Origin of the sequence: Rhizobium grahamii CCGE 502 (genome assembly GCF_000298315.2) — a bacterium.
GTDB lineage: Bacteria > Pseudomonadota > Alphaproteobacteria > Rhizobiales > Rhizobiaceae > Rhizobium > Rhizobium grahamii.
The window spans coordinates 280,749-337,640 of the sequence record NZ_AEYE02000013.1 but is presented as its reverse complement, the minus strand read 5'-3'; the positions used below and the strand labels follow the sequence as shown (position 1 = coordinate 337,640).

Sequence of the window (56,892 nt, the reverse complement as noted above, 5' to 3'; positions counted from 1 at the left end):
AGTTCGGCACGCCGGCGGAGATCTACAACAACCCGGCAAACATGTTTGTCGCCGACTTCATGGGTTCGCCCGCCATGAACCTTCTGTCGGGCACGATCGAGAAGGCCGCCTCGGGATTGACCGTTTCGCTGGCTCGGCCTCATGGAGAGCCGATCAAGCTTCCGGTTTCGTCGGGCAACGGCGCGCTCGAGGCCCATGCGGGCAGGGAGATTGTCTTCGGCATCCGCCCGGAAGCGCTGACCGACCCGGATGGCGCCGACCGCAACGCCAAGGCTCTTGCCGAGAGCGACTGCCTGATCGAAGTGGTTGAACCGGCGGGATCGGACACGTTCGCCGTTACCAAGCTCGGTGGAAAAGAGGTTGTCGCGCGCCTGCGTGCGGACGCTCGCATTCAGGCCGGCCAGAATGCCCGCCTTGCGTTCAATCTCGACAAGGCCGTGTTCTTCGATCCGCAAAGCCAGACGCGCATCGCGTAGTCCGGTCTGGATTTTTGAGATGAACAGCACTCCTGATATCGTCATCATAGGCTCGGGCGTGGGTGGGTCCACTGTTGCCGCCGGACTGGCGGCGACCGGGGCCGAGATCCTCATCCTCGAGGCCGGCGACTTCATTGCCGATCGGCCGGAGAACCGTGACCAGCGGGCCATCTTCCAGCGCGGGCATTTTCGCCCGAAGGAGATGTGGTACGAGGCGAACGGCACGGCCTTCAATCCCGGCAACTACTACAATGTCGGCGGCAACTCGAAGTTCTATGGCGCAGTGCTTTCACGCTATCGCCGGGAGGATTTCGAGGAGATCCGCCACCGGGAAGGTATCTCGCCCGCCTGGCCGTTTCCTTATGAGGTGCTGGAGCCGTGGTACAGCCGCGCGGAACGGATGTACGAGGTTCGGGGCAACCTCGGAGACGACCCCACAGAGCCCGCCCATTCAAGCAGTTATGAGTATCCGCCAGTGCCCGACGAGCCGCCGGTTGCCGATGTCAGAGCAAGACTGAAGGCGAAGGGGCTGCACCCGTTTTCGTTGCCGTTGGGCGTGAATATCGACGCCTGGATGGCCAAGGCCAGGACGCCCTGGGACGCGCACCCGAATTCCCGCGATGGGAAGATGGATGCGGAGACCGCCGCGCTGCTCAAGGCGTTGGAGTTTCCGAACGTCCGCCTCGAGACAAACGCCAAGGTGACGAGGCTCGAAGCGGGAGGAAACGGCAATATTGAGCGAATCCACTACCGCAAGGATGGCGAAGATCTTGCGGCAACGCCGAAGCTGGTCATTCTATCGGCCGGCGCCGTTCAATCTGCCGTCCTGTTGCTTCGTTCGGCTGACGCGCGCCACCCGAAGGGGCTTGCGAATTCTTCCGATCAGGTCGGGCGGAATTTCATGAACCACAATTCGTCAGCGGTAATCGCCGTGTCGCCAACCTATCGCAACACGTCGGTCTACCAGAAAACGTTCGGATTCAACGATTTCTATCTATCGGACGGCAACGGCGGGCCGCCGCTCGGGAACGTTCAGTTGCTGGGCAGAATCTCGGCTCAAGTGCTGAAGGGCTCGCTGTCCTGGGCACCGGAATGGTTACTCCAGAACATCACCGGCCATGCCATCGATTTCTATGCGATGAGCGAGGATATACCTCACCCGGAAAGCCGCGTACGCGTGGACGGAGATCGTATCGTCCTGCAGTGGAAACGGACAAATTGGGATGCGCATCTCGAACTGGTTTCGAAGCTGAAGGCGGTCCTCAAGTCGGTTGGCTTCCCGATTGTCCTTTCCAAGCCGTTCGACAAACGTACGCCGTCCCACCAGTGCGGTACCGTCAGGATCGGCAATGACCCTGCCAGCGCGCCGCTGGATCCTTATTGCCGTTCCTACGATCACGAGAACCTCTTTGTGGTGGATGCCAGCTTCCTGCCGACCTCGGCTGCGGTAAACCCCGCCCTCACGGTCGCCAGTCAGGCATTGCGGGTCGCCGACCACATTGCTTCGAAGGACCTGCGAGCATGACGGAAGGTGTCGAAAGGCCAGTCGCAATTGTCACCGGCGGACGACGCGGCATCGGTCTTGGGATCGCGAGCGCGCTGGCCAAAAGCGGCTATAACATCGTGATCACTGGTGTCGGCGCGGCGGAGGAAAGCCAGGACGTCACGAAAGAGCTTTGCAGCTTCGGAGTAGAGGCAATCTACCTGCAGGCGGATGTTTCGGATGTTTCCAGGCATGACGAGACCGTGCGCGCGGTGCTTTCGACCTTCGGCCGTATCGATTGCCTCGTCAACAATGCGGGCATGGCTGCTGTCGTCCGTGGCGACTTCCTAAGTCTGCTTCCGGAAAATTTCGACACGATCATGGCGACGAACCTCAAGGGCACAGTGTTTTTCACGCAAGCCGTCGTCAAGGCAATGCTCGTGACGGGTGCTGTTCCCCATCCGAGATCGATCATCAACATCACGTCTGTCTCAGCCGAAGCCAGCTCGCCGGAGCGACTAGACTATTGCATTAGCAAGGCCGGTCTTGCCGCCTTCTCGCAGGGACTGGCACTGCGGCTCGCGGACTCGGGAATTGCCGTCTTCGAAGTGCGCCCCGGGATCATCCGGACCGACATGACGGCCGGCGTGACGTCGAAGTACGACGCCCTCATCGACAGCGGCCTCGTGCCGATGAAACGATGGGGCGAGGCGGATGACCTCGGAAAAATCTGTGCGGCGCTGGCATCCGGTGACTTCGGTTTTGCCACCGGCACCGTGATCGACGCCGATGGCGGCCTGTCCATTCCTCGCTTGTAACGGGATAGAAATATGCGTTTCGACTACATCATTACCGGCGCCGGCCCTGCGGGATGCGTGCTTGCCAATCGCCTCAGCGAAGATCCCAGCGTCAACGTGTTGCTGCTTGAGGCGGGTGGGGGTGATTGGAATCCGTTGTTCCACATGCCCGCGGGCTTTGCGAAGATGACGAAGGGTGTTGCGAGCTGGGGCTGGGAAACTGTGCCGCAGAAACACATGAAGGGCCGGGTGCTTCGCTATACACAGGCGAAGGTTATCGGTGGCGGCTCATCGATCAATGCCCAGCTTTATACGCGGGGCAATGCGGCAGACTACGACCTCTGGGCCAGTGAGGACGGATGTGAGGGCTGGGACTACCGCTCCATCTTGCCCTACTTCAAGCGCGCCGAAGACAATCAGCGCTTCGCCGATGATTACCACTCCTACGGCGGCCCGCTCGGTGTTTCGATGCCTGCCTCCCCGTTGCCGATCTGCGACGCCTATATCCGGGCCGGGCAGGAACTTGGGATTCCCTACAATCACGACTTCAACGGCCGGCAGCAGGCCGGTGTCGGTTTCTATCAGCTGACGCAGCGCGACCGTCGCCGGTCGTCGGCATCTCTGGCCTATCTATCCCCGATAAAGGCCCGAAAGAACCTGGTAGTCCGGACAGGCGCAAGGGTTGCGCGCATCGTCCTTGAGGGGCATCGTGCCGTCGGTGTCGAGATCGCGACGGAGCGCGGCTCCGAGATCGTTCGTGCCGAACGCGAGGTCCTTGTGTCGTCCGGTGCGATCGGGTCGCCCAAGTTGCTCCTTCAATCGGGGATAGGTCCGGCCGACCACCTCAAGTCGGTCGGGGTCAAGGTCCGCCACGATCTGCCGGGCGTCGGTGGCAACCTTCAGGACCACCTTGATCTATTCGTCATTGCCGAGTGCACGGGCGACCACACCTATGACGGGGTTGCGAAACTTCACCGAACGATCTGGGCGGGCGTTCAGTACGTGCTGTTCCGAACTGGCCCGGTCGCCTCCTCGCTCTTTGAGACCGGCGGCTTCTGGTATGCCGACCCGGATGCGCGGTCGCCGGATATCCAGTTCCACCTTGGTCTGGGCTCTGGCATCGAAGCCGGGGTCGAGCGCTTGAAAAATGCCGGGGTGACCCTGAACTCGGCCTATCTGCATCCGCGTTCGCGTGGAACCGTGAGGCTTTCCTCCGCGGATCCGGGTGCTGCGCCTCTGATCGATCCGAACTACTGGTCCGACCCGCACGACAGGGTCATGTCACTGGAAGGATTGAAGATCGCTCGTGAGATCATGCAGCAGGCGGCGCTCAAGCCGTATGTTCTGGCCGAGCGGCTGCCTGGACCGAAGGTCATGACCGACGAGCAGCTCTTCGACTATGGCTGTGCGAACGCGAAGACCGATCATCATCCGGTCGGCACCTGCAAGATGGGAACGGGACCGGAAGCTGTTGTCGGTATCGATCTGAAGGTCCATGGTCTCGAGGGGCTTCGGGTATGCGATTCGTCGGTCATGCCGCGGGTCCCATCGTGTAACACCAACGCACCGACCATCATGGTTGGCGAACGAGGCTCCGACCTTATCCGTGGACTGCCGCCGTTGCCTGCAGCGATTTTTGCTCATGAGCGCAACGAGACGCGGCCGAGGGCGAGGGCGACAGTACGCTAGACCGGGCGTTCGGACGGCGAACTTTGAAAATGGGAGTAGGGTTTGATTTCCGATCCACGTGCGTTTTTGCAAACCCTGTTTCATGAGGCGGTCAAGGCCGCGGACCCCTACGAGGCGTTGGTTCGTCATCTGCCGGATCCTCCGAAAGGCAGGACGATCGTCGTCGGGGCAGGCAAGGCAGCGAGCCAAATGGCGGCCGCATTCGAGCGGGCCTGGTCTCATCCATTTGAAGGCCTCGTCGTGGCCAGGCATGGGCCGATCGCCGAATGCCAATCGACCAAAATTCTTCAGGCGGCCCATCCCGTTCCAGATAGGGCGGGGCTTGTTGCGGCAGAAGCTCTGATAAACCACGTGCATGGGCTGACCGCCGACGATCTGGTCATCGCGCTGATATCCGGCGGCGGCTCGGCGCTTCTGCCAGCACCGCCGACCGGCTTCACCCTCGCCGACGAAAGCGCCCTCAACGAAGCGCTGCTGGCCTCCGGGGCTCCCATCTCAGGCATGAACGTGGTGCGGAAGCATTTCTCCCGCATCAAGGGAGGACGGCTTGCTGCGCTTGCCCACCCTGCCAGGGTCGTCAGCCTTGTTGTTTCCGATGTTCCCGGAGACAATCCGGCTTTTGTGGCGTCAGGGCCGACCGTTCCGGACAACAGCGATGCGGAGGAGGCGCTGCGAGTGATCCGGGACTATCGGATAGATCTTTCGGCGCGCGTCATCGATTGTATTCGAAATGCCAGAGCGCCACGCGCCGGCGACAGCGCCTTCGCGAACAATGAGGTTCATGTGATTGCCTCGGCGCGGGTGTCCCTGGAGGCGGCCGCTGACCGGGCGAGGTCCTTAGGTGTGCAACCTTTGATTCTCTCGGATTCGATCGAAGGAGAGGCGAAGGATATCGGCCGGATGCATGCGGCCCTCGCTCGCGAGTTTTGGGCAAGGCCTTCCGCTTCCAAGCCGCTCGTGCTGCTTTCCGGCGGCGAAACAACCGTGAGTATCGGAGCCGGAACGTACGGCAAGGGCGGGCGAAACTCCGAACTGCTTCTCTCTGCGGCGATCGATCTGCAGGGGTTCGAGGGGGTCGTGGCGATGGCTGCGGATACCGACGGCATCGACGGTTCGGAAGACAATGCCGGCGCGTTCTGCGACGGCGGAACAGTGGCGCGGATCAGAAGTGCGGGCGGCGATGCGCGCGCGTTCCTGGCGGGTCATGATGCGTGGTCGGCCTTCAACCTTGCGGGCGATCTCTTTGCGCCGGGTCCGACCGGTACCAACGTGAATGACTTCCGCGCGTTTCTTATAGCGTAGCGTTATAGGAAGACATCAGCCTTAGCGTGTGCCGGCTATGAACGCGTTGCGTGACGCGTCCGGGCAATCAAATCAGCGCGCCGCAGGCAGGCACGCGAGATGCACTCGACGCCTAAGTCTTTGTTGTGTTTGAGAAGCCCGCCCCAGGCCCCTCGGGGGCGGGCTCTACCGATCCGGACCCCTTCCGGACCGCGGCTGATGGTGAGCCGCTGGAAATACAAATGCCCGGTGTTGCGCGATGAGACAACCGAAAGCTGTTCTGTTGGTTATTTGGTAAGGTTACCGACAGAGACCTGTGTGTGGACATCCGGCCGGACTCTCTTCAACACTGCATACGGGCGCGCTCCTCGACGGCGAGCGAGTGACGGCGGAACAAAGGGAACAAGGGATAGGTCATGGTCGATCGGCTAAAGGGGAAAGTCGCAATCATTTCAGGTGGCGCAACGGGCATGGGCGGGGCGGCATCGCGGCTCTTCGCTGCCGAGGGCGCCAAAGTGGCGATCATCGACCGAAATGAAGCCGCGGCACGGCAAACAGCGGAGGAAATCCGCGCAGTTGGTCATGTGGCGGAGTATTGGGTAGCCGATGTGTCCGAAGAGGCTGCCGTGATCCAGGCGGTGAAGGACGTGGAGGAAAAGTTCGGCGCGGTCACCGTGCTCTTCAATCATGCCGGCACGATTGTCATCAAGCCGTTTCTGGAAACGACGCTCGACGAGTGGGAGTGGCTCCATGCGGTCAATGTGCGTTCGATGTTTCTGATGACGCGGGCCGTTCTGCCGGGGATGATCGCCGCGGGCGGCGGCTCCATCGTCTGCACATCATCGATCTCGGCCGTGGCTGCGACGCCGATGGAAGTGCTTTACGACACAACGAAGGGAGCGGTGCATATGTTCGCGCGCGCGATCGGGGTGGAGTTCAGGGACCGGAACATTCGCTGCAATGCCGTCTGCCCCGGGTTCATCCGCACACCGCACGGATTGCGCGAGGTGAGCGAATTGCAGAAGCTTGGCGTCGATGTCTCGGACGCTGCCATCGCCGCTCAGCAGGGTCGGATCGGCGAGCCAGAGGACGTGGCGCGCGCCGCGCTCTACCTCGCCAGTGACGAGTCGATGTTCGTGAACGGCGCGCACCTCTTCGTCGATAATGGGTTCACCGCTATCTAGGTGCGGGTGACTTAACAGCGCAAAAAATAAGGGCCGAGATCGTCATCTCGGCCCTGGTCATTTGTGCGCTGCGTGAGCTCGCTTACTTGGCCGTTTTCGCGGCGTGGCGGCGGCCCTTGCCGATATCGGGTAGGAAGATGGTCAGCAGGCCAAGCAGCGGCAGATATGAGCAGATCTTGTAGACGAACTCGATGCCCATGTGGTCGGCCACCATACCGAGGCCCGCGGCGCCGATGCCCCCGATCCCGAAGGCAAAGCCGAAGAACAGACCGGCGATCATGCCAACGCGACCGGGCACCAACTCCTGCGCAAAGACAACAATGGCCGAGAAGGCGGAGGCCAGGATGACGCCGATCAGGAAGGTCAGGAAGACCGTCCAGTTGTAGTCGGCATAGGGCAGGGCAAGTGTAAAGGGCAGCGCGCCGAGGATCGAGAACCAGATCACAAACTTGGTGCCGAACCAGTCAACGATGGGACCCCCAGCAACGGTGCCGATAGCGACCGCGCCGAGAAACACGAACAGCAGAATCTGCGCGTGCTGCACGGAGACGCCGAAGCGCTCGATCATGTAGAAGGTGTAGTAGCTCGACAGGCTCGTCATGTAGACGTATTTCGAAAACACCAGCAGCGCGAGGATGCCGATCGCCGTGATGACCTTCGCGCGCGGGAGGTGTAAAGCAGGTACCGCTGCCTTGCGGCCGGCATTGCTCCTGCGGTGGTCGGCATACCAGGCGCCGACGCGCCACAGGATGATAATGCCTGTCAAGGCGATGAGCGAGAACCATGCAACGCTATGCTGGCCGCGCGGCAACACGATGAACGCCGCGAGAAGCGGCCCGATCGCAGTGCCGAAATTGCCGCCAACCTGGAACAGCGACTGGGCAAGGCCATGCCGGCCGCCCGATGCCAGCCGAGCGACGCGGGAGGATTCGGGATGGAACACCGCCGAACCGAGGCCGACGACACCCGCACCGACGAGCAGAACCCAATAAGCGTGCGCATAGGCGAGCAGCACCAGGCCGATCAGCGTGAAGCCCATGCCGACAGCCAATGAGTAAGGCAAGGGGCGCTTGTCGGTGTAGATACCGATCAGCGGCTGCAGCAGCGAGGCGGTGACCTGGAACACGAGGCCAAGGAAGCCGATCTGCGTGAAGTCGAGGCCGTAGCCATCCTTGATCATCGGATAGAGGGCAGGGATCAGCGACTGCATGGTATCATTGAGGAGATGGCAGAAGCTCACCGCCATTATGATGCCGAAAACCGTCTGTTCCGCAGAGTGCCGCTCTGCCCTAATTGCGCTGTCTGTCACGATTCTACTCCGTCCTTTGACGATCCGGAGATAGACGACTTGTGGATGTCCCGCTTTCGTGTTTTGGTCTTGTTATTTCGCGAGTGGGCCAAAAATGACAAAATCTGGACAGCGGCTGGCGCTAAGCGAGTTGGCCAGGCTCCACGTGGAGCGTCTTGCTGCTATTGAGGCTGCCTCGGAGCCGGTCTACGCGATCCCCTCTGAATATCCGGCCGGCTATCATGTGAAGGCTCACAGCCATAGCCGCGCACAGTTTGTCTATGCCAGCGCGGGTGTCCTGATGGTGTCATCCGTACAAGGACGGTGGATGGTGCCGCCAGAGCATGCGCTATGGATTCCGGCAGGGCTCGTCCATACCGTCGATATGCTGGGTGACGTCGCCATGCTCTCGGCCTATGTCGCGCCGAGTGCCTTGGCGGATCCTCCAACGGCCATCCGCGTCGTCGCTCTCACAGATCTTGCTCGAGCTTTGATCATAGAGGCCGTCGCGCCGGCAGACGCCGGGAGCGGTCGGCACGATCTTGTCATGGCGCTCTTGCTCGAGGAGGTCCTGCGACTACCCGATCGCCCGCTGGGACTGCCATTTCCGTCCGATACGCGTCTGGCGGCGCTTTGCCGTGGCTTTATGGAGAATCCGAGTGCGCGGCTGGTGATCGACGACTGGGCCGAGCGCCTTGCCATGAGCCGACGCGCGTTTACGCGATTCTTTCGGAAGGAAACGGGAATTAGTCTTTCGACGTGGCGGCAGCAGGCGGCCGTATTTACCGCATTACCACGCCTCGCAGCCGGGGAGGCGGTCACCGCCGTCGCACTCGATCTTGGCTACGAGAGCGTTGCCGCCTTCATTACGATGTTCAGGCGCATGCTGGGGACTGCCCCGCGAGGCTATTTCAAAACGCCTGAAAACCCCTGATTTGCAGGCCGGAATGTGCACCTATCACCCGCTGTTCATTCCGAGTATTACGTTTACGTTCACGGAAAATCTGTGGGTTTCCGAAATTCGGATAACATTCGTTTGACATTCGGATAATCTTCGTTTTAACTGCATTTACTTTCGCAACTGCGCAAGCATGTTGCGTTGCGGCATATTCTGGCTCGGAGGGGGAACGTGAGCCGTCAGATTCACGATCTTTTCATTATCGGTGGTGGCATCAATGGCTGCGGAATCGCGCGAGACGCGGTCGGGCGCGGCTATTCGGTCGCGCTTGCCGAGATGAACGATTTCGCCTCGGGCACGTCCTCCGGCGCGACCAAGCTCATTCATGGCGGCTTGCGATATCTCGAGCATTACGAGTTTCGTCTGGTGCGCGAATCGCTGATGGAGCGCGAAGTGCTCTGGGCGATGGCGCCGCACATCATCTGGCCGATGCGCTTCGTGCTGCCCTATCATAAGGGCGGTATCCGCCCGGCATGGCTCATCCGGCTTGGACTGTTTCTCTATGACCATCTCGGCGGTCGCAAGCTGCTCCCGCCCACGGCGGTCCTCGACATGCGACGGGATCCAGCGGGAAAGCCGCTGAAGGCGCTTTTCACCAAGGCCTTCGAGTATTCGGATGGCTGGGTTGATGATGCGCGCATGGTCGTTCTCAATGCGCGGGACGCCGCGGACCGCGGTGCGCTGATCATGCCTCGGACGAAAGTCGTTTCCGCGCGGCGCGAGAACGGCTTATGGTCCATCGAGACGACAGACACCGTGAGCGGGCAGGCGAACAGCTTTCAGGCGCGGATGCTGGTGAATGCCGCCGGGCCCTGGGTCGATCACGTCATTCGTGCGGCCTTCGGGCAGAACGAGGCGCACCATGTGCGGCTCGTACAGGGCAGCCATATCATCGTGAAGAAGAAGTTCGACGATCCGCGGGCCTATTTCTTCCAGAATCCGGATAACCGCATCATCTTTGCGATCCCCTACGAGCAGGACTTCACGCTGATCGGCACCACCGACCGCGACTACTCGGCCGATCCGAAGGATGTGAAAATATCCGAGGAAGAGACGACCTATCTCTGCAACGCGGCAAGCGAATATTTCAAAGAACCGGTGCGGCCGGACGACATCGTCTGGACCTATTCGGCGGTGCGCCCGCTATTCGATGACGGCGCCTCGAAGGCGCAAGAGGCAACCCGCGACTACGTTCTGAAAGTCGAAGACGAGGGTGAAAGCGCCCCGCTGCTCAACGTCTTTGGCGGCAAGCTCACCACTTACCGGCGCCTTTCCGAGCATGCCTTGGAAAAGATCGCGTCGGCGATCGGTTCGAAAGGCGCGCCATGGACAGCGAAGAGCCATCTGCCCGGCGGCGATTTTCCCGCAACCGGCTATGAGGCGGAAGTGACGAAGCTGAAGGGCCGTTATGGCTTCCTGGCCGACCGCCACGCGCGCCGACTGGTGCGCCGCTACGGTACGAAGGCGTCGGTCCTGCTTGGGCAAGCGGCCAGCACCGAGGGTCTCGGGCACTGTTTTGGTGGCGATCTCTACGAGGCGGAGGTTCGCTATCTCATTGATCACGAATGGGCCAGAAGCGCAGACGATGTGCTCTGGCGGAGAACGAAGGACGGCCTGCGTCTAACCAAGGACCAGGCTGTGCTTTTGGAGGAGTACATGGCCGCACGACCGGCACAGATGGCTGGTTGAAGCGGTAATGTCCCCGCTGTTGAGGAGGCACGGGAACCGGAATGCTTGAGTTGCGGAACGCCGCGAAGATGGTGGGTGGCGAATATCATGTCCACGCGACCGATCTTGCGTTTGAAAAAGGCACGTTGAATGTGCTGCTGGGACCGACGCTGTCCGGCAAGACGTCGCTGATGCGACTGATGGCCGGGCTCGATCGACCGACGAGCGGTTCAGTCCACTTCGACGGTGTGGATGTGACCGGCATGCCGGTGCAGAAGCGCAACGTCGCGATGGTCTACCAGCAGTTTATCAATTATCCGGCTCTGACGGTCTACGAGAACATCGCCTCGCCGATGCGCATCGCCGGCAAAGATGCAGCGACGATCGATCGCGAGGTGCGAAAGGCGGCCGAGTTGCTTCGCCTCAGCCCCTATCTGGATCGAACGCCGCTCAATCTTTCGGGCGGCCAGCAGCAGCGCACGGCGCTTGCCCGTGCTCTCGTCAAGAACGCCAGCCTGGTTCTGATGGACGAGCCGCTTGCAAACCTCGACTACAAGCTGCGCGAGGAACTGCGGGCCGAGTTGCCGCGCATCTTTGCGCAATCCGGCGCCATCTTCGTCTACGCGACGACCGAGCCCTCCGAGGCGCTTCTGCTCGGCGGTAACACGGCGACGCTTTCTGAAGGACGTGTGACACAGTTCGGGCCGACGATCTCCGTCTATCGAAACCCGCGCGATCTCGTGACCGCGAAAACATTCGCCGATCCGCCGCTCAATTTCATCGATGTCGTCAAGGCTGGCAGTGTGTTTCGGCGCAAGGAGGTCGATATCCTGCCCGTGCCTGCGCATCTGGCCGGAATGGCAAACGGATCCGTCACCATTGCTTTCCACCCGCACCACCTCGGTCTTTCACCGCAGACGTCAGCCGCGGCAAGGTTGCAGGCTCGCACGCAAGTTTCGGAGATCACTGGTTCCGAGAGCTTCGTGCATCTGGATTTCGATGGCATCCGCTGGGTCATGCTCGCCCACGGCATCCACAACATCGATCCGGACACCGAGGTCGACATCTATCTGGACACACGTCACGTCATGGCCTTTGGCACCGATGGCCATGCCATTGTAACCGGCGTTCAGGCGTAAGGGAGAAGGACATGGCACGCATCACGCTCGACCACATCCGTCACGCCTATGGACCGAACCCGACGTCGGACAAAGATTACGCATTGCGCGAAGTCGATCATGAATGGAGGGATGGGGGCGCCTACGCGCTCCTCGGACCGTCCGGTTGCGGAAAGACGACGCTGCTCAACATCATTTCCGGCCTGCTGCAGCCATCGCATGGCCGCATCCTGTTCGACGGAAACGATGTGACGAACCTCTCGACACAGGCGCGCAATATCGCACAGGTGTTCCAGTTCCCTGTCATTTACGACACGATGACCGTCTACGACAATCTGGCCTTTCCGCTGCGCAACCGCGGCGTCGCCGAGCCGGAAGTGGACCGCCGCGTCCGGGAGATCCTCGAGATGATCGATCTCGGAGGGATGGCCAAGCGCAAGGCGCAGGGATTGACCGCCGACCAGAAGCAAAAGATCTCGCTCGGCCGTGGACTCGTGCGCAACGATGTCAACGCGATCCTGTTCGACGAGCCTCTGACGGTCATCGACCCGCATATGAAATGGGTGCTGCGCTCGCAGCTGAAGCGGCTGCACAAGCAATTCGGCTTCACGATGGTCTATGTGACGCACGATCAGACCGAGGCGCTGACTTTCGCCGACAAGGTCGTCGTCATGTACGAGGGTGAAATCGTCCAGATCGGGACGCCGGCGGAGCTTTTCGAGCGTCCCAGCCACACCTTCGTTGGCTATTTCATCGGCTCGCCGGGCATGAATGTGCTGCCCGCACAGCTGCAGGGCAATGCGGTTCGCATCGGCAATGAAACGCTGTCGCTAGACTATGCGCCGCAAACAGCCGCCGGTGCGAAGACGGAACTCGGAATCCGTCCGGAGTTCATCAATATCGGCCGCGAAGGAATGCCAGTCACCGTCAACAGGGTTGAGGATATCGGCCGACAGAAGATCGTGCGCGCGACCTTTGCGGGGCAACCGATCGCCATTGTCGTAACGGAAGACTCGGAAATCCCCGCGGATGCGCGGGTGAGCTTCGATCCGGCTGCAATCAATATTTACGCCAATTCCTGGCGCGTCGGCAGGGAGGGCTGAGCCGTGGAAAAGACCTGGAATAACAAAGCCTGGTTTCTGGTTCTGCCGGTTTTGGTGCTGGTCGCCTTCTCGGCGGTCATTCCACTGATGACGGTCGTGAACTATTCGGTTCAGGACACGTTCGGCAACAACGAGTTCTTCTGGGCGGGCACCGACTGGTTCGTGCAGACGCTCCACTCCGACCGCTTTTGGGCGGCACTGCAGCGGAACCTGATCTTCTCGCTGATCATCCTGGCGCTCGAAATCCCGCTTGGCATCTTCATCGCGCTCAACATGCCGAAGAAGGGCCTCGGCGTTCCCGTCTGCCTCGTGCTGATGGCGCTGCCGCTGCTCATTCCGTGGAACGTGGTCGGCACCATCTGGCAGGTTTTCGGCCGTGTCGATATCGGCCTGCTCGGCCATACGCTCGAGGCGATGGGGTTTGACTACAACTACGTTCGCGATCCGCTCGATGCCTGGATTACGGTTATCCTCATGGACGTCTGGCACTGGACGAGCCTCGTCGTACTCTTGTGCTATGCCGGCCTCGTTTCGATCCCTGACGCCTACTATCAGGCGGCGAAGATCGACGGTGCATCACGCTGGTCGGTGTTCCGCTACATCCAGCTGCCGAAGATGAACCGCGTGCTTCTGATCGCCGTGCTGCTACGCTTCATGGACAGCTTCATGATCTACACCGAACCTTTCGTCGTCACCGGCGGCGGCCCCGGCAACTCGACGACGTTCCTGTCGATCGACCTCGTGAAGATGGCCGTCGGCCAGTTCGACCTCGGTCCCGCGGCGGCAATGTCGATCATCTACTTCCTGATCATCCTGCTGCTGTCGTGGATCTTCTACACCGTCATGACCAGCAGCGACGCGAACGCCTGAGAAAGGAGAGGACCATGGCTCAGACAATGAAATACAAGCCTGCGGGCAACTTCTCCTGGGTCGTTTCGACGATCTACATCATCTTCCTGCTGCTGCCGATCTATTGGCTCGTCAACATGAGCTTCAAGGAGAATGCCGAGATCACCGGCGCCTTCTCGCTCTGGCCGAAGAACCCGACGCTCGGGAACTATATGGTGATCTTCACCGATCCGTCCTGGTACAACGGCTACATCAACTCGATCATCTACGTGGTGATGAACACGGTGATCTCGGTGCTGGCAGCGCTGCCGGCGGCCTACGCCTTCTCTCGCTACCGGTTCCTCGGCGACAAGCATCTGTTCTTCTGGCTGCTGACGAACCGGATGGCACCGCCGGCGGTCTTCGCGCTCCCGTTCTTCCAACTCTACTCAGCCTTCGGACTGATCGATACGCATATAGCTGTCGCACTTGCGCACTGCTTGTTCAACGTGCCGCTGGCCGTCTGGATCTTGGAAGGCTTCATGTCCGGCGTGCCGAAGGAAATCGACGAGACCGCCTACATCGACGGCTATTCCTTCCCGCGCTTCTTCGTGAAGATCTTCATGCCGCTGATCGCATCGGGCATCGGTGTCGCCGCCTTCTTCTGCTTCATGTTCTCGTGGGTGGAATTGCTGCTGGCGCGCACCCTGACGACAACCGCGGCCAAGCCGATCTCGGCAATCATGACGCGTACCGTGTCAGCCGCTGGCATGGACTGGGGTGTGCTGGCGGCAGCCGGCGTGCTGACCATCGTTCCCGGCGCGCTCGTCATCTACTTCGTCCGCAACTACATCGCCAAGGGCTTCGCGCTCGGCCGCGTCTGACAAGGGAGAACCACTCATGAACTTTTCCTGGATGGCGTGGACGCTGCCGACCGCATTGTTTTTCCTGACGATCCTCGCGCTGCTTGTTGGCATGAGCATCTGGGAGTATTTCGCGCCGGGCGGTTCGCCGCGCGTCGGAATCCTCAGGTTCGAAACCACGCGCGGAGACCGGCTCTTCGTATCGCTGCTTGGCGCAGCATACATTCATCTCGCATGGCTGGGGCTTATCGGACCCAACCTGTGGTGGGCTCTTGCCCTTTCCGTAGTCTACGCCATCGGCGTCTTCCGCTACGTGTGACGGCAGGAAAAGACAGATGGCCGGGGGTACTGGCCGCCTGAAAACGTGAAAACTGCAATCGCAACCCTGGGAGGATATCATGCGAAGGCACTTACTAACGACAACAGCAGGCATCTTGCTGGCCATGGCGGGCTCCGCCTATGCCGGCATGGACGAGGCAAAGTCTTTCCTGGACAAGGAGGTCGGTGACCTCTCGACGCTTTCCCGCGCCGACCAGGAAAAGGAAATGCAGTGGTTCATCGATGCGGGCAAGCCTTTTGCCGGCATGGACATCAAGGTCGTTTCCGAAACCCTGACGACACACGAGTATGAATCGAAGGTTCTGGCGCCTGCCTTTACGGCAATCACCGGTATCAAGGTTACCCATGACCTTATCGGCGAAGGCGACGTCGTCGAAAAGCTGCAGACGCAAATGCAGTCCGGCGAGAACATCTATGACGCCTATGTCAACGACTCTGACCTGATCGGCACCCATTGGCGCTACCAGCAGGCCCGCTCGCTGACCGACTGGATGGCCAACGAAGGCAAGGATGTCACCAACCCGGGACTCGACATCAACGACTTCATCGGCACCAAGTTCACGACCGCGCCGGACAAGAAGCTCTACCAGCTTCCTGACCAGCAGTTCGCGAACCTCTACTGGTTCCGGTACGACTGGTTCAACGACGAGAAGAACAAGGCCGACTTCAAGGCGAAGTACGGCTACGATCTCGGCGTTCCGGTCAACTGGTCTGCCTATGAGGACATCGCCGAATTCTTCACCGGCCGTGAAGTCAACGGCAAGAAGGTCTTCGGCCATATGGACTATGGCAAGAAGGACCCGTCGCTTGGATGGCGCTTCACCGACGCCTGGCTGTCGATGGCCGGCAACGGCGACAAGGGCCTTCCGAACGGTCTTCCCGTCGACGAATGGGGCATCAAGGTCGACGAGAACTCGCGTCCTGTTGGTTCATGCGTTGCACGTGGCGGCGACACGAACGGCCCGGCTGCAGTCTATTCGATCCAGAAGTACCTGGATTGGTTGAAGGCCTATGCCCCGCCGGCAGCGCAGGGCATGAACTTCTCCGAATCCGGCCCCGTGCCGGCGCAGGGCGAAGTGGCTCAGCAGATCTTCTGGTACACCGCCTTTACGGCTGATGCCGTCAAGCCGGGCCTGCCCGTCGTCAACGAGGACGGCACGCCGAAGTGGCGCATGGCTCCGAGCCCGCACGGTGTCTACTGGAAGGACGGCATGAAGCTCGGCTATCAGGACGTCGGTTCCTGGACGCTGATGAAATCGACGCCTGACGACCGCGCCAAGGCCGCATGGCTCTATGCGCAGTTCGTGACGTCGAAGACGGTCGACGTGAAGAAGAGCCATGTCGGTCTCACCTTCATCCGCGAATCCACCATTCGCGACAAGAGCTTCACGGAGCGCGCTCCGAAGCTCGGCGGTCTGATCGAGTTCTATCGCTCGCCGGCTCGCGTTCAGTGGTCGCCGACTGGTACGAACGTTCCTGATTATCCGAAGCTTGCTCAGCTTTGGTGGCAGGCCGTTGGCGATGCGTCTTCCGGCGCCAAGACCGCTCAGGAAGCCATGGATTCGCTTTGCGCCGAGCAGGAAAAGGTCCTGCAGCGCCTGGAGCGCGCCAAGGTCCAGGGCGACATCGGTCCGAAGCTCGCCGAAGAGCATGATCTCGAATACTGGAACAAGGACGCGGTCGCCAAGGGCAACCTCGCTCCCCAGCTGAAGATCGAGAACGAGAAGGAAAAGCCGGTTACCGTCAACTACGACGAACTGGTCAAGAGCTGGCAGTCGAACTGATCAGCGCTCGGTCGGGTACGAGGCCCGGCCGATAGCAATGCCGGCGGCGCTAAGCCGCCGTCGGCACCCACCACGATAAGAAATGACCTAATGAGCTGGCGCGTTTGCGGCGGCAGGGCGAACTATTGCGCCGGAGAAGACCATGAGCGGCCATATTCTCGCGATCGACCAAGGCACGACGTCCTCGCGCGCGATCGTCTTCGACGCCGGGATGAAGATGATCTCCTCAGCACAGGAGGAGATCAAGCAATCCTATCCCCAACCGGGCTGGGTCGAACATGACCCGGACGAAATCTGGACCACGGTAGCCAATACGGCCCGGCAAGCTTTGGGAAGTTCCAATGTTCCGGTCACCGATATCGCTGCGATCGGGATTACCAACCAACGCGAGACGACTGTTGTCTGGGAACGCAAGTCGGGTAGGGCGCTCTACAAGGCCATCGTATGGCAGGACCGGCGCACCGCTGAAGTCTGCGACAGTCTCAAGGCTGACGGCTACGAGAAGCTTTTCAACGCGAAGACCGGTCTGCTGCTTGACCCCTATTTTTCCGGGACAAAGCTGCGCTGGCTGCTCGACAACGTCGAAGGACTGCGGGACCGCGCCGAAGCCGGCGAAGTTTGCTTTGGCACCGTCGATAGCTGGCTGATCTTCAATTTGACCGGCGGGCGGGTTCACGCGACCGATGCCACCAACGCGTCGCGAACGCTGCTTTTCAATATCACCGAGGGTCGGTGGGACGAGGAGCTTCTCGGCCTTCTCCGGATCCCGGCATCGATGCTTCCGGAGGTCAAGGATTGTGCCGACGATTTCGGCGTCACCGATCGCGAGATCTTCGGAGCGTCCATTCGGATCCTTGGTGTAGCCGGCGACCAGCAGGCGGCAACCATCGGCAATGCTTGCTTCAAGCCCGGCATGATGAAATCAACTTATGGCACCGGTTGTTTTGCTCTCCTCAATACCGGCCAAGACTGCGTGGCCTCTAGCAACAGGATGATTACGACGGTCGCTTACCGGCTTGCCGGCCAGACGACCTATGCGCTGGAAGGCTCGATTTTTATCGCTGGCGCAGCGGTGCAATGGCTGCGCGACGGCCTTGGTCTTATTTCGCACGCCTCGGAGAGCGGTGCACTGGCGACGCGAGCCGACCCAAGCCAACACGTCTACGTCGTGCCGGCCTTCACGGGGCTCGGCGCACCGTATTGGGATCCGGAGGCGCGTGGCGCGATTTTTGGTTTGACCCGAAACAGCGGCCCGGCGGAGCTGGCGCATGCGGTGCTCGAATCCGTCGCCTACCAGACGCTCGATCTCCTGATCGCGATGCGGAAAGATTGGGGCGGCCATCACATCGAGACGGTCTTGCGGGTCGATGGCGGCATGGCGAGTTCCGACTGGACGATGCAGCGTGTTGCCGATGTTGTCGGCAATCTGGTTGACCGATCTGCCGTTGTCGAGACAACGGCTCTGGGTGCGGCCTGGCTCGCGGGGTCCAGAGCTGCGGTCTGGCCGGACCAGGAGGAATTTGGAAGCGCCTGGGCTTGCAACCGCCGATTCCAGCCGTCGATGCAGGAGACCGAGAGGCAGACGAAAATCGCGGGCTGGCGTAATGCTGTGTCTCGTACGCTGTCGGGCTCGCAATATGGCAGTCCGCTGGCCTGAATGGGCATCGTCTCGCCATGAAGTCTTCAGGTGGCTGTCAGAAAATCCGGCCATGGCTGGCGAATATTGTCGGCAGCCATGAATTACTTCTGGTCCAATCCTGGTTTCGTCGACGCCAAATTTTGACGCGGAGACGACCAATTGAACGAGAATGCCACCAAGGTCCGCCTGATCGACCGGCGACCTGAAATCGGCAGCGTGACGCTTTGCTTTGCCACCACTCTCTACCTGCTCTTTGTGACAAACCGCTCGTTTTGGAGTACGGCCTACGGCGATTTTGCGACTGATTACCTGTCGTTTGTACTTTTTGTGATCGGGATTTCCGCAGTCTGCATGGCAGTCGTGACTGCCTTCTCCGCCAAGTACCTCACCAAACCTTTCTTGATCTTTTTTGTGCTCGCAGCCGCCGCGGGTTCCTGGTTTACTGATCAGTTCGGTGTGATCGTCGACAAGGAGATGATCCGCAACGCTGCTGTGTCAACGGGCGCGGAGGCGGGGCATCTGATAACGGTGCGGTTTGCGTTGCATATGCTGTTGGCCGGAGTATTGCCGTCGCTGATGATTAGCTGGGTGCGTATCCGCCATCGTCCGGTGCTGTCCAAGCTTGCTCATAATACGGGCGTGATCCTGGCCTGCCTGGCGGTTTTCGCCGTCGTCGGCTTCGGCGATTATAGGGCCTTTGCCGGGGTCGGGCGTGCGCACCGGGACATCCTCGATCGACTGAACCCATTTTTGCCGATTACCAACACCATTCGCTTTGCCGTTTCGTCGGAAGAGGATGCGCGGGTCGTCGCGGCGCCGCTTGGCACGGATGCACACAGGATCAACACAGCCGGTCTCAACAAGCCACGTGTGACAATCATAGTCGCTGGCGAGACGGCCCGTGCCGACGATTTCTCGCTGGGCGGCTACCAGCGCAAGACGAATCCTGAACTTGAAAAGCAGAACGTCGTCTATTTTCCGAATACGACGAGCTGCGGCACAGCGACGGCAGTCTCCATCCCGTGCATGTTCTCCGTCTATCCGCGCACTGCCTATACGCATCGCAAGGGCCTTGCGACCGAGAACCTGCTCGACGTGCTGAGCCACGCAAAGGTTGACGTCTCCTGGATGGACAATGATACCGGCAGCTACCACGTTACTGACCGGGTTGCCTACACCTCGCTGCCGAAGTCCGCCGACCCACGCTTTTGCAAGGACGGTGAGTGCCTCGATGGTATCCTGCTCGACCAGGTCGACGATTGGCTCGATCATGTGAAGGGCGACAGTGTATTGGTCCTGCACCAACTCGGTAGCCACGGGCCGGCCTACTTTGCTCGTTATCCCGACGAGTATAGGCGTTTCGTTCCAGACTGCAGGGCCAACGACTTTGGCAGCTGCACGGCCCAAGAGATTACCAATGCCTACGACAATACGATCCTCTACACCGATCACGTGGTTTCAAGTGTCATCGATAGGCTGAAGCAACATTCCGACAAAGTTGCGGGTGCGGCGATTTACCTTTCGGACCATGGGGAATCGCTTGGCGAGAACGGGATCTACCTGCATGGCGCGCCCTATATCGTGGCGCCGTCGCAGCAGACCCACGTGCCGTTCCTCGTATGGGTCGGCGACGATCTCGCGAAATCCGCTGGCTTCGATATGAGTTGCATGGCCAAGCAAGCAGACGAAGGCCGTTCGCACGACAACTTCTTCCACAGCGTGCTCGGGCTCATGGACGTGACGACCAAGGTCTATGATCCACACCTTGACGTGTTCGCCGCGTGCCGGCGGACGGACAAGGTCGCGAGCATCCGATGATGACCACGTGGCGTAGGGAGGAAGGCCGGTTGAGCTAATCACGCTCGGATGGCCGCTCTTTCAGGCGGCCAGTTCACGTCTCAGTGCTTGCAGTTTGCCGCCTTCATGCGCTCGGAAAGCTCCGAGAGCCCGAAGGGCTTCACCAGGAAATCGTCCGCGCCGCTCCGGAGGCCCTCGATCTGGTCAGAGGCCTGGTCGTGCGCGGTGAGAATGATGACAGGAACGGAGTTTGCCTTTCTCCGGAGGGCCTTCAACAGCGTCAGGCCGTTGCCGTCGGGCAGGCGCAGATCGAGCAGGATCACGCCGTAGTTGCCGGTTTCGGCGGCTTGCGTCGCCTCCGCGAGATTGAGACACCAGTCGACTGAATGACCGTCGGCTGCGATGTGGTCACGCACCGCGTCGCCCAACAGGATGTTGTCCTCGACCAACAATACGTTCACGCGCTGTCTCCACTACTGCATGCCTGCTGTGCGACAGCGTGCGCAGTCACAATGAGGGTTCGTTTGGCGTCGCTTTTGCGCCGCAAGGATTTCTAATGAGATCGTTAGCTGACAGCGGCCTTAAACATGCGTGCCGAATTGGGTTGTTGAAGTATGGACTGCAAAAACTGCATCTTCAGCAGGACTGTCGAGCCAGAAATAAGTTCTGGTCCTCAGCCGGGTGTTTTGACGTCCGAGCCGGCGAGCAACGAAAGCTCGCTGGCCGTCTTCATCACCATTGTTATGGTTTGGCTGATATCCGGTGCAGCAGGCGCGTTGACCAGCGCGATATAGGGGCAGGTGAGGGCCGCTATGCAGCGCCCGTCCGGGCCAAGAATCGGTGCCGATAGGTTGTGAACGCCTGCCGTTTGGGCGCTGGCCATCATTTCGTAGCCGCGTTCGCGAATAAGGGCGAGATGCCGGTAGAAACCCGGTTCGAGCTTCACCTCCTCGCGGCTGCGCGCGTGTTCCGCGATCATCATCTGGCGCTCCTCGTCACTTTTGAAGGCGAGAAGCACGTGGCCGGAACCGGTATCGAAAAGACTCATATGCGAGCCGACGCGGATCGAGATACCCCAATAGTCCGGTGCCTCGTGTTGGGCGATCACCACTGCCGAGCCGCGATCAAAGACGACGAGGTGGTTCGCCTGTTTTGTCCGCTGCGCGAGGTCGCGCATCAGTGGCGTGGCGAAGGACGCCAGTCGACGCGTTGGCGCATGCAACTGCGACAGGCCGAATAGCTTGAGCGTGAGAGTGAACCGGTCTCCCTCGAGCTTTGTCACATAGCCGCGTCGGACGAGCCGGTCGAGCATTCGATAGAATTCGTTGGGGCTGCGATCGAGACGCTTGGCGATTTCTGCCTGAGTCAGGCCTTGCTCGACGCCCGCCAGAAGCTCAAGGATATCGAGCCCTTTATCCAGCGCCGGTGCGCGGTACCGATCAGCGTCGTCTGCTTGCATCAACTTCTCCTGTGAATGCTACTTTACATATACAAATGCACAGACGCGGGAAAGCGAGGAAACCGGATGCAGTGTCGCGCGGCCGGTTCTGTCGACTATGGATGTGGAAGAGGCTAGGTTCGTTGCCGTTCCATTTCGCTTCACGTGTTGCCAGGATTTTCGACGATGTTTCTGACGGATGAAGAGTTCAGTGTAATCAAGGCGTTTCGGCGGGAGCTTCACCGTCATCCGGAGATATCCGGTAAGGAGGCACAAACGGCGTTGCGTGTGGAAGAAGCACTTGGACTCACTGGACCTGACGGCATCGTTACCGGCATCGGCGGACACGGCCTGGCAGCTGTCTTCGAAGGAACGGAGCCGGGGCCGACCGTCTTGATCCGTGCGGAACTGGACGGCCTGCCGATCGAGGAAATCTCTGACGCGGCGCATCGCTCTGCCATACCCGGCCGGGGGCACCTCTGCGGTCACGACGGTCACATGGCGATCCTTATGGCGGTCGCGAAGGGGTTGGGGCAGATGCGGCCAGCCCGCGGGCGCGCAATCCTGATGTTCCAACCGGCCGAAGAAAACGGCGCGGGCGCAGCGGCCGTACTTGCGGATCCCAAGTTTGCCGCCTTAACGCCGGATCTATCGCTGTCACTTCATAATTTCCCGGGTGTTCGGCTTGGCCATGTCCTTCTCAATGAGGGGCCTGTCAACTGCGCCTCGCGCGGAATGAAGATCGTTTTGAAAGGCAAGACGTCGCACGCTTCCTATCCGGAGCAGGGCATCGCACCGACTTTCGCGATGGCGCGCTTGCTCGGTGATTTGACGTCGCTCGGCAACAATGGTCCGCTGGGGCCGGATTACTCGTTGGTTACGGTCACGCATGCGCGTCTCGGTGAACCGGCCTTTGGTATCAGTCCTGGAGAGGCGCAGATCTGGGCAACCCTACGGACATTGACCGATGAAGCCATGACCGCCCTGGTTTCACGCGCGGAGGAACTGGTTCGGACTGAGGCAGATACTGGACACCTGCAGGTGGAGATCAGCTACGAGGACGTGTTCCATCAATGCTACAACTCTGCCGAAGCGGTGGCGGAGTTGCGGCGCGCGCTGGATGACGAGGGCGTGAGCCATGACGCAACAAGCAGAATGTTGCCGATGAAAGCATCCGAAGATTTCGGTCTGTTCCGAACCGTGGCACCGGCCGCGATGTTCTTTCTCGGCGCCGGCGAAGGTCATCCGCGGCTGCACAACCCGGATTACGATTTTCCCGATGAGTTGATTGCCATCGGTTCGGGCGTTTTCATGCGAGCCATCAGAAACATCCTCGGATGAACTGACGCCTACCCTGAAGGAGTCGTTGAAGATTCGGACACCCGGATTGAAGATTGCCGCCTGTGACGCCTGCCAGAAAGTTGGTTGGGTACCAGGGCAAAGCAATGATCCGTAACCTGTCATCCAGTGTTCGCCGCTGATCGATCGTCTTCGCGCGCGTCGCTGGATGACGAACTCCTTGTTGGTGGCGCTCGGGCTGTAGGTGGCCGGATCCAGCAACAGATACCGCCACCTGCCGAGCAAAACTCACAGTCGTTCAATAGTCCTGTAAGACTGGCGAAACTAATCCCTCAGGTTGAAATTAAGTCTCCGATCATTGATCGACAGCCGCGTGGAATTGCGCAATAGTCGCAGCATCAGGCGCGCGTCCAGCAGAGCGAGAATCGCGTGCCGGCACCATTCGACTTCCTCCAGAGCGCAATGGGTTTCACATGTTTGCTCAAGACATCATGAACACCGACATCACGACGATCAGCGCCGATAGCAGCGTGCATCAGGCAATCGACCTCATGGTGGCCAAGGATATCAGTGGTCTGCCCGTCATCGACAATGATGGCAACCTCTGTGGCCTCTTAACGGAGGGAGACCTGATGCGGCGGATCGAGTTTGGTGGCGGTCGATTGGCTGGCAACTCCGATAACGCATCGCTCGTCGATTTCGACGACTATATCCGCAGCCGCAGTTGGCGCGTATCCGATGTCATGTCCGCAAGCGTCATCAGCGTTGCACCGGATGCGCCGGCCGCCGCCATTGCCGAACTGATGTTCCAGCACAAGGTCAAGCGTGTCCCCGTCGTCAGCGACAAGCGGCTCCTTGGCATCGTCAGTCGCGTCGATCTCCTCAAGGCGATCGTTGCAGCGCCGAAGGAGAGAACAGCAAGTGGTGACGATGCGCTTGCGCGTGCCATTCGCGCTCGACTGCAGGGCGATCTCGGTCTCGAGACGGATGCGATCAAGGTATCGGTTCAGGATTCCAGGGCCATCCTGGAAGGAACGGTATCCAGCGAACTGGAACGTCGTGCGATCCGGGTGCTGGTTGAGAACGTCAAGGGTGTCAACGGCTTCATCGACAAGCTGAACCTAACCTGATCTGACGTCCTCAGGCTGCGGAGCGGAGCAGCTTTTTCGCGTGCGTGGCCATCATGCGTTCCTCGTTCGTAGGGATCACCACTACCTTGAAATCGCCGAGGAAGCGCAGCCTTGCAAGGATCGCTTCGCGAACGGGAGCAGCGTGCTCGCCAATCCCACCCGTGAAGACGACCGCGTCGATCCCGCCCATGGAGACGGCCATCATTGCTGCGTATTGCGCAGCTTTCAGCGCAAAGTATTCGAGTGCGAAAGTCGCCTGCGGATCCTCGCTTTGAAGCAGCGCCTCGACGTCGTTGGTAAGACCGGACAACCCCTTTAAGCCGGAACGCTCGTAGAGGATATCCTGGACGGTTTCGACGCCAAGATCCAGGTCGTGAAGCATATAGAGGATGGCGCCTGGGTCCATTGACCCGCTTCGCGTCCCCATCGGAATGCCGTCGAGCGCGGTCATGCTCATTGTCGTATCGACGCTGACGCCTGCCTTTAGCGCACAGAGGCTGGCGCCGTTGCCGAGGTGTCCGATGACAACTCGACCCGCATGCAGATCCGGATAGTCTCTAGCCAGCACCTGCGAGATCCATTCATACGAAAGCCCGTGGAAGCCATAGCGGCGAATGCCCTTGTCGCGCATATCCTGTGGCAGCGCGAAGCTACGTGCCAATTTGTCGTGCCCCGCGTGAAAGGCGGTGTCGAAGCAGGCAATATCCGGCGCGCCGCTCGCCAATCGCGCCGAAGCGGTGATGCCGGCGAGATTGTGTGGTTGGTGAAGCGGCGCCAACGGGATCAGTGCTTCAAGACGGCGCATGACCTCGGGCGTAACCACAACGGGTTCGGCGAAATCCTGCCCACCGTGTACGACGCGATGGACAACTGCGGCCGTCCGCCAGGCATGATCATGGTCGCGGATAAGATTCATCACAGCGCTCAGGGCTCTGTCGTGATCGGTGTCCGCGGGCAGGGAAGTTCTCGTCTCCCGCCCGTTGGGCAGTTTGGCGCGCATTTCGGGCGTGTCGCCGATGCCGGTGACCTTGCCGCTCATCAGCACGGTTAGATCCGGTTCCTCGAAGATCTGGAACTTCAGGCTCGACGAGCCGGTGTTGAGAACAAGCAGCGTTTCGTTCATCGACTTGTGCCCCAATCGGGTGAAGATAATACGGCGCCAGGCTGCCCCCGTTGTTCCGCCACGGTGGCTGCAGAAGCAATAGCTGTCAAATTGTTTCTGTTTCGAAATTTCGCGCGCAGCGTGTTGCTTGCGGCGTGATCGGATGGACTCCAGAGAGAAAAGTCCTTTGAGATTTCAGGATTTTCTCTTTCCGTGCTGCGCCGATCGGCCTATCTAGCAGAAGTGCCGTTCGGCACGTGTCGGACGCCGCCTCCCGCGCGCTGTCCGCATATTCAGGTTCCACATCGGCAGATCAATGACAACTATTCAGACGACAGAGAAGGACGATGTGGAGAGTATCCGAAAGGCGAAGATCGTTGCGCTGGTCGTCGCCGTTTCGTTTTTCATGCAGATTCTGGATGGAACCATCGTCACCACGTCACTGCCGCAGATGGCCGCGAGTTTCGGCGTTCAGCCGGTATCAATGAGTATTGGCATTACCGTCTACATGCTGACGATGGCGGCCTTCATTCCCCTCTCGGGATGGCTTGGGGACCGATATGGCGCAAGGCGCATCTTCCTGACGTCGATTGCCGTCTTCACCATTGCCTCGCTGTTTTGCGGTCTGGCCAGTGGTCTGGGCGAGTTTGTCGTTGCGCGTGCCGTCCAAGGCGCGGGCAGCGCGTTGATGACACCTGTCGGACGGATCATTGTCCTGAAGAATGCTCGAAAGTCGGAGCTCGTTCAGGCGATCGCGCTCATTACCTGGCCGGCGCTGACAGCTCCGGTTATCGGGCCGCTGCTCGGCAGCTTCATCACAACCTATGCCAGCTGGCACTGGAATTTCCTCATCAACCTGCCGATCGGCGTTCTCGGCATGGCGCTGGTTCTGCGTTTCGTGCCGGAACAGCGCGAAGAGGATGCCGGCCGGCTGGATGTGCTGGGGTTCATCCTTAGCGCAGGCGGCTTGACCTTTCTGCTCGCAGCGCTGGAACTCTCCGTCAAATGGGATGGCGGCCTGTTTCCGATCCTTTCGATGCTCACGGCGGGCATCTTGCTGTCGGTCATGGCGACAAGACACTTCCTACGGGTTACCAATCCGCTGCTCGAGCTCTCTGCTTTCAAGGTGCAGACCTATGCGATGGCGACGCTTTCGGCTGGGACGGCAAGCCGCGTCGCCATCAATGCGACGCCGTTTCTCCTGCCGTTGCTCTTTCAGCTCGGCTTTGGATTGAGTTCAATCGAGGCCGGCGCCTATCTGCTGGTCTATTTTCTCGGAAATCTCGGCATGAAGGCCGTGACAACGCCGCTGCTCGCGAAGCTTGGATTTCGCACGGTGCTCTTCGGCAACGGCTTGATTGCCGCTCTGTCGATTGCGGCTTGCGGCTTTCTCGTGCCAGCGACACCACGCTTCATCATTTATGCATTGCTGATGGTTGCCGGCCTCTCGCGGTCGATGGAGTTTACGGCACTGAATACGCTGGCCTTTGCCGATATCAATCCGGCGCAACGCAGTTCGGCGTCTACGCTGTCGAGCATGTTGCAGCAGGTTGCAATGCTGCTCGGCGTCGCAATCGCGGCAGCGGCGCTCAACGTTTCGGTCTCCTTGCGCGGTGTCGAGGGGCCGGGGCTCGCCGATTTTCGCTGGGCGTTTCTTGTCGTCGGTGCGATCGGCATCATATCGTCTCTGCGCTTCTTGCAACTGGCGCCGGATGCCGGCGCCGAAGTGTCGGGTCACAAGATCGGCACGAAATAGCTTGTGCCTTGCAATCGGTCGGTGTTCGTCAGGAGGAAATGTGGAGCTCGGATATGTCTGTACGCCGAAGGAGGTCTTCGATTTTTGGTTCGAGGAGTGCGGGCGCGACCAATGGTTCGCCACGACATCGGAGCTTGATCGGGATATCAGCCAGCGCTTCCGCGACACCCACCTTGCGCTCGCGCACGGCGTGACCGAGGAATGGCGTGCGACGCCAAGCGACAGGCTTGCCGCCGTCATCGCACTCGACCAGTTTCCGCGCAATATATATCGCGCGACACCGCTCGCCTTCGCGACCGACGGGCTTGCACTGCGCGAGGCAAAGCTTGCACTGGAAGCTGGCGCCGACATGCAGGTTAGCCCGGAGTGCCGGACGTTCTTCTACATGCCATTCGAGCATTGCGAAAATCTGGAAGAGCAGGAGCGCGCGGTCGCGTTGTTCAGGGCGCTTGGCGATGAGGAGTATATCGACTATGCGCTTCGCCACCGGGACGTGATTGCAGCCTATGGTCGGTTTCCGCACCGAAACGCCATCGTTGGACGGCAATCGACCTCCGCCGAACTGGAATATCTGGCGCAACCGGGCGCGGGCTTCTGATCGCTTCGCCTTTCTGTCGCCTTTCTTTCTTATGAAAAGCTGGATTTCAATTTGATCCAGTAAACCCGAGCGGGGACATTTTGCGGCCGACCCAATTCTTGCTTCGCATTTTCGTTATTGCAACGCTGGCGGTTGTCGGCGCGAACCTTGCGGTTGCGCAGATGGCGGCACCGCAGGCCCAGCAGCCGACGCAAGCGACTGAGCAGCCGTCTGTTGTGGATAGCCCAGTCGAGCAAGCCGCGAAGGCGATCGAGAAAGCAAAGCAGGATCTCGCCTCGCTGGAGGATGGTGTCAAACAGAAGAGCGACGATGACGACGCGCTGGTGGCTCTTGCCGGAAAGACCGATGAACTCGGACGCGCGGTCCTCAACGTTTCCGTCAGCCTGAGGCCACGGCTCGACCAGATCAAGAACCGTCTCACCGAGCTCGGCGATCCGCCGAAGGAAGGCCAGCCGGCAGAGGCGGAGATCGTCACGACCGAGCGTAACGCTTTGACCTCGGAGCGTGCGCAGATCAATGCCGTCACCGGCGATGCCGAAACACTTTCTGCCGCCATTGGCAAGCTTGGCAACCGTATTGCCGAGACCCGCCGACAGCTCTTCGCAGCTACTCTGCTACGGCGCACGGACATTTCGTTTTCGGTTCTGGACGATGCGGGACGCGCCTTCGTTCGGGAGGGCTCGGAGTTCATCCAGGCGCTGAGCAGCTGGCTCGGCTTCGTTCTGAAGTTCAAGGCTTTCGCCTTCTTTGCGGCCATCTTCATGTCCCTGGCGACAGCTCTTGTGCTTCTATCTGGCGGCTATCGACTCTTCGGCCGCTACCTGCAGCGCAAGGAGACGGACGAGCAGCCTTCCTACATAAACCGTCTCTCCATCGCCTTCTGGTCGACGCTGATCAGGACGCTCGCGCTCGCTGCGCTGCTGGTAACATCCTACTTCTTCCTCAACAGTTTCAACGTTTTGAGGCCGGATATCGCGCCTATCATCGGCGCTCTCTTCGGGTCGATCGGGCTGATCTATTTCGTCAGGCGCTTCACCAATGCAGTGTTCGCGCCCAAGGAACCGCATTGGCGCCTTGTCAAGCTTTCCAACCGCGGCGCGAGTTCGATTGGCGCCTGCCTACTTGCGATGGCCGTCGTCAACGCGCTCGATTATCTCTTCGGCAGCATCAGCGAGGAGCTCGGATCTCCGCTCGTGCTGACCGTCGTCAAGAGTCTGATCGCGGCTCTGATCATCGGCCTCATCCTGATCGCAGCCTCTTTCGGTCGTCCAATGCTGGCGCGAAACGGTGATCCGGACGCGCCGGGACGGCATTGGCCACGCGGCATGGCGATCATCCTGCGCGTGCTTGGTGCAGGGTTGATCATAACAGCTTTGACCGGTTACGTCGGCCTTGCCCGCTTCGTTGCCACCCAGTTGATCATCACCGGCGCGATCATCGTCACGACCTATATCGGCCTCCTGTCGGGGAAGGCGATTTCTCGCAGCGAGACCTTCGGCGAGACATCGTTTGGCCGCTTCCTCCAACGGCGCTTCAAACTCGGCCCGGTTGCCATCGATCAAGCGGGATTGCTTGTCGGCATGTGCATCTCGGCCATTGCGCTGATGGTTGGCATCCCGCTGGTGCTGCTGCTTTGGGGCTTCCATATCCAGGACCTCCAGCTCATCGCCTATCGCCTTCTTACGGAGGTCCGGCTGGGTGGTATCAGCATTTCGCTGGTCGGCATCATGACCGGTATACTGCTCTTCGCGGGCGGTTACCTGCTGACCCGTTGGATCCAGCGCTGGCTTGACGGCAACGTCATGGCGCGCAGCCATGTCGACCTCGGCGTTCGCAATTCGGTCAAGACGGGCATCGGTTATCTCGGTGTGGGTCTCGCGGCGATTGTCGGCGTTTCCGCCGCGGGCATCGACCTCTCAAATCTGGCGCTCGTTGCCTCAGCGCTTTCGGTCGGTATCGGTTTCGGCCTCCAGAACATCGTGTCCAACTTCGTGTCCGGCCTGATCCTGCTTGTCGAGCGGCCGTTCAAGGTGGGCGACCACGTCGTCTCCGGCACCGCCGAAGGCATCGTGAAGCGGATTTCCGTGCGTGCGACCGAGATCGAGACGTTCCGCAAGCAGTCGATCATCGTGCCGAATTCCGAATTGATCAACGCATCTGTCGGCAACTGGACCCACCGCAACAAGATGGGGCGGTCCGAAATTCCGGTTTCGGTAAGCTACGAGTCCGACCCGCAGAAGGTGATGGATATTCTGTTGGAACTCGTCAACGCCGTACCCGTGGTGCTCCGCAATCCTGAGCCACACGTGGAGTTCTTACGGTTCGGGCCGTATTCGCTGGACTTCGAGCTTCGTTTCATGCTTGCGGACATGGGTGACGGCCTGAAGGTCCGGAATGATCTGCGTATCGCAATCCTCAAGAGGTTCCGGGAGGAGGGTGTCGAAATTCCGCTCCCGCAGAGCGATGTCGTGTTCCATCGTCAGGCGGACCACGTCGGAACGGCAACTGCCGCCGGCAAACCGCCAGCGAAGATCGACGACGCCTCCGAGGCGAGTGAAGTGGACGAAGAAGCCGGTACGGTGCGCCGGTTGCGCGGCAAATCGGCAGATGGCAATCTCAAGGGGTAAAGGCGTTGTTCAGCGATCGTTCAGAGCGGTCGCTATATAACGTCGGCAATCGGATTTTCGTTGCTGGGGGCAGCAGCGCCGAGACGCTCCAAGGGAGGGCGCTTCATCCGCGCCGCACTGCATGGCAAAATTTGCCGTCGTACTGTTTCTGTCACTCGTGGCCGCAGGCCAAACTCACGCAGCTTCCATCACCAACACCGACAGCGCCGCCGTTGTGATCGTCCTTACCGAGGGCGGCAACAAGATGCAGCTTGTGCTCGATCCCGGTGCTTCGGAAACGTTCTGCCCGTCGGGCTGCTTCATCACGGCGCCTGATGGCGATCGCATCGGTCTCAGCGGCGGCGAAACGATCGACATCATCAAGGGTTCGGCCGTCATAAAATGAACGACGCTACGCTCTGACTGCCATTTCTGTTCACGGATTTTCGGCCAAAGGCCTTTTGCGTCTTACCTATCTGCATGTAGTCGCGGCATACTTTTCGCATGCCGTAAACAGGCATTTGGCAAATCGCGGCTCGCTGCATAGTTCGCGAAGGCGATTTCCGTCGGTCGCGCGTGACCGTGAGGCCACGATCTATCGTATCGCAACTCCACTGTCACGGCGATCGAGCAACACAACGCGACCGTTGTCGGCGAGAGCCCGCTCGATCCTGACAATGCGGCGCTGCGCGCATAGTCTTTTAAGCATGTTTTGAAGAATGCCAAGGCGGCCCCTGTGGCCGCCTTTTTGTTGGTCAGTGGCGAGGGCCGATTAATACTTATTCAAAGCGGGTATTGTACCGATTCAGCCGGGGACAGAAGTTTCATAAAAAGGTTTGGAAATGGCGTTTTTGGGTATTTCGGGAATGCAATATTCCGGAGGCATGTTTGCGGATGCGCGCATTATTCTGGCGGAGGATTCCAACGTATTTACGTCGATGATCGGCAAGCGGTTGAAAGAGCTTTTCGATATCGACGTGGAAATCTGCCGGAGTTTCGAAGAGCTGCAACTGTCCTATGACAAATCCACGGACCCGATCACCCTTGCCATTTCCAACATCAATCTGCCGGGCGCCGAAAATGGCGAGGCGCTGGAATATCTGATCGATCTCAGCATCCCGACCATCGTCTTCACCGGCACTTTCCAGGAAGGCATGCGCGACAAGTTGATGGCCAAGGACATCGTCGATTACATTCTGAAGGACAATGTCTTCGCCGTTGATCTGCTTGCGGAATCGATCTGCCGCTTCCTCACCAATCATCGTCATCACGTCCTGATTGTCGACGACAGCCCGACGGCCCGCGCTCTGCTGTCGAGCCGCCTCAAGCGCTACAATTTCCGGGTCAGCACCGCTGACAGCGGCGCCAAGGCGCTCGAAATCCTCAAGGCAAACCGCGACATCGGCTTGATGATCACCGACTACAACATGCCCGACATTGATGGGTTCGAGCTCACCCGTCGCATCCGCGCCAGCATTGGTTCGCACGAATTGCGAATCATCGGCGTATCGTCATCGTCGAACCGGTTGCTGTCCGCGCGGTTCCTCAAGGCGGGCGGCAATGACTTCATGCTGCGGCCGTTCATCGACGAAGAGTTCTACTGCCGCGTCAACCAGAACCTCGACACACTGTTGCAGATCCAGTCGATGCGTAAGGAACGGGCCGTTGCCTGACACACGGCCTTCGCCCGGCGATGTTAGGCGGAGGCGCGCTCACGCTTCTGAGATTGAGATTTTTGCAATTTCAAGTGTTGCCAAGTCTAGATATCTTCTCACGCGTGTTTCTGTGAGTTATCTTCACAAAAGTCGAAAAGATGGTCGATTCGGACCGCGGCGGCTTTCTGGGGGATAAGGGTGAATGGCTTTCCGGGAGGATCTCCATCGGGATGGATCCGGGCCACGCTTTGGTGGCCAGTGGGTACTCCTGGTTGAGGATTCCCGGATGTTTTCCGTGGTCTTGTGCCATCGGCTTCATGCGGAACTTGGTTTGAACGTCAAGCCGTGCTCCTCTCTAAGGATGCTGAAAGAGACCGTCGCCCAGTCGCCTAACGACTATATGATGGCGATCGTCGACCTCAATCTGCCGGATGCGCCTTATGGCGAGGCGCTCGACTGCACCATAGAGGCTGGTGTTCCGACCATCGTCTTCACCGCCACCTTCGATCTTCCTACGCGCAACCGCATCATGGAGCGCCGTGTTGTCGACTATGTGCTGAAGGACAACGAGTTCGCGCTCGACAACGTGGTCGCCAGCGCCAGACGTGTATTGTCGAACAGGAGGACACGGATCCTCGTGGTCGATGATGTGGCTTCCGCGCGCCAGATCCTTGTCGGATTGCTGGAAGCACAGCAATACATGGTTATCGAAGCGGCTTCCGGGCTCGAGGCTTTCGCCGCGCTGGAGGCCTACGACGACATCGAGGTCGTCATCACCGATCACCATATGCCCGATATGAGCGGTTACGAGTTGACCCGGCGGATACGTCGGCACTACGGCTCAGACAGGTTGCGGATCATCGGCGTTTCATCCTCGAGCGACCGCATGCTTTCTGCGAGCTTCCTGAAGGCGGGTGCATCCGACTTTCTCTACAGGCCGTTCGTGGCCGAAGAACTGCAGTGTCGTATCGCCAACAACGTTGAGACCTTGGCACAGTTGAAGCAGCTTCGGGCAGCCGCGGCCTGCGACTATCTTACAGGTCTCTATAACAGACGCTATTTCTACGATCTCGGACCGAAGCTGGTCAATGATTGCCTGCGGCACAAGGCTGCGGCCGCTGTTGCGATCCTCGACATCGATCATTTCAAGCGACTGAATGACACCTACGGACATGAGATCGGAGACGAAGTGCTGAAGGCGGTCGCAGATCGACTGGCGACGATCTTTGAGGGGAGCGACAACCTGCTTTCGCGCCTTGGCGGCGAGGAGTTTGCGATCCTCTTTCCGATGATGGATTCGAGCGCCGCGAGCAAATTGTGCGACGAGATCCGGTCGGATATCGCGCGCCTGAAGGTGATGGCGGACGACGAAGAACTTTCCGTAACCGTGTCGATCGGCGTTGCCGAAATTTCCGACTACGAAACTTTCGACAACTATCTCAATGCCGCCGACCAGTTTCTGTATATGGCCAAGCACAAAGGTCGCAATCAGGTCTATTCCGACGCACGGATGACGGAGGAGGCGGCTCAATAGCCGCCCCGGCGCTATTTAGGCCGCTATGGCTTGGCGTGCCGTTGCCATCGTCATCTTGCGCTCTGCGCGCTCCTGCTGCGGCGAACGATGGTAGAGTTCGCGATAACACTTGGAGAAGTGCGAGGCCGAGACGAAGCCGCAGGCGACGGCGACTTCGACGACCGGCATCGAGGACTGCACCAGCAGATGACGGGCGCGATCCAGCCGTATTTCCAGATAGTAGCGGGCGGGAGAGCGCCCCATTTCCTGGCGGAACAACCGTTCGATCTGGCGGCGTGACAGGTCGACGCCATCCGCGATCTCAAGCAGCGACAGCGGCTCCGAGAGATTGCCCTCCATCAATTCGATGATGGAAAGAACCTTGGCATTCTGGACGCCGAGGCGCGCGCGGAGCGGCAGCCGCTGGCGATCGTTCGGGCTGCGTACCCGGTCGGTTAGGTGCTGCTCGCAGACCCGGTTGACCAGTGTCTCGCCGAAGTCCTGGCCGATCAGGTTCAGCATCATGTCGAGCGACGCGGTGCCGCCGGCACAGGTATAAAGATTGCTGTCGACCTCATAGAGATCGGCATAGACCTCGGCCTGCGGAAAGGCTTCCGAAAAACCCGGCAGGTTTTCCCAGTGGATCGCACAGCGCTTGCCATTCAGCAGGCCCGCCTGCGCGAGGATATGTGCGCCCGTACAGAGGCTGCCGACGGCGACGCCGCGATTGTAGGATTCGCGCAACCAGGCACTGACGGACTTGTTGTTGAAGTCCTCGACGTCGATGCCGGAACAGACCAGCACCATGCTCGGGCGATGCTCGCCACCGAGGTTGCGGCGCTCGTCAGAAAGCGACGTGTTTGCCTCGACGCCGATGCCGCAGGAAGAATAGACCTTTTGCCCGTCAACCGAGGTCAGTCGCCACGTGTAGGCCTCGTAGCCGAGCATGCGGTTGGCGATGCGCAGCGTATCGATTGCCGCCGAGAACGGCAGCATCGTAAACTGCGGAACCATGAAGAAGACGAGAGAGCGTTGCTTATGCGACATCTTGTTCATGAGACAAATCCGTGCTGGAGGTGCGAATACACTATTCGTTGCTTGGAATACGTCGTTTCGATATTCTGAAAGCGACATTCTCATGGATAAATGCGGCCGCAAAGAGCAAATTTGCGACATTGCTGAAATTGACGATGATCAAATGACGATCGCCGTCTTCAAAAGTTCACAAAAACCGGCTTCAGCAAAATATGTGTATGAAATTCAAGATTTAATTGGGCGGCTCTAAAAACGGAGAAAGCGGCGCTGCCCGAAGGCAAGGCGCCGCTTTCACACGGGGAGGAATGTCGGATTCATTACATAACCTTGCGCTCATCTGCGCCATCCGCCGACGGCCAACCAATGTCCTTCCGCATATCGAAGGGCATGGATTCGATCTCGCGGGCGGCCTGCCACTGGTGCCATGCGTGAACCAGCTTGCGAGCGTAGTCGGCAACATGCAGGTGGGCTTCGGTTGAAGGCGTCTTGGTGTGCCTGAAGGTAATCGTCGTCATTTCCGTTTCCTTTCATCGTCGGATGACGCTTATTTGATGTATACAATATGGGTGTTCTGCTCCCATCAATCAAACGAATAGAGTTTATGGATACCATCAGCATTTTTGAATGATGGGCGGGCCGTCGCGCACCGTGCCGCTCGCGAGCGGATTGATGAAACTATTTTAAAGCGAACTAGATTCACCTAGAGCGAATTTAAATATTCGCAGAACGGTGATGGCCGACTGATCGCCGTAACCAAAGCTCGGAACTTCACTCGCCCACCTTAGTGGAGAGTCATGCAGAATATGAAGGGTAGTTCCGCAACCAGCACGCCGCGGCAGTCCGTGATCTCGAACGTCATGTCTCCAACGTTTCCGTCAAGCGTCAGCGGAGACAATGTAGGTCGTCAGATTTTGGGTGGGTCGCGTTATAGGACTGTCGGTTCGGCGAGGAGCTCGCCCGCCTTGCTCACGATTGTGGAGCCGTAGGGCGTGTGAGTGTGGACTGACGCAGCCCTTGCGGTGAGGCCACGGAGGAATTGGTATGGTCCGTCATTAGCACTCGGCACGCATCTTTATATCTTCAGCCGCCTTTAGATCCTCGGTGTTGTGGCCCTCGTCGAACCGATCAACGATTGGTTGAAGGATTGCCGCGGCTTCCTCTTTTTTCCCGTATTCCGTTTCAAGAGCGGCGAGATCGCAGGAGGCGCGCAATTCCCACCCGCGTGCGCCCATCTTTCGACTTGCGTGGATGGCCCCTGTAATGCATCTGCGTGCCTCCTCCGAAGGAGAAATCGATCGCAAAAGGTTCCCCTTTATTCGCAGGAGTTCAGGGCTGTAGCAGAAGTCTCCGTTGGCTTCGATCGATTGGATGGCTTTCTCTACCCTCTCCAAGCCTTCGCCGACTTCGCCCAACAGCGCCAACCCTTTTATCAGTGACAGTTCCAGCATGGTGGTGAACACCTCATAGGTCGACCCATGCAGTCTTTCGATGCATCGCCGTATGTTGCTGACGCCTGCGCTGGGATCACCCCGCCGGATGGCGATTTCTCCCTCAAAGCCTCTCGCCACCGATACGTATGGCGACAGGGAGTGCAGCCCCGCACGGGATATGAGCCAATCAATGTGCTCCTGCGCACTCTCCAGGTCGCCGCGCCAAAGAAAAACCGCGATGCCACCGAGCAGCGCGATGCAAAGCGTCAACGAATGGTCCGCTTCAGCCGCTTCCTTGATCGTTTGCCGTGCTCTGAATTCAGCTTGGTCAGGAAGGCCTTGGAGCCAAAGGTTTCTCGCGAGTATTCCACCTGCCAGCCCGCGACCCTGGAAACCGACATAGCTTCCGGGCACGCGGCTCGGGCGCGGATCGCTCGATAACGCGGCCTCTAGTTCGACCCTGGCGCGGCTAAGTTCGCCGCTGAAGTGCAATGAATTTCCGAGGAAGAAGTGTCCAAGCGAAATCGCGGACGCCTCTCCGGTTGCCTCAGCGACGGAAGAACACCGAAAGGCGCACTGGAGCGCCGATTTGAAATCTCCGGTCCGGAGATGAAACATGTTCAATGGGCCGAGAACCTTTAGCTGATCGACCGCGTCTCCTCGTCCCTCTGCTATCTCGAGGCTCCTGGTGAGCGCGGGAAGCGTGTCACGGCCGCCGTGAAGATACATGCGGGCGATGCCGCGGCCAGCCTGAAGATGCATCTCCTCACGGCTTCCCCGATGGTGATCGTCCATTGCAGAAAGAGCGCGCTCGGACCAGCGCTGGCATTCCGGAAAGAGCGACATCGCCTGAAATACAGGAACTGCCGCAGCGGCCAGACTGATACCGGCGTCGGTGTTGCCGTTGTCGCCGAACGCCCATTCCAAGGCAGCCCGGACATTGTTGATTCCAAGGAAATAGGGCAGTCGCTCGGGTCCGCTGGAGAGCGTTGGCCAATCTGGGCCAAACTGCTCAAGCCAACGTCGGTAGTATGAGGCGTGGCTTGCAGCCAGTTCCGCGCGATCATCTTCGGTCTGTCCATGGAGCGCGTAGGCTCGCGTGGTATCGAGCAATCGATAGCGCATCATCGCGCCGAAGGAATTCGCGCTCAGCAGCGACTTGGCAACAAGACTATCGACGGCACCAAAGAGCGCAGGTCGATCGAGGGGAGGTTTCGCAATCACTTCCCAGGCGGCATCAAGCGTGAAATCGCCAACGAAGATCGCCAGTCTCCGAAGAACGGTGCGATCCAGTTCCGGCAGCAGCCCGTAGCTCCAGTCGAGAGTCGCCTGCAGGGTCTTCTGACGAGGCGGCGCGTTGCGTGATCCCACCCATGCGAGGGCAAGATGCTGATCGAGTAGGGCAGCCGTCTGGGAAAGGCCGTAGGCTTCGACCCGTCGCGCGGCCAGTTCCAGCGCGAGTGCCATACCGTCGAGCTTACGGCAGATCGCTGCAATGATATGCGCGTCCTCGTCAGTTATGGCCAACGCGGCTCCGCTTGCGGCAGTTCGTTCGACGAACAATTGGGAAGCCGGATAGGAGAGAATGGTTTCGGCTGTAATTTCCGGATCGTCCGGTGCGCAGGCAAGGGTGTCGAGCTTGTAGATGCTTTCGCCTTCGATCCTGAGAGCTTCGCGGCTCGTGACCACGATGCGGACCTGCGGCGCGGCGTCGATTATGCTCGCTGCAAGGTCTGCCACGGTATCGACCACATGCTCGCAGGTGTCGAACACAAGAAGGATCCGCTTGTCACGGAGATAGGCGAGCAGGCTGGGGCGCACGTCATCGGAGCCGACGGGTATTCCGAGCATGGACGCGAGGGCGGGCGAAACGAGTGATGGATCGCTTAGCGTTCCGAAATCGGCAAGTACCGCGGCTCCATCGAACGTCGTCGCCAAGTGATTGGCCAATGCAATCGCGACGGTGGTCTTGCCGACGCCTCCACTCCCCACGATGGAAACGACGGGAAACCTCGACAGTCTCTCCGAGAGGTCAAGGATATCACTCTCGCGCCCGACCATGCGTTCCAAGCGGTTGGGGAGATTGGCATGCCTGAATTTCGCTGCGCCATCATCAGTCACCAGCACGTGGGCCGAGCCTGTGATGGGCGCGACGAAGCAGTAGCCGCGGCCGGGGATCGTGGTGATGTAGCGAGCACCATCCTGCCCATCGCCAAGGGCTTTGCGCAGCCCGGTCATGTGGAAGCGCAGATTACCCTCTTCAACGACAACGTCTGGCCAAATCCGGGACATCAAATCGCTTTTGCTCAAGAGGGTGTTCGGAGCGGATACCAGCGCGATCAAAAGATCCAGGGCGCGTGCGCCAAGCTCGACCGGAACCCCTTCCTTCGCAAGCAGCCGCTGACCGACATTCAAACAAAAAGGGCCGAAGGACAGGTCACCTGCTGCATCGCCACCAGCCCGCGTCATGGCATTCCCCCTGACCACCTCCACCGCGCTCGTTATACTCCAACGCTTTCTTCGGAGCCATGGCGGCTCAGCATTCGGTTTGCGCACGTCGAGTACTCAGACGAGATTGTAGAAGGCACGGATGTTGCCGTGTGTTGCCCGGCAGTATGGGCATTCATGCCGAGCCGCCTCAATCAAAAGCGATGCACTCTCGCGATCCAGCCCTGGCAGGTAGATATCCAGGCGGACGCCGACGACGTATCCCCGGTCGTCCGAGGATAACTCCACATTGGCGTATATCCTGACATCTGCGTGGAGCTTGATCCGCCTAAGGTCGGCGACATGTTTCAGCGAACTGGCGAAACTCGCTGACCAGGCGATCGCGACAAGCTGCTCCGGGTTCGTACCGAGCCGATTGCCGGCAGGATTTGAAAGTCTGATATCAAGAGCACCGTCCGCGCTGCGGGCGAAGCCGTTCTCTCGGCTGCCAATGGTCTCTGTCCTGGCAGTATGCACATGTTGCATGATCGTACCCCGGGGAAGGAGGGAGGCGCGCGCAGTGCACGCGCCTGAAGTGGTCAGCCAGATTTCCGCAAGCTGCGGAACCCGGTCCGCACTTCATCGACAAAGAGCTTGGGCTGTTCCCAGGCCGCGAAATGGCCGCCCTTTGCCACCTTGTTGTAGTGGATCAGGTTGGGGTAGGCGGCCTCGGCCCATTTGCGCGGCGTCTGATAAAGCTCATCCGGGAAGACACTCACCGCGACAGGTACCTTGACGCCTTTGGGCGCAAAGAAGGCGAGCTTGTTTTCCCAATAGAGACGAGCGGCCGACACACCTGTGTTGGTCAGCCAGAACAGCGTCACGTTGTCGAGTACGTCGTCGGGGCTCAGACCTTCTTTTTGGCCGTCAAAGGAGCGCGCGATCAGTTCAAGGCTCCGGGCATCGTGATCGAGCATGTATGTCGCAAGGGCGATCGGAGAGTCGGCCAATCCAGTCAGCGTCTGCGGTCGCGTTCCCATCAGGAAGGCGTAGTACACGTGCTTGTAGAAGAAGACGAGCTGGTCGTACGAGCTCCGCTCTTCGTCGGAGAGGCCCTCCGGAGCTGGAGCGCCGGCAAAGGATGCGCTGTTGATCTCCACGGGAATTGCTCCGGGCATGTTGGTGTGGATGCCGAGCAGTTCGGGTGGGGCTTGTACGCCGATCATGTCGGTGACCACTGCACCCCAGTCGCCGCCCTGGGCAACGAAGTTCTTGTATCCCAACCGACGCATCAGGGTAGTCCATGCGGCCGCAATGCGCTCCGGTCCCCAGCCGGTGGCGTCGGGCTTTCCGGAAAAGCCATAGCCTGGCATGGACGGGATGACGACGTGGAACGCGTCGGAGGCATCACCTCCATAGGCAGTCGGGTCGGTCAGAGGGCCAATGATCTTCAGCTGCTCGACGATCGAGCCCGGCCAACCGTGCGTCACGATCAGCGGCAGTGCGTTTTCGTGCTTCGAACGAACGTGGATGAAGTGGATATCCAGGCCATCGATCTCCGTGAGGAAGTTCGGCACGGCATTGATCCGGGCTTCGACCTTGCGCCAATCATACTCGGTCCGCCAATGGCGCAAGACCTGCTTGATGGTCTTCAGCGGCACCCCTTGCGAGAAGTCGCTCACCGTTTCTTTCTCCGGCAAGCGGGTATGGGTCAGCCGATAACGTAGGTCATCAAGATCAGCTTCTGGAACGTTGACCCGGAACGGGCGGATCGCTTCGGGGTCGCTCGCTGCAATAGAGCGGTCGGGGAACAGGTTTGCGATGCCGAGTGCGGCGGCGCCAGTTGCGGCGGCGCCTAAAAGCCGGCGTCGGTTCACGTCGATAACTTCGGTTCTGGTGGTGGTCATGGTCTCTCTCCTCGAGAAATGGCGATTGAGAGTCTGCACCCTTGTGCTGCCCTAAAAGCTACGCCGAGGAGGTCCGACGCTCACGTTAGGCGTTGTTAATCCTTGTTTGTTGGAGGGCCGCATCAATCAACGTCTAACAACGCCTAACGTGCGATTTCGGTCGTGCGGCAGTACCTCTGTTGGCAGCACAACGGTGCAGACACTCAACCAACACAGAGGAGTTTCGCCATGACACACAAGGTTCTTTTCACCGGTAAGACCCACAACACAAACGGTCGCGATGGCGGCGCACGCAGCAGCGATGGCCATCTGGACATCAAGATGAAGCAGCCACATCCGGCAGCAGAAAACCTGTTCGGTGCCGCCTGGTCCGCCTGCTACATGGGCGCTATCGAGTATGCGGCGTCGCTGAAGCACATCAAGCTTCCGGCCGGAGTCGCGGTTGACGCCGAGATTGACCTGAATCTTGAGGAAGGTTCGTACTTCCTTAGTGCTCGCCTCAACGTAAGCGTTCCTGGCATCGACCCTGCAGTGGCAACCGAGCTGCTGGATGACGCCCACAACATCTGCCCGTACTCGAAGGCAACACACGGCAATGTCGATGTCGTGACGACCCTTATCTGAACGGAAACCCGCCTCGTCTGCCGCTTTGGTGGGCCAGGTGGGTAAACCTTGATGTAGGAGGATTCAATGGACAAGGCTTACCGACCACCCGAAGCCAGCCGTGATTTCGCCGAACTGCTGGACACGACAAGCTACACGCCCTTACCCGATGACTGGCTGATCGGAGTGACCGACGTCGTCGATTCAACCTCAGCTATTGCCCGAGGGCACTATAAGGATGTGAATTTCGCCGGTGCGTCGGCGATTGCAGCGTTGGGCAATGCTTTCGGCAACTTCGACTTTCCATTCGTGTTTCGCGGCGACGGTGCAGCATTTGCTTTCGACCCTGGTGTAAGAGACACCGCGATCGGCGTCCTGCGTCGCGTCGCGGGCTATGCGCGCGATCAACTGCGGCTCGACCTCAGAATCGGCCTGGTGAAAGTCAGGGACATACGCGCGGCTGGAAGTGACGTGAAGGTCGCACGGTTTGCTGCATCGGAAACAGCCACGTATACCATGTTTGCGGGCGGCGGGCTGAACTGGGCTGACAGGGATATCAAAGCTGGAAATCACGTGCTCCTGCCATGCGAGGAATACACAACCCCCGATCTGAAAGGATTGACTTGCGAGTGGGCACCCATCCCAAGTCAGCGTGGAGATATCCTTTCCCTTCTTGTCGAGCCGCAGGATCATACGCGGCAGGAAACCTTCACCGTGCTGGCAAGACAATTGCTCACCGCGCTCGGTGCGAGGGATGGCTCATCGCGCCCCGTTCCCGACGATGTCGTGATCACCGACGACGTCGCTGACTACCTTGGCGGAAAGGGGTGGGCGGACGTCGTTCTGAATTCGGACTACAGGAGGTACGACGATGTCCTTCGCCTGACCCTTGACTGTACGCCGGAGCAGATTGAGGAGATCGAAGCGCTCCTAACCTCGGCAAAAGGACGAGGCGAGGTCTATTTCGGACTGCATCGTCAGTCTCACGCGCTGATGACCTGCCTGGTGCCGACCGGTGCTCGGGGCGCCCACTTGCACTTCCTGGACGGGATGAGCGGTGGGTACACGGCCGCTGCCGCATTGCTCGAGGCACAAAAGCATACTCATCAGCCGCGCTGAAGTGAGCATCAAAAATCGGCCTAAGATGCCGAAAATCCAAAGATTTATGACCACGAACGTTTCTCGAACATTAGAGATATTCATGACCCTTGACCGTTTCGCTCCCGCCATTTTTGTATTTCTGTGGTCGACCGGCTGGATCATCGCCAAGTACGCGGCGCTTCACTCCGAGCCCTTCACATTTCTCACGATCCGCTATGCGCTTTCGGCTGTCGCCTTCTTCGCTATTTGCGTCGCCATCAGGACCAAATGGCCTAGGGGCGCGTTGGCGTGGCGAGCAGTCTATTCCGGCGTTTTCCTGCACGGCTTCTATCTCGGGGGCGTCTGGTGGGCGGTGGCGCACGGGGTCCCGGCCGGCATCTCCGGCATCATTGCCGCAATGCAGCCGCTCCTGACGGCAATGGCAGCCAGCTTCCTCATCGGCGAACGGTTGCGGCCGTCACAAACGGCGGGTCTGGCGCTTGGCTTCATTGGCATCGCTGTGGCCATCTCACCAAAGCTCATGCAACCCGGTGCGTCCGATCTCCTCCATGCTGGCATTCCACTCGCCGTCAACCTGGCTGCGATGTTCTCTGTCACCTACGGGACAATCTACCAGAAGAAACACCTTCAAACTGGTGACCTGACCGCAATCGCGACGTTGCAATATCTGGGTGCATTGGCCCTTACCGTTCCCTTCGCGCTCACCTTCGAGACGTTTCGGTTCGACGGTGCCGTAGAGACCTATCTTGCTCTTGCCTGGTCGGTGTTCGGAATATCGGTGGGCGGCATTGCCCTGCTTCTCTATTTGATCCGCCGGGGCCAGGTTTCGCGCGCTGCGTCCCTGATCTACCTCTGCCCGCCTACGGTAGCGGTCCAGGCCCTTATCGCATTTGGAGAGCCTCTTACCCCTCCATTGATCCTTGGAACGGTAATAGTGGTTGCCGGAGTTTACCTTACCAATCGGAAGGCACCTCGCGCCGCGAGGGCATGACCTGTTCTGCGCGCAGCGGGTATGGGCCAATGCGCGCAGAGAATTTTCAGCTAGCTTTCCGCAGGCTTCGCAATCCTGTCCGAACCTCGTCCGTGAAGAGCTTCGGCTGTCCCCAAGCCGCTAAATGTCTGCCCGAAGGCGTGGTAGACATGTTTATAGAAGAGCGCGAGCTGTTCGTAGGTTGCCTTCTCCTCGCCAGACAGATCGGTCAATTGCTCATCCGAGCTTTGAATCGGAAAGGTCTGATGGCCCGCCGTCCCCGGCGGACACGAAACTCTTTCGAACGCCGACGAAAGGCCACTAGCCACCCGCAACTCAAGGATCGTTGTGTTGACGAAACTCGCCGACTAGAATCCCGGCCCATGTTTCAGGGTTTGGGGCGTGATCATGGAATTCGCAGGTCATGTCTGGGAGAGAAACCGGAGCATCAAGGTCGAGCGCGAAGTTGAACGCCCTGGTTCGCCGGACGGCGGAAGCTTCTGGAGGCACCACCGGGCTCAGCCGTAACCGGGATCGCGATGAACTTCGGCTTTTTCGAGCTCGGCCGATTTGCTGTGCACTATCGGCAGCAGTTGGGGAAGCCCCCTCGACTGCGTTCGCGCGAGATGAGGGGCATCGGTTCTCTCAGGAGAAAGTGTCCTCAGGTGACGGTCGACCCGCCCGCGTAAAGTAGGTGTGTCGCCCAAAAACGCCCCAGAGCTGTCGGGAACATACGCACGTTGCAGCTCATCCAACCCAGGAGACTCCACATGAGTAATACCGAGGTTCGTAGCGAAACTTCACAGCCTACCGTGGTGCGCGGCGTCGACATGAAGCTGGAAGTGGTCGTAATCCCCGTTGCCGACGTCGATCGGGCCAAGAGCTTCTACGCCAGCCTTGGCTGGCGGCTAGACGGCGACTACACCGCTGGTAACGACTGGCGCGTGATCCAGTTCACGCCGCCCGGTTCGGGATGTTCGATCATCTTCGGCAAGAATGTCACATCGGCTGCGGCCGGCTCCGCGCGGGGCCTATACCTGATAGTCTCCGACATCACCGCGGCGCGCGAGGAACTGGTGGCACGCGGTGTGCGGGTCAGTGAAGTGTTTCATGCAGGACAAGAGCAAACGGGCAACGACGAGCCGTACCTTTTCGGCAGCCGGAGAGTACGCGGCCGTGATCCGGAGCGCCGCACCTACCGGACCTACGCTTCGTTCAGTGATCCTGACGGAAACGGTTGGTTGTTACAGGAGGTTACGAATCGCTTGCCGGGACGCATAGACAAGGGCGGGGCGACCTTCGTCTCCTCTGGCGAACTCGAGGCCGCGCTGCGACGGGCATCGGAGGCCCATGGCGAACACGAGAAACTGACCGGGCAACACGACGAAGGCTGGCCAAGCTGGTATGCGGAATACATGGTACGGGAACAAACAGGGGAGCCTTTGCCGACCTAAGGTCGGTCGATCTTTCTCTGTCCTGACGGTCTGATGTTCGGCTGTTCCGGCTTTGCGCGGAGGCCTTGTCGCGAATCGGCCTCCACGCCATGTTTGTGCAATGGAACAGCCGGATAGCTATTTCTCAAAGCTGAAGCGCACAGGGTTTTCCAAGGCGACTTGGTGGAGCAGGTTGGGGCGCTTTGCTACCGGAAATCTCTCCGCGGTATCGAGATCCTTCTCATCACAACCCGTGAAACAAAGCGATGGACAATCCCCCGGGGCGAACGGCGACGCCCCGAAGAGGGGCGCTCGCTTTGAAGGCTGGTATGCAAAGCTCGTTGGCCCTCAGGTTCGCGTGAACCGGATCGCGATAAGGGAATCCATCGCAATCCAGAGCGACAGTGCTAGAAGACCGACGTCCTTGAGAAGGAACTGGCCTGGTGCGACCGAGATCGCGGGGAAACCGAGTTCCGGGACGACCACGCCGGGGGTTGTAATCATGAAACTGATAGTGGTGACGAACAGGCCAGATGACAGCACGCCTCCAACCAGCGAGTAAACCGGGCTGACAAGCCTCGCGGCTATAAGTGCTCCAATGCTGATTTCGAGTATGCCGAGGAAGCTCGAAAAACCTCGCACACTCAGGATTGAGTACATCCAGCTTACCAGCGGGTTGTTGCTAACCAGATCCACAAGGCCTTGCGCCTCGTAAGCGGTGAATTTCATGCCGCCGAACCAAGCGTAGATGACAGTAATCGATACATAAAGGCCAGCTGTCGTTGCCGTACGCCCGTAAGTCTCTGCTAGATGCTGGATGCTTTCGATACGCTTCGATTTCGGCTGAACGCCGATGTGATGAATGATTTCGGTCATTTTCTTCTCCCATTGGTTGACGATAGCGCCGAGTTTTCGGCTCGCTCGAGTTTTTAACGATACCGTCCTGTATCGTTGTGAGATAAATACTACCGATCTGTATCGTTAACAAATCACGAATCCGCGATTGTCCGGCGCCTGGGGTGCCGCCACAGTGTTGCGTCGGCCTCCACGAACGACTATTTATCGATACAGATCAGTTGTGAAAGGTAGGGCAATGCGGCGGTCAGAGATCAAGAACCATTTGCTGGAGACCGCTCTGCGGCTTTTCAATGAGTATGGATACCACGCGACTGGTATCGACTTGATTGTGTCGGAAAGCGGCGTCGCGAAAACCACCCTCTACCGGCACTTCGAAACAAAGGAGGAGCTGATCGTCGCGGCACTGGAGCGGCGCGACGAAGCAGATCGTCGTGAGATGCGCGAGTTCGTGGAAACGTGCGCAAATGATCCCGTGGAGCGAATTCTGTCGACGTTCGACTTTCTGGAACAATGGTTCAAGGACAAAGAGTTCAGAGGTTGCGGCTTTATGGCTGCCGCGGGAGAACACAAGGACATCGCCGATCCCGTGTTTCGAGCTGCGGAGATGCACAAGCGTCTGTCACTCGCATACTTCGAGGAACTTGCTCACGCGGCGCGATTCCGTGACCCTCGGCGTGTGGCGGACGAAATCAACCTTCTCCAGGAAGGAGCAACCGCCGTAGCCCAAATTACTCGCTCGGTGGAGCCTGCCCGCCAGGCGAAGCGGATGGCAACGGCGCTTACCACGACGATAGAGCGCTGTTAGCCAGTACTCGGGAGCCACGGCACATCGAGAGCGGGTGGTGGGAGATGGGGCGGCGAGACCCCGACGTAGTCGGGTTAGCTCGTTCTAACTGCATTTTCGAAATGAGCCGACCACTGTTCCGTTCGCGCTTCGTCGCGGGCTTTGTAGGCCTGGATTGCCCGTTCGAGGCCAAGGAAATCAGATGTTTCCGTGTTGCTGCCGATCTCAGCCAGCCGCATTGTGTACCATGCCGTAACCCCACCCTCCGGGGCATCCGAAAACCTTGGAAAGGCTGGCTCCGATTTCTTTTGTTCTTTCCAGAGATTGGGCAGCGAAGGTTCGAGGACGAGAGCGCGCGCGAGACCGACCATATCAACTGCACCGCTTGCCACGGCGTCTTCGGCCTGCGCGCGCGTCTTGAAGCCTCCTGTCAGCATAAGAGGCTTCGTCGTCACAGCGCGCGCACGTTTTGCGAATTCGAGGAAATAGGGTCCACGTCCGGACCTGTCGGAAGCGGACTTGGCTCCAGGAAAGTAGGTCCCACCGCTGATGTCGATCAGGTCGATCGAGGTTCGGTCCAACGCCGCCACGACCTTGAGCGCGTCTTCCTCGTCGAATCCTCCCTCCAGTTCGTCAGAAGAATTGAGCTTAACGGCAATCGGGAAGCTCGGTCCGACAGCGGCGCGGGTTGCATCGATGGCTTCCAGCAAGAGCCGCATACGGCTGGCGATCGCGCCGCCGTACCCGTCCGTCCGCTTGTTAAACAGAGGCGAAAGAAACTGACTGAGCAAAAACCCATGTGCTGCGTGAATTTGCACACCTCCAAAACCGGCCTCCTGCGCCAACCGGGCTGTGGCCGCAAATTGTGAGGGCAGTTGACCTATTTCCTCGGATGTTATTTCCACGCAACGCAGTCCCGGCAGGTCGAAAGCAGTAGGGCCCTTGGGGTTGCTGGTCGGTGTGTAGGCAAGCGCTCCTGCGTGGCCGAGCTGTAGCCATAGGCTTGTGCCGTTTTCGCTGCCATGAAGGGCAAGTTTCCGGAACCGTTCAAGGTCCGACGCTTCGTTAAGTACCAGGTTGCCAGGGTTCTCTGCGTAGCCGGAGGTGAGCTGCACTTCGCCGATTATCGAGACGGCCAACCCGCCTTCGGCCCAGCGTTGATATAGCCGCGTCTGCACAGCGGTCGGATGGCCGGTTCCGTCTCCTAGGGAGTCCGACATAGCGGATTTCGCAATTCGATTGTTCAGCGTCAAACCGCAAGGCAGCGGAAGCGGCTCGAACAGAGGTCCATTCGTTTGCGATAGAGGATCCACGACAAATTACTCCGGCGTTTAGTTATCGACGAAAACGGGTTGCACAACAAATTCGGTGCTGTGCTTTTGCTGGGAGGCGTAACTCGTACGCCTCCCGTCGTGCCAGCAATCAGAGCTCGTCCGGTCCTGCGCGGTAGACGAGAAACTTATTGCCCTCGGGATCACGGAAGTAGGCACAGTAAGGGTCGGCGCCATTCTCGCCTCGTGGACCGGGAGCACCTTCGTCTTGGCCACCGAGTGCCAAGGCTGCCGCGTGGACTTCCTCAACCTGGGCGCGGGAACAGGCCTCGAAAGCCACCATGCCACCGTTGCCGACCGTCGCTGGTTGTCCGTCAAACGGCTTGATGACGCCGAACTCAAGGGTCCTGTGGCCGTAGTAGACGGCACGACCAGGCTGAACCAGAACGCGCCCGATGCCGAACACGGAAAGCAGTTTGTCGTAGAATGAAGAAGCGGTTTCCAGATCGTTTGTGCCAACGGTCGAATGGCTTGGCAAGCCGCGCATTCTCTCCGTTTCGGCGGCCGTTTTAGTCTTTGCAGTGTCGTTCATTTCAGTTCTTCCTTTCACTCTTGGTCGAATGGCTGCATCTTTTGCGGCCGATGGCTCCAAGGCATCGACGGTCCTCCGAACGGGAAGATTCCAGGTCATTTTGTCTGCCTTGGAGGGTCCAGCATCCATGCTCAGGTTGAATTTATGTTGCGTATGCACTACATACGTTGCCTCTCGAACGTTGTGGAGGTTGAACGATGGATGATCGAATTGATCCCGAGTCCTATATCGTTGGCGAAGTCATATCCGGATGCCTGATGACCAGGGCCAGGCGCATCTCCCGGGTGGTCACAAACATCTATGACCAAGAACTGAGAAACCATGGTCTGACCGCATCCCAGTTCTCCATGCTCATCATGATTGCAAAACTGGGAGGTGCCAGCCGCTCCGAAATCGGCCGTGCAAATTTCCAAGACCGGACGACGTTGACGCGCAGCCTCGCACCGCTCCTCAAGGAAGGCTGGATCGAGGAGCTTCCGACTAAGGGCGGCCGCAGCCGTCCGGTCGTCATTTCCTCTGCCGGGAAGAAGCTCCTCAGCGGGGCGGCTCCCGCCTGGCGCGAGGCGCAGCGCAAAGCAAGCGCTCTTGTTGGCAACAATGGTGCAGAAGCAATCATTGACATAGCCGAAAACCTTCCAAGGGAGGACGAGCCGACATAAGGCCGCCTGTGACTGCGCTCTAATTCGCGGCGTCGATTTCCGCCACGACGATACGGCGAAGCGTGATATCGAGGGTAAGGTCAATGCAACCGATCTCGGTGGGGTTGTCCGCGGAAGCAGCGCCGGCTCCGACGGTAGCGCTGAGCGCGGCCGAGAAAAAGAGTGGTATAGAACGTTTCAGCATCTCAAGGCTCCTTCTTGTATGGGATGGACGCCAAGCCAATTTCGATGCGTCAGTTATGATGCGTATGCAACATAATTTCAACATGGCAAAAGCCTCCGCAGCGGACGATTTTGTATTGGATTGTATCCAAACGTGCGCCGGATGACGCTTCGTTACATTTCAGCCTCCTCGAAAAACAAACCGGATACCGAATGGCCTGATTTTGGATTGCAAGCACGGTGCAGTCGCACGAGCTCATTATCAAGCAAGGAGCAATCCAATGAACGCACGACGTATCGTTTCCGCGGCTCTGGTTATCGCGGCTTTCGCCTACCAGATTGCAAGAGCCGATCAGCCTGAAATTCGACGGACGGACTTGGTAAAGGAGGACATCAGCATTTCCGGCAAGGAAGCCGTGCAGGTGCGCGTCGACTTTGATTCGGGCGCATTCGCGGTGAACCACCGGCACCCTGGCGAGGAGGTCGCTTACGTCCTTCAGGGAACACTCGAGTACAAGCTTGAGGGAAGGGAAGCCGTCACACTCAAGGCGGGGCAATCCCTGTTCATCCCGGATGGTGTTGCCCATTCCGCTCGAAACGTCGGGGATGGCAAGGCGTCGGAGCTGGCGACTTACATCGTCACCCGGAATGCGAAGCTCGTTGAACCTGTGAAGTAATTCCGCAGAAGGGAGGAAATGTCATGACCCTGATCGCAAAAACCGTTGCCACGGATCTGTCTCGCCGCGCTCTCTTGTTTGCGGGAACGGCTGCCGCTCTGTCCACTGCGATTTTGCCGTCGTTTGCCAATGCGACGGGGTCCAGAATGGCCAAAGCAGGTTCCAAAGATGAAATACGACCGTTCAAGGCTGAGGTTCCGGAATCTGCGCTACTCGATTTGCGGCGGCGGCTTGCGGCAACGCGCTGGCCGGACGGGCAAACCGTCACCGACCGCTCCCAGGGCGTTCCACCGACCAAACTGCGGGAACTCGTCGAATATTGGCAGACCGATTACGATTGGCGGGACGCCGAGACTAGGTTGAACGCATTCCCGCAATTTCTGACAGAAATCGACGGGCTTGATATCCATTTCATTCATGTGCGGTCCAAGCATCAGAACGCTTTGCCGTTGATCATGACACATGGCTGGCCAGGTTCGGTTTTCGAACTCCTCAATGTCATTGGACCGTTGACCGATCCCACTATGCACGGCGGCAAGGCCGAAGACGCTTTCCATCTCGTGCTGCCGTCCATCCCCGGTTTCGGTTTTTCGGAAAAGCCGAGCGTGACTGGATGGAACCCGCACCGCATCGCGGGCGCATGGGACGTGCTCATGAGGCGTCTCGGTCATAACAGCTACGTCTCCCAAGGCGGTGATTGGGGAGCAATTATCTCCGATGCGCTTGGTCGCCAGGCTCCTAAGGGCCTCCTCGGCATTCACGTCAATCGCATCGAACGGGCAACAACGTTCCCACCGGACGCTGCCCAGGCATTGAAGAGCGGTGCTCCAGCGCCGGCTGCTCTTTCTACCGACGAGAAGAAGATTTTCGGCGAAGCAAGGGACTTCCTGAACAACGGCTTCGGGTACGCGGCCATCATGAACACCCGTCCGGAGACCGTCGGTTACGGCATAGCCGACTCGCCAGTTGGGCTTGCTGCCTGGCTATACGACAAGATCGCCGACTGGGTATTCACCCGCGGTGAGCCAGAAAAAGCACTGTCAAAGGACGCGATCCTCGACAATATCACCTTGTACTGGCTGACCAACACGGGGCCGTCCAGCGGCAAAATCTATTGGGAGAACGCGGTCTCAGGCGCAAAGCTTACAGCTATTCAGGTGCCTGCTGGCGTGACCATCTTTCCCGGAGAGGTGTACAGGCCGCCGAAGGAGTGGCTGGTCAGGGCGTATCCGAAGCTGATCTACTACAACCGAGCCTCCAGGGGAGGTCATTTCGCGGCATGGGAAGAACCCAACCTGTTCAGCCAGGAGATCAGGACGGCATTTATTAGCCTGCGATCTTGAAGGGGGTCGGTAAACTGCGCCGCGCTCTCGGGCGACATTCATCGCTTCCTTGACTAACCTCGTCGCGATCCCCTTCTACGCACAAGCGGATTTCAGCGGGAAGGGGACATCAGTGCGGCTGAGGTTGAGACTCGAAGGTCGCAACACCGTCTCAACACGCGACTTCCGCGGGCGACGTGTTGCTGGCACGTTTCGTGTTCGCAGATGGCAGGTGGGAAGTCGATGGGGATTCGCGCGAGCTGCGCGCGAATGGACGTGCAGTTCCGATGGGTGCACGCGGATGAACATGCGCTTCATCTCGCATTAGTGTTCGTCGATCCGCTTCATCCGCACACAACCAACCGCCATTCCGTTCAGCCAAGCAACAACCCTTGGAACAAGCCGGGGGAGACAAGGGTTAATCCTTCGATAGGACAGTTCGGAGAAGACACCATGTCGTTCAATGTACTAATCGTCGAAGACCAACCCCTTGTGGCGCTCAACCTGCAGGACACGATAGAGGAACTCGGACATCGTCCTGTTGGGATCGCGAGCAACATGTATCAGGCACTCATGCTTGCCACCGACGCGGACATGGCGCTCGTGGACGTGAATCTCGAGGATGGCCCTACTGGACCCATTGTCGGGCGGACATTGGTGGAGGCCGACGTGACGGTGCTTTTCATGACCAGTGATCCGGGTGCGCTTCGAGGCGGAGTGCCAGGGGCGCTGGGAGTGATCCAGAAGCCGATTTTGAATTTGGAACTCGTGGAAGCGATCCAGTACGTCGCCGATCGGCGAGCTGGTCGTACGGACATCCCGCCACCGAAGAGTCTGGTCGAGTTTGATGCGGTCTGAAGACAGTCAGGAGTCCGCAGACCGGCTTGCGCCCGGATGGAAGTAGTTACCTTTATACAGGCCTCACGCCCGGCGGTATTGCCGGGCATCGTCGGGCCACCAAGCATTGATCACGCGATACCTCTCCCGGAGGAAGCAACGTCGACGTTACCTGACGGCCGACGCCTCCCACGATCTCCCGATCCAGGTTGGATGTCATTTTGGCGAGCGCCAGCGCGAAGCAGTCGAGACGAGTTTCCGTGGATCGGCGGCTGCATCGCGCAAACGCCAGCGTTCGTAACTCACTACCTGACGACCAACCTCGATCCCCTTGCTCGGAGCCAACCCGCGTGATATAAACTGAACCAGATGGTTCAGTTTTCAGCTAGCCTTGACACCTGCTTTGCCGCACTCTCGGACGCCACCCGACGCGGCGTTCTGGAGCAGCTTGGAAGTGCGGATGCTTCGATCACGGAGCTTGCTAAGAAGTTCCACATGACCCTCACAGGCATGAAGAAGCACGTCGGCGTCTTGGAGCAGGCGGGGCTTGTGACAACGGAGAAGGTCGGCCGCGTGCGGACCTGCAGGCTCGGCCCGCTCGGGCTCGAGGAGGGTGCGGCCTGGATTGAAGCGCGCCGCCAGATCTGGAACGCACGCTTCGACGCGTTGGATGAAGTCGTCGAGACCCTGAAACGGAAGGAGAGAATCGATGGGCTACAGAGCGAGTAACGGCCGCACCGGGGTCGAACGGAGGTCCGAGCGCGAACTTGTCGTGACGCGCACCTTCAACGGTCCGGTTCGCCTTGTGTTCGACGCGTGGACCAAGCCCGAGTTGTTCAAACTGTGGTGGGCGCCGAAGTCGTGCGGCGTGCCCATGCTTTCGTGCGAGATGGATGTGCGCACCGGAGGCGGCTATCGCGTCACGTTCGGACATGATGCCTCGGACTCCATGGCCTTCTTCGGCAAGTATCTGGAAGTGTTACCACCGTCGCGCCTCGTCTGGACCAATGACGAAAGCGACACTGCTGCCGTCACAACTGTGACCTTCGAGGAAAAGGATGGCGGAACGCTGCTGGTTCTGCAAGAACTGTACCCCTCGAAGGAAGCGCTCGACGAGGCTTTCGTCGGCATGGAAGACGCAATGCCAGAGCAGTTCGCGCAGTTGGATGAACTTCTCATCGCCCTTGGCGCGAGCGTCTAACAGCGCCGCCCTTCAACTCGATCGGCCATGTCATCAAAACGGAACGAAGTAGGAGGCCGGTGCAGCGGGACTGCTTGATGACGTCGGCTGTTCAGCGCGACGTTTGATTTCCGGTTCCCGCAGATTGCGGACATAGCTGGGGACTGTTGCAAAGTTTGAAGGGACTTCAAAGCGTCGAGCAGGGCATTCGGAGACACGGGCGAACCGTTGTTCTCTCAAGCGCTTTGAAACTCCGCTATTCGATCCCGATGAAATCATGCTCTGCAATTAACTAAGCAGCCCCACAGATCCTCCAGCGATAGGCCGCCTTCCTACCCCGTCGCAATGGCTCTTGAGGCAAGGCCCGACTTATCCGTCTCCGCATGGGGAAAACGAACGGCGTGCAAGAACGAGGCAGACTGCCAACGCTTCCTCTAACGGCTCCGCCACGGGGTCTCCAGGAATAGCTATCGATCGCGACAGCCGCGCAGCGACTCGCTGATGCAAAATCCGCGACCTCCGCTCCCTTAACTCACCCCGCACAGCGGCACCGCATCATTCGAAAAGGTCGGGATGATCCGCTTCTATTTGCGGTAGGTCTGACAGGATGCCGTTGAGATGCGCGCACATCGCGGACGCTGCAGCGTCGGCGTCGCGACTATCGATGGCAGTGATGATCGCCTCATGCTCGGCGATCAGCCGCATCATGGAATCGGGGTGGCGAAGCTGCAGATTGCAGACGCGATCCATATGGGCTTTGATGTCGGCGATCGCATTCCAGGCAAGGCTGCAGCCGGCGCCTTCCGCGATCGCGATATGAAACTGCTCGTCCTCGCGCCGGAATGCGTTGTGGTCGTGCGCTTCCATCGCGGCCCGCTGCCTGCCGATGATGGTGTCGATCCGGCGGCGCGTCCAGGTGTCGAAGCTCTCGCTGGCGCGACGGGCAACGGCGGTCTCCAGCGCCTCTCGCACGAAGCGTGCTTCCATCATCTGCCGTGCCGAGATCCGGACGACCACGGTACCTCGGTTGGGGCGCACGTCGACCAGCCGTGATTTCCCGAGCGCGATCAGAGCCTCTCGCACAGGTTGGCGGGAGACGCCCATGCGCGTTGCGATCTCCTGTTCGGAAAGCCGCGTGCCGGGCGCCAACTCCAGCCGGACGATCTGCTCGCGCAGGTCGCGTTCAACCTGCGCCGCAGCGGTTTCGCCGGTCTCAATCTTCAAGGATTCGAGGTTCATGTCTTTCGTCGCCGTCATCCGTTGACATCCAATTTAAACCACCATACAGTACCATACAATTCAAACGCAACATAAATCCGGTGGTCTAAAACCGGGTAAAAAGGGAGGGCCGGCACGATGTGTCGGCTTTAAGGGAAACGTGCTGTCCAATTTCATTGCGCCTGATTCCAGTGATCCGCGGCTGAACATTAAATCCCGCTACCAGATGCTTGTCGATGGCAAGTCGGTGGATGCTGAATCCGGCCGCACGATTGACCGTGTCAGCCCCGGTCACGCAGGCGTGGTCGTCGGCACTTGGCCGGAAGCCTCGGCCGATGATGTACGACTGGCCGTTGCCGCGGCTCGGCGTGCTTTCGATGCCGGCCCGTGGCCGCGCATGTCGGGTGCGGAGCGCTCGCGCCTGATGTTCAAGGTGGCCGACCTGATCCTGAAGCATCAGGAAGAGTTGGCCCTGGCCGAAAGCCTCGAAGTCGGCAAGCCGATCGCCCAGGCGCGCGGCGAGATCGGCTTCTGCGCCGACCTCTGGTCCTATGCCGCCGGCCAGGCGCGCGCTCTGGAAGGGCAGGCGCACAACAACATCGGCGACGATCGCCTCGGTCTGGTACTGCGCGAAGCTGTCGGCGTTGTCGGCATCATCACGCCCTGGAATTTCCCCTTCATCATCGCTTCCGAGCGCGTGCCGTGGGCGATCGGCGCCGGCTGCACCGTTGTCCTCAAGCCGTCCGAATTCACCTCGGGTACGTCGATCCGCATGGCGGAGCTGGCGCGCGAGGCGGGCATTCCCGATGGCGTCTTCAACGTCGTGACCGGCTACGGCGATCCGGCCGGCCAAGTGTTGGCAGAAGACCCCGGCGTCGACATGGTTGCTTTCACCGGTTCGGTGCGTGTTGGCACCAAGCTTGGCGAGATCGCCGCGCGCAGCGTCAAGCGCGTCGGTCTGGAGCTCGGCGGCAAGGGTCCGCAGATCGTCTTCGCCGATGCCGACCTCGAGGCTGCCGCCGATGGCATCGCCTATGGCGTCTATCACAATGGCGGGCAGTGCTGCATATCAGGCAGCCGGCTGCTGGTTCAGGACGGCATCCGCGACGCATTGATGGAGCGGCTGCTCGACATCTCGCGCAAGGTAACCTTCGGCGATCCGCTGAACGACCGCACCAAGATCGGCGCGATGATCTCCGAAGCCCATGTCGGCAAGGTTCATTCCTATGTGGAAGCCGGCATCGCATCCGGTGCCGAACTGCTGCTCGGTGGTGAGCGCGTCGGTAAGGACAAGGGCATCTACTACGCCCCCACCGTGTTTGCCGGCGTGAAGCCCGAGATGTCGATCGCCCGCGAGGAGATTTTCGGGCCGGTGCTCTCGACCTTGACCTTCAAGACCGCGGACGAGGCCGTGGCGCTCGCCAATGCCAGCGAGTTCGGCCTTTCCGCCTCGGTCTGGTCGACCAATCTCGAAAACGCCATGCAGAGCATCCGCCGCATTCGCGCCGGCCGCTGCTGGATCAACAGCGTCATCGACGGCACGCCTGAACTGCCGATCGGCGGTTACAAGAAAAGCGGCCTCGGCCGCGAACTGGGCCGTTATGGCTTTGATGAATATTCCCAGTTCAAGGGCGTGCACGTGACGTTCGGGCGACCGGCGCCGTGGTTCGGCTGACAGGGAAACAGAGGGATAGGGCGTTTCTGCTTTTGGGAGAAGGCGGGACGTCCAGGAGGAAAATCTCGGCCGGCGTGATCTTTGGTCGGAGCCCGCCAGCCGAGACTTGGGTCTTTCGACCCGCATTGCACATCCAAAGGGAGGATACGCAAATGAAAATGACCAGGTTGAAAACCGCAGCATTAGCCGCGGGTATAGCCACGATGATGACATCTACGGCAATGGCCGCCGACGTCAAGGCAACGATGATCATCTATCTCGATCCGAGTGTCCAGTTCTTCAATCCCGTGGTGAAGGGCGCCAAGGACGCGGCGGCACAGTTCGGCGTCGATCTCGACGTGCAGTATGCCAACAACGATCCGGTTCGCCAGAACGACCTGATCGAGAGCGCCACGGCAGCAGGCGTCGATGGCATCGCCGTCGCTATCTCCTCGTCCGACGCATTCGACGAAAGCATCTGCGCGGCCGTGAAATCAGGCATCGTCGTCATCGGCTTCAACAATGACGACCTTGAGGGCGCCAAGGGCAATTGCCGTCAGGCCTATGTCGGCATGAACGAGTTTGCCTCCGGCTACGAGCTCGGCAACCGGATGATCAAGGAATTCGGCCTGAAGTCCGGTGACGTCGTCTTCAACCCCCGCGAAATCCCCGAAGCAAGCTTCGCGGTCGCGCGCGGCGGTGGCATCGAGAAGGCGATGAAGGAAAACGGCATCAAGGTCGAGACGGTGCGCGCCGGTCTCGATCCGGCCGAGGCGCAGAACATCATGGCGCAGTTCCTGATCGCCAATCCAGGGGTCAAGGCGCTGTTCGGCACTGGCTCGGTCACCTCCACCGTGGGTGCGGGCGCTATCAAGGACGCAGGCGTGAAGATCCCGTTCGGCGGCTTCGACCTGGCGGTCGAGATCGTCAACGCGGTTGAGTCAGGTGCGATGTTCGCGACCATGGACCAGCAGCCCTATCTTCAGGGCTACTACCCGATCGCCCAGATCGCGCTCGCGAAGAAATATGGGCTGACCCCGACCGACATCGACACCGGCCAGGGCGCCTTCCTCGACAAGTCGCATATCAGCTCGGTCAAGCCGCTGATCGGCAGCTTCCGCTAACCGCGTTTCGATGGAGCCTGCCGGCGATGTCGGCAGGTTCTCCGTCTCCAATCGATCGAGTACCAGACCTTGACACCAATCCTCGCAGAAAGTGCCGCGCCCCGGTCGCGGACGCAGAAACAACCTGTTCTCAGGCAGATCATGGCGATGCCGGCAGGCGCGATCTTCCTTGTCTTCATGACGCTGCAGATCGTCTGCATCGCAGGCGCCTTGCTCTATCCGGATCAGTTTCGCTACCTCTCACCGCAGAATCTGA

54 protein-coding genes (2 of these 54 running past the window's edge) are annotated in these 56,892 nt (G+C 59.5%); 39 read left to right on the top strand and 15 right to left on the bottom strand.

The features are described from left to right. The 6 genes from RGCCGE502_RS11750 to RGCCGE502_RS11725 form a co-directional block, all read left to right on the top strand. A protein-coding gene (locus tag RGCCGE502_RS11750; RefSeq protein WP_016554383.1) for an ABC transporter ATP-binding protein crosses the window boundary here: on the top strand, positions 1–476 show its 3' end. Its footprint begins 640 nt before the window's first position; only the last 476 of its 1,116 coding nucleotides appear in the window; its start codon lies beyond the left edge, outside the window; its stop codon occupies positions 474–476. A 19-nt stretch (positions 477–495) separates the two neighbouring features. Further along, the gene (locus tag RGCCGE502_RS11745) at positions 496–2,001 is read left to right on the top strand and encodes a GMC oxidoreductase (protein ID WP_016554382.1); all 1,506 of its coding nucleotides are present in this window, start codon (positions 496–498) and stop codon (positions 1,999–2,001) included. After that, the gene (locus tag RGCCGE502_RS11740; protein WP_016554381.1) at positions 1,998–2,777 is read left to right on the top strand and encodes a 3-ketoacyl-ACP reductase; all 780 of its coding nucleotides are present in this window, start codon (positions 1,998–2,000) and stop codon (positions 2,775–2,777) included. Before RGCCGE502_RS11745 ends, RGCCGE502_RS11740 begins: the two co-directional genes overlap by 4 nt. Before the next feature lie 12 nt (positions 2,778–2,789). Beyond that, positions 2,790–4,445: a GMC family oxidoreductase gene (locus tag RGCCGE502_RS11735; protein ID WP_016554380.1), complete on the top strand. Its 1,656-nt coding sequence runs from the start codon at positions 2,790–2,792 to the stop codon at positions 4,443–4,445. 42 nt (positions 4,446–4,487) lie between these two features. Continuing rightward, on the top strand, positions 4,488–5,747 hold the full coding sequence (locus tag RGCCGE502_RS11730) for a glycerate kinase type-2 family protein (protein WP_016554379.1): 1,260 nt from the start codon (positions 4,488–4,490) through the stop codon (positions 5,745–5,747). A gap of 395 nt (positions 5,748–6,142) precedes the next feature. Further along, on the top strand, positions 6,143–6,910 hold the full coding sequence (locus tag RGCCGE502_RS11725; RefSeq protein WP_016554378.1) for an SDR family NAD(P)-dependent oxidoreductase: 768 nt from the start codon (positions 6,143–6,145) through the stop codon (positions 6,908–6,910). Positions 6,911–6,992: 82 nt separating this feature from the next. Here the strand turns inward: RGCCGE502_RS11725 and RGCCGE502_RS11720 are convergent, their stop codons facing one another. After that, the gene (locus tag RGCCGE502_RS11720; protein ID WP_280114294.1) at positions 6,993–8,219 is read right to left on the bottom strand and encodes an MFS transporter; all 1,227 of its coding nucleotides are present in this window, start codon (positions 8,217–8,219) and stop codon (positions 6,993–6,995) included. A 94-nt stretch (positions 8,220–8,313) separates the two neighbouring features. Between RGCCGE502_RS11720 and RGCCGE502_RS11715 the strand changes: the two genes are divergently transcribed. The 10 genes from RGCCGE502_RS11715 (at position 8,314) to RGCCGE502_RS11670 (ending at position 20,316) form a co-directional block, all read left to right on the top strand. Beyond that, positions 8,314–9,132, top strand: coding sequence for an AraC family transcriptional regulator (locus RGCCGE502_RS11715; RefSeq protein ID WP_016554376.1), 819 nt, complete (start codon positions 8,314–8,316; stop codon positions 9,130–9,132). Positions 9,133–9,327: 195 nt separating this feature from the next. Then, positions 9,328–10,845, top strand: coding sequence for a glycerol-3-phosphate dehydrogenase (glpD, locus tag RGCCGE502_RS11710; protein WP_016554375.1), 1,518 nt, complete (start codon positions 9,328–9,330; stop codon positions 10,843–10,845). Positions 10,846–10,886: 41 nt separating this feature from the next. Continuing rightward, a complete protein-coding gene (locus tag RGCCGE502_RS11705) occupies positions 10,887–11,963 on the top strand; it encodes an ABC transporter ATP-binding protein (protein ID WP_016554374.1) in 1,077 nt (358 codons plus the stop codon). Positions 11,964–11,974: 11 nt separating this feature from the next. Further along, positions 11,975–13,045, top strand: a complete 1,071-nt coding sequence (locus tag RGCCGE502_RS11700) for an ABC transporter ATP-binding protein (RefSeq protein ID WP_016554373.1) — start codon at positions 11,975–11,977, stop codon at positions 13,043–13,045. A 3-nt stretch (positions 13,046–13,048) separates the two neighbouring features. Next, a complete protein-coding gene (locus tag RGCCGE502_RS11695; protein ID WP_016554372.1) occupies positions 13,049–13,915 on the top strand; it encodes a carbohydrate ABC transporter permease in 867 nt (288 codons plus the stop codon). 14 nt (positions 13,916–13,929) lie between these two features. Further along, positions 13,930–14,757, top strand: a complete 828-nt coding sequence (locus RGCCGE502_RS11690; RefSeq protein WP_016554371.1) for a carbohydrate ABC transporter permease — start codon at positions 13,930–13,932, stop codon at positions 14,755–14,757. Between the two features lie 16 nt (positions 14,758–14,773). Further along, positions 14,774–15,055: a DUF2160 domain-containing protein gene (locus tag RGCCGE502_RS11685; RefSeq protein WP_016554370.1), complete on the top strand. Its 282-nt coding sequence runs from the start codon at positions 14,774–14,776 to the stop codon at positions 15,053–15,055. Positions 15,056–15,134: 79 nt separating this feature from the next. Then, complete coding sequence (locus RGCCGE502_RS11680; RefSeq protein WP_016554369.1) at positions 15,135–16,859, top strand: ABC transporter substrate-binding protein; 1,725 nt, start codon at positions 15,135–15,137, stop codon at positions 16,857–16,859. Between the two features lie 142 nt (positions 16,860–17,001). Then, positions 17,002–18,516, top strand: coding sequence for a glycerol kinase GlpK (gene glpK / locus RGCCGE502_RS11675; RefSeq protein ID WP_016554368.1), 1,515 nt, complete (start codon positions 17,002–17,004; stop codon positions 18,514–18,516). A 141-nt stretch (positions 18,517–18,657) separates the two neighbouring features. Continuing rightward, positions 18,658–20,316 (top strand): phosphoethanolamine transferase, encoded by a 1,659-nt coding sequence (locus RGCCGE502_RS11670; protein WP_016554367.1) that lies wholly within the window; start codon positions 18,658–18,660, stop codon positions 20,314–20,316. An 80-nt stretch (positions 20,317–20,396) separates the two neighbouring features. Here the strand turns inward: RGCCGE502_RS11670 and RGCCGE502_RS11665 are convergent, their stop codons facing one another. Together RGCCGE502_RS11665 and RGCCGE502_RS11660 are read right to left on the bottom strand one after the other, a co-directional pair. Continuing rightward, a complete protein-coding gene (locus tag RGCCGE502_RS11665) occupies positions 20,397–20,756 on the bottom strand; it encodes a response regulator (RefSeq protein WP_016554366.1) in 360 nt (119 codons plus the stop codon). A gap of 212 nt (positions 20,757–20,968) precedes the next feature. Continuing rightward, complete coding sequence (locus tag RGCCGE502_RS11660; protein ID WP_016554365.1) at positions 20,969–21,754, bottom strand: IclR family transcriptional regulator; 786 nt, start codon at positions 21,752–21,754, stop codon at positions 20,969–20,971. 165 nt (positions 21,755–21,919) lie between these two features. On the opposite strand from RGCCGE502_RS11660, the gene RGCCGE502_RS11655 reads away from it, so the two are divergent. Both RGCCGE502_RS11655 and RGCCGE502_RS11650 read left to right on the top strand, forming a co-directional pair. Then, entirely contained in the window at positions 21,920–23,074 is a 1,155-nt protein-coding gene (locus RGCCGE502_RS11655; RefSeq protein ID WP_016554364.1) for an amidohydrolase, read from the top strand. A gap of 431 nt (positions 23,075–23,505) precedes the next feature. Then, complete coding sequence (locus tag RGCCGE502_RS11650; protein ID WP_016554363.1) at positions 23,506–24,162, top strand: CBS domain-containing protein; 657 nt, start codon at positions 23,506–23,508, stop codon at positions 24,160–24,162. Between the two features lie 10 nt (positions 24,163–24,172). Here RGCCGE502_RS11650 and RGCCGE502_RS11645 read toward each other — a convergent pair whose 3' ends face one another. Beyond that, the gene (locus tag RGCCGE502_RS11645) at positions 24,173–25,285 is read right to left on the bottom strand and encodes an acetate/propionate family kinase (protein ID WP_016554362.1); all 1,113 of its coding nucleotides are present in this window, start codon (positions 25,283–25,285) and stop codon (positions 24,173–24,175) included. Between the two features lie 295 nt (positions 25,286–25,580). On the opposite strand from RGCCGE502_RS11645, the gene RGCCGE502_RS11640 reads away from it, so the two are divergent. The 6 genes from RGCCGE502_RS11640 to RGCCGE502_RS11615 all read left to right on the top strand — a co-directional run bounded on the left by RGCCGE502_RS11640 (position 25,581) and on the right by RGCCGE502_RS11615 (position 33,413). Beyond that, positions 25,581–27,020, top strand: coding sequence for an MFS transporter (locus tag RGCCGE502_RS11640; RefSeq protein ID WP_016554361.1), 1,440 nt, complete (start codon positions 25,581–25,583; stop codon positions 27,018–27,020). A gap of 40 nt (positions 27,021–27,060) precedes the next feature. Continuing rightward, positions 27,061–27,618 (top strand): DUF924 family protein, encoded by a 558-nt coding sequence (locus RGCCGE502_RS11635; RefSeq protein ID WP_016554360.1) that lies wholly within the window; start codon positions 27,061–27,063, stop codon positions 27,616–27,618. Positions 27,619–27,698: 80 nt separating this feature from the next. Next, positions 27,699–30,245, top strand: a complete 2,547-nt coding sequence (locus RGCCGE502_RS11630; protein ID WP_016554359.1) for a mechanosensitive ion channel family protein — start codon at positions 27,699–27,701, stop codon at positions 30,243–30,245. Between the two features lie 121 nt (positions 30,246–30,366). Next, positions 30,367–30,630 carry a hypothetical protein gene (locus RGCCGE502_RS11625; RefSeq protein WP_016554358.1) on the top strand — a complete coding sequence of 88 codons (264 nt, stop codon included), beginning with the start codon at positions 30,367–30,369 and terminating at the stop codon, positions 30,628–30,630. Between the two features lie 436 nt (positions 30,631–31,066). Continuing rightward, on the top strand, positions 31,067–31,897 hold the full coding sequence (locus RGCCGE502_RS11620; RefSeq protein WP_016554357.1) for a response regulator: 831 nt from the start codon (positions 31,067–31,069) through the stop codon (positions 31,895–31,897). Between the two features lie 184 nt (positions 31,898–32,081). After that, positions 32,082–33,413, top strand: a complete 1,332-nt coding sequence (locus RGCCGE502_RS11615; protein ID WP_016554356.1) for a GGDEF domain-containing response regulator — start codon at positions 32,082–32,084, stop codon at positions 33,411–33,413. 15 nt (positions 33,414–33,428) lie between these two features. Here RGCCGE502_RS11615 and RGCCGE502_RS11610 read toward each other — a convergent pair whose 3' ends face one another. Next, positions 33,429–34,448, bottom strand: a complete 1,020-nt coding sequence (locus RGCCGE502_RS11610) for a GlxA family transcriptional regulator (protein WP_016554355.1) — start codon at positions 34,446–34,448, stop codon at positions 33,429–33,431. On the opposite strand from RGCCGE502_RS11610, the gene RGCCGE502_RS37235 reads away from it, so the two are divergent. Further along, positions 34,447–34,677 carry a hypothetical protein gene (locus RGCCGE502_RS37235; protein ID WP_040674417.1) on the top strand — a complete coding sequence of 77 codons (231 nt, stop codon included), beginning with the start codon at positions 34,447–34,449 and terminating at the stop codon, positions 34,675–34,677. The genes RGCCGE502_RS11610 and RGCCGE502_RS37235 overlap by 2 nt on opposite strands. Positions 34,678–34,744: 67 nt before the next feature. On the opposite strand, the gene RGCCGE502_RS11600 is transcribed toward RGCCGE502_RS37235, so the two are convergent. From RGCCGE502_RS11600 to RGCCGE502_RS11585, 4 genes are all read right to left on the bottom strand, one after another. After that, a complete protein-coding gene (locus tag RGCCGE502_RS11600; RefSeq protein WP_016554354.1) occupies positions 34,745–34,942 on the bottom strand; it encodes a hypothetical protein in 198 nt (65 codons plus the stop codon). 537 nt (positions 34,943–35,479) lie between these two features. Beyond that, positions 35,480–38,326 (bottom strand): ATP-binding protein, encoded by a 2,847-nt coding sequence (locus tag RGCCGE502_RS11595; RefSeq protein WP_016554353.1) that lies wholly within the window; start codon positions 38,324–38,326, stop codon positions 35,480–35,482. A gap of 96 nt (positions 38,327–38,422) precedes the next feature. Then, entirely contained in the window at positions 38,423–38,830 is a 408-nt protein-coding gene (locus tag RGCCGE502_RS11590; RefSeq protein ID WP_016554352.1) for an Ohr family peroxiredoxin, read from the bottom strand. Between the two features lie 53 nt (positions 38,831–38,883). Further along, positions 38,884–40,191 (bottom strand): epoxide hydrolase family protein, encoded by a 1,308-nt coding sequence (locus RGCCGE502_RS11585; protein WP_016554351.1) that lies wholly within the window; start codon positions 40,189–40,191, stop codon positions 38,884–38,886. A gap of 228 nt (positions 40,192–40,419) precedes the next feature. On the opposite strand from RGCCGE502_RS11585, the gene RGCCGE502_RS11580 reads away from it, so the two are divergent. From RGCCGE502_RS11580 to RGCCGE502_RS11570, 3 genes are all read left to right on the top strand, one after another. Then, a complete protein-coding gene (locus RGCCGE502_RS11580; RefSeq protein ID WP_016554350.1) occupies positions 40,420–40,815 on the top strand; it encodes an Ohr family peroxiredoxin in 396 nt (131 codons plus the stop codon). 66 nt (positions 40,816–40,881) lie between these two features. After that, positions 40,882–41,913, top strand: a complete 1,032-nt coding sequence (locus RGCCGE502_RS11575; protein WP_016554349.1) for a DUF3095 family protein — start codon at positions 40,882–40,884, stop codon at positions 41,911–41,913. An 82-nt stretch (positions 41,914–41,995) separates the two neighbouring features. Beyond that, positions 41,996–42,886, top strand: coding sequence for a DMT family transporter (locus tag RGCCGE502_RS11570; protein WP_016554348.1), 891 nt, complete (start codon positions 41,996–41,998; stop codon positions 42,884–42,886). A 50-nt stretch (positions 42,887–42,936) separates the two neighbouring features. On the opposite strand, the gene RGCCGE502_RS37230 is transcribed toward RGCCGE502_RS11570, so the two are convergent. Next, entirely contained in the window at positions 42,937–43,098 is a 162-nt protein-coding gene (locus RGCCGE502_RS37230) for a hypothetical protein (RefSeq protein WP_019279890.1), read from the bottom strand. A 537-nt stretch (positions 43,099–43,635) separates the two neighbouring features. Here RGCCGE502_RS37230 and RGCCGE502_RS11565 point away from each other — a divergent pair. Further along, positions 43,636–44,319 (top strand): VOC family protein, encoded by a 684-nt coding sequence (locus tag RGCCGE502_RS11565; protein ID WP_016554347.1) that lies wholly within the window; start codon positions 43,636–43,638, stop codon positions 44,317–44,319. Positions 44,320–44,646: 327 nt separating this feature from the next. Here RGCCGE502_RS11565 and RGCCGE502_RS11560 read toward each other — a convergent pair whose 3' ends face one another. After that, positions 44,647–45,174 (bottom strand): YkgB family protein, encoded by a 528-nt coding sequence (locus RGCCGE502_RS11560; protein ID WP_016554346.1) that lies wholly within the window; start codon positions 45,172–45,174, stop codon positions 44,647–44,649. Between the two features lie 217 nt (positions 45,175–45,391). Between RGCCGE502_RS11560 and RGCCGE502_RS11555 the strand changes: the two genes are divergently transcribed. Continuing rightward, positions 45,392–45,961 (top strand): TetR/AcrR family transcriptional regulator, encoded by a 570-nt coding sequence (locus RGCCGE502_RS11555; RefSeq protein WP_016554345.1) that lies wholly within the window; start codon positions 45,392–45,394, stop codon positions 45,959–45,961. A 74-nt stretch (positions 45,962–46,035) separates the two neighbouring features. Here RGCCGE502_RS11555 and RGCCGE502_RS11550 read toward each other — a convergent pair whose 3' ends face one another. Together RGCCGE502_RS11550 and RGCCGE502_RS11545 are read right to left on the bottom strand one after the other, a co-directional pair. Beyond that, the gene (locus tag RGCCGE502_RS11550) at positions 46,036–47,253 is read right to left on the bottom strand and encodes an NADH:flavin oxidoreductase/NADH oxidase family protein (protein ID WP_016554344.1); all 1,218 of its coding nucleotides are present in this window, start codon (positions 47,251–47,253) and stop codon (positions 46,036–46,038) included. A gap of 109 nt (positions 47,254–47,362) precedes the next feature. Further along, positions 47,363–47,803: a VOC family protein gene (locus RGCCGE502_RS11545; protein ID WP_016554343.1), complete on the bottom strand. Its 441-nt coding sequence runs from the start codon at positions 47,801–47,803 to the stop codon at positions 47,363–47,365. A 197-nt stretch (positions 47,804–48,000) separates the two neighbouring features. On the opposite strand from RGCCGE502_RS11545, the gene RGCCGE502_RS11540 reads away from it, so the two are divergent. Then, positions 48,001–48,462 (top strand): MarR family winged helix-turn-helix transcriptional regulator, encoded by a 462-nt coding sequence (locus RGCCGE502_RS11540; RefSeq protein ID WP_016554342.1) that lies wholly within the window; start codon positions 48,001–48,003, stop codon positions 48,460–48,462. A gap of 19 nt (positions 48,463–48,481) precedes the next feature. Here RGCCGE502_RS11540 and RGCCGE502_RS37225 read toward each other — a convergent pair whose 3' ends face one another. Beyond that, positions 48,482–48,646 (bottom strand): hypothetical protein, encoded by a 165-nt coding sequence (locus tag RGCCGE502_RS37225; protein ID WP_019279889.1) that lies wholly within the window; start codon positions 48,644–48,646, stop codon positions 48,482–48,484. A gap of 259 nt (positions 48,647–48,905) precedes the next feature. Between RGCCGE502_RS37225 and RGCCGE502_RS11535 the strand changes: the two genes are divergently transcribed. From RGCCGE502_RS11535 to RGCCGE502_RS11515, 5 genes are all read left to right on the top strand, one after another. After that, the gene (locus RGCCGE502_RS11535; protein ID WP_016554341.1) at positions 48,906–49,301 is read left to right on the top strand and encodes a cupin domain-containing protein; all 396 of its coding nucleotides are present in this window, start codon (positions 48,906–48,908) and stop codon (positions 49,299–49,301) included. A gap of 23 nt (positions 49,302–49,324) precedes the next feature. Continuing rightward, a complete protein-coding gene (locus tag RGCCGE502_RS11530; protein ID WP_016554340.1) occupies positions 49,325–50,644 on the top strand; it encodes an epoxide hydrolase family protein in 1,320 nt (439 codons plus the stop codon). Positions 50,645–50,893: 249 nt separating this feature from the next. Continuing rightward, positions 50,894–51,481, top strand: coding sequence for a response regulator (locus RGCCGE502_RS11525; protein ID WP_244441692.1), 588 nt, complete (start codon positions 50,894–50,896; stop codon positions 51,479–51,481). Positions 51,482–51,829: 348 nt separating this feature from the next. Then, positions 51,830–52,189, top strand: coding sequence for an ArsR/SmtB family transcription factor (locus RGCCGE502_RS11520; protein ID WP_016554338.1), 360 nt, complete (start codon positions 51,830–51,832; stop codon positions 52,187–52,189). Continuing rightward, on the top strand, positions 52,170–52,661 hold the full coding sequence (locus RGCCGE502_RS11515) for an SRPBCC family protein (RefSeq protein WP_016554337.1): 492 nt from the start codon (positions 52,170–52,172) through the stop codon (positions 52,659–52,661). The genes RGCCGE502_RS11520 and RGCCGE502_RS11515 overlap by 20 nt, the downstream gene beginning before the upstream one ends. Positions 52,662–53,195: 534 nt before the next feature. On the opposite strand, the gene RGCCGE502_RS11510 is transcribed toward RGCCGE502_RS11515, so the two are convergent. Then, positions 53,196–53,897 (bottom strand): GntR family transcriptional regulator, encoded by a 702-nt coding sequence (locus tag RGCCGE502_RS11510; RefSeq protein ID WP_016554336.1) that lies wholly within the window; start codon positions 53,895–53,897, stop codon positions 53,196–53,198. 121 nt (positions 53,898–54,018) lie between these two features. Here RGCCGE502_RS11510 and RGCCGE502_RS11505 point away from each other — a divergent pair, with 121 nt between their 5' ends. From RGCCGE502_RS11505 to RGCCGE502_RS11495, 3 genes are all read left to right on the top strand, one after another. Further along, positions 54,019–55,533, top strand: coding sequence for an aldehyde dehydrogenase family protein (locus RGCCGE502_RS11505; protein WP_016554335.1), 1,515 nt, complete (start codon positions 54,019–54,021; stop codon positions 55,531–55,533). A gap of 152 nt (positions 55,534–55,685) precedes the next feature. After that, complete coding sequence (locus RGCCGE502_RS11500; RefSeq protein WP_040674415.1) at positions 55,686–56,636, top strand: sugar ABC transporter substrate-binding protein; 951 nt, start codon at positions 55,686–55,688, stop codon at positions 56,634–56,636. Positions 56,637–56,705: 69 nt separating this feature from the next. Further along, a protein-coding gene (locus RGCCGE502_RS11495) for an ABC transporter permease (protein WP_176705689.1) crosses the window boundary here: on the top strand, positions 56,706–56,892 show its 5' end (the start). Its footprint extends 833 nt past the window's final position; the window shows 187 of its 1,020 coding nt (coding positions 1–187); the start codon lies at positions 56,706–56,708; the stop codon falls past the right edge of the window.

What these genes read in the sequence shown, in the direction of transcription:
- RGCCGE502_RS11745 (WP_016554382.1), top strand. Translation starts at nt 496, where the DNA reads ATGAACAGCACTCCTGATATCGTCATCATAGGCTCGGGCGTGGGTGGG.
- RGCCGE502_RS11740 (WP_016554381.1), top strand. Translation starts at nt 1,998, where the DNA reads ATGACGGAAGGTGTCGAAAGGCCAGTCGCAATTGTCACCGGCGGACGA.
- RGCCGE502_RS11735 (WP_016554380.1), top strand. Translation starts at nt 2,790, where the DNA reads ATGCGTTTCGACTACATCATTACCGGCGCCGGCCCTGCGGGATGCGTG.
- RGCCGE502_RS11725 (WP_016554378.1), top strand. Translation starts at nt 6,143, where the DNA reads ATGGTCGATCGGCTAAAGGGGAAAGTCGCAATCATTTCAGGTGGCGCA.
- RGCCGE502_RS11715 (WP_016554376.1), top strand. Translation starts at nt 8,314, where the DNA reads ATGACAAAATCTGGACAGCGGCTGGCGCTAAGCGAGTTGGCCAGGCTC.
- RGCCGE502_RS11705 (WP_016554374.1), top strand. Translation starts at nt 10,887, where the DNA reads ATGCTTGAGTTGCGGAACGCCGCGAAGATGGTGGGTGGCGAATATCAT.
- RGCCGE502_RS11700 (WP_016554373.1), top strand. Translation starts at nt 11,975, where the DNA reads ATGGCACGCATCACGCTCGACCACATCCGTCACGCCTATGGACCGAAC.
- RGCCGE502_RS11690 (WP_016554371.1), top strand. Translation starts at nt 13,930, where the DNA reads ATGGCTCAGACAATGAAATACAAGCCTGCGGGCAACTTCTCCTGGGTC.
- RGCCGE502_RS11685 (WP_016554370.1), top strand. Translation starts at nt 14,774, where the DNA reads ATGAACTTTTCCTGGATGGCGTGGACGCTGCCGACCGCATTGTTTTTC.
- RGCCGE502_RS11680 (WP_016554369.1), top strand. Translation starts at nt 15,135, where the DNA reads ATGCGAAGGCACTTACTAACGACAACAGCAGGCATCTTGCTGGCCATG.
- glpK (WP_016554368.1), top strand. Translation starts at nt 17,002, where the DNA reads ATGAGCGGCCATATTCTCGCGATCGACCAAGGCACGACGTCCTCGCGC.
- RGCCGE502_RS11660 (WP_016554365.1), bottom strand. Translation starts at nt 21,754, where the DNA reads ATGCAAGCAGACGACGCTGATCGGTACCGCGCACCGGCGCTGGATAAA.
- RGCCGE502_RS11655 (WP_016554364.1), top strand. Translation starts at nt 21,920, where the DNA reads ATGTTTCTGACGGATGAAGAGTTCAGTGTAATCAAGGCGTTTCGGCGG.
- RGCCGE502_RS11650 (WP_016554363.1), top strand. Translation starts at nt 23,506, where the DNA reads ATGTTTGCTCAAGACATCATGAACACCGACATCACGACGATCAGCGCC.
- RGCCGE502_RS11645 (WP_016554362.1), bottom strand. Translation starts at nt 25,285, where the DNA reads ATGAACGAAACGCTGCTTGTTCTCAACACCGGCTCGTCGAGCCTGAAG.
- RGCCGE502_RS11640 (WP_016554361.1), top strand. Translation starts at nt 25,581, where the DNA reads ATGACAACTATTCAGACGACAGAGAAGGACGATGTGGAGAGTATCCGA.
- RGCCGE502_RS11625 (WP_016554358.1), top strand. Translation starts at nt 30,367, where the DNA reads ATGGCAAAATTTGCCGTCGTACTGTTTCTGTCACTCGTGGCCGCAGGC.
- RGCCGE502_RS11620 (WP_016554357.1), top strand. Translation starts at nt 31,067, where the DNA reads ATGGCGTTTTTGGGTATTTCGGGAATGCAATATTCCGGAGGCATGTTT.
- RGCCGE502_RS11615 (WP_016554356.1), top strand. Translation starts at nt 32,082, where the DNA reads ATGGCTTTCCGGGAGGATCTCCATCGGGATGGATCCGGGCCACGCTTT.
- RGCCGE502_RS37235 (WP_040674417.1), top strand. Translation starts at nt 34,447, where the DNA reads ATGAGACAAATCCGTGCTGGAGGTGCGAATACACTATTCGTTGCTTGG.
- RGCCGE502_RS11610 (WP_016554355.1), bottom strand. Translation starts at nt 34,448, where the DNA reads ATGAACAAGATGTCGCATAAGCAACGCTCTCTCGTCTTCTTCATGGTT.
- RGCCGE502_RS11600 (WP_016554354.1), bottom strand. Translation starts at nt 34,942, where the DNA reads ATGACGACGATTACCTTCAGGCACACCAAGACGCCTTCAACCGAAGCC.
- RGCCGE502_RS11595 (WP_016554353.1), bottom strand. Translation starts at nt 38,326, where the DNA reads ATGACGCGGGCTGGTGGCGATGCAGCAGGTGACCTGTCCTTCGGCCCT.
- RGCCGE502_RS11590 (WP_016554352.1), bottom strand. Translation starts at nt 38,830, where the DNA reads ATGCAACATGTGCATACTGCCAGGACAGAGACCATTGGCAGCCGAGAG.
- RGCCGE502_RS11585 (WP_016554351.1), bottom strand. Translation starts at nt 40,191, where the DNA reads ATGACCACCACCAGAACCGAAGTTATCGACGTGAACCGACGCCGGCTT.
- RGCCGE502_RS11580 (WP_016554350.1), top strand. Translation starts at nt 40,420, where the DNA reads ATGACACACAAGGTTCTTTTCACCGGTAAGACCCACAACACAAACGGT.
- RGCCGE502_RS11575 (WP_016554349.1), top strand. Translation starts at nt 40,882, where the DNA reads ATGGACAAGGCTTACCGACCACCCGAAGCCAGCCGTGATTTCGCCGAA.
- RGCCGE502_RS11570 (WP_016554348.1), top strand. Translation starts at nt 41,996, where the DNA reads ATGACCCTTGACCGTTTCGCTCCCGCCATTTTTGTATTTCTGTGGTCG.
- RGCCGE502_RS11565 (WP_016554347.1), top strand. Translation starts at nt 43,636, where the DNA reads ATGAGTAATACCGAGGTTCGTAGCGAAACTTCACAGCCTACCGTGGTG.
- RGCCGE502_RS11560 (WP_016554346.1), bottom strand. Translation starts at nt 45,174, where the DNA reads ATGACCGAAATCATTCATCACATCGGCGTTCAGCCGAAATCGAAGCGT.
- RGCCGE502_RS11555 (WP_016554345.1), top strand. Translation starts at nt 45,392, where the DNA reads ATGCGGCGGTCAGAGATCAAGAACCATTTGCTGGAGACCGCTCTGCGG.
- RGCCGE502_RS11545 (WP_016554343.1), bottom strand. Translation starts at nt 47,803, where the DNA reads ATGAACGACACTGCAAAGACTAAAACGGCCGCCGAAACGGAGAGAATG.
- RGCCGE502_RS11540 (WP_016554342.1), top strand. Translation starts at nt 48,001, where the DNA reads ATGGATGATCGAATTGATCCCGAGTCCTATATCGTTGGCGAAGTCATA.
- RGCCGE502_RS37225 (WP_019279889.1), bottom strand. Translation starts at nt 48,646, where the DNA reads ATGCTGAAACGTTCTATACCACTCTTTTTCTCGGCCGCGCTCAGCGCT.
- RGCCGE502_RS11535 (WP_016554341.1), top strand. Translation starts at nt 48,906, where the DNA reads ATGAACGCACGACGTATCGTTTCCGCGGCTCTGGTTATCGCGGCTTTC.
- RGCCGE502_RS11530 (WP_016554340.1), top strand. Translation starts at nt 49,325, where the DNA reads ATGACCCTGATCGCAAAAACCGTTGCCACGGATCTGTCTCGCCGCGCT.
- RGCCGE502_RS11525 (WP_244441692.1), top strand. Translation starts at nt 50,894, where the DNA reads ATGGACGTGCAGTTCCGATGGGTGCACGCGGATGAACATGCGCTTCAT.
- RGCCGE502_RS11520 (WP_016554338.1), top strand. Translation starts at nt 51,830, where the DNA reads ATGGTTCAGTTTTCAGCTAGCCTTGACACCTGCTTTGCCGCACTCTCG.
- RGCCGE502_RS11515 (WP_016554337.1), top strand. Translation starts at nt 52,170, where the DNA reads ATGGGCTACAGAGCGAGTAACGGCCGCACCGGGGTCGAACGGAGGTCC.
- RGCCGE502_RS11510 (WP_016554336.1), bottom strand. Translation starts at nt 53,897, where the DNA reads ATGACGGCGACGAAAGACATGAACCTCGAATCCTTGAAGATTGAGACC.
- RGCCGE502_RS11500 (WP_040674415.1), top strand. Translation starts at nt 55,686, where the DNA reads ATGAAAATGACCAGGTTGAAAACCGCAGCATTAGCCGCGGGTATAGCC.